This is a genomic window from Sodalis sp. dw_96 (assembly GCF_018449575.1).
Taxonomy (GTDB): domain Bacteria; phylum Pseudomonadota; class Gammaproteobacteria; order Enterobacterales; family Enterobacteriaceae; genus Acerihabitans.
The window spans coordinates 1-57,671 of the sequence record NZ_JAAVUT010000005.1 but is presented as its reverse complement, the minus strand read 5'-3'; the positions used below and the strand labels follow the sequence as shown (position 1 = coordinate 57,671).

The following is a 57,671-nucleotide window of genomic DNA, read 5'->3' as shown; positions in this document are numbered from 1 at the left end:
CAGGCTGCGCAGATTGCCCTGAATACGGTGGGGAACAATATCGCCAATGAGCCGGTTGCCGGCTACAACGAGGAAAAAACCCAGCTTTCCGAAAGTCTGGGTTCCGGGTTAAGCGGTAATGGCGTGACGGTGACCGGGGTAACCCGGGTATATGACTCGCTGGTGGTGAACCAACTGCAGATCGCGTCGGCCACCGCCGATGCCACCACCACCTATTACAATCAGGTTTCGCAGATAGACGATATGCTGTCCACCAGCGATACCGATTTATCCTCCGCCATGAGTACGTTTTTCACCAGTATTCAATCGATGAGCAGCAACGCCTCTGACACTTCAGCGCGGCAAACCGTCCTCGGCAGCGCCGGCAGCATGGTGGATCAGTTCCAAAGCGCCTCTACCTATCTGCAAAGCATGGGCGCTTCGGTGAATCAGCAGGTGACTTCCAGCGCGGCTGAAATCAATAATTACACCCAGGAAATCGCCAGCCTCAACAGCAAGATCGTCAGCTCCGGCGGCAGCCAGGCGCCCAATTCCCTGCTGGATCAACGAGATGAATTGGTGAGCGAACTTAACGGTATCGTCGGCGTGACGTCCAGCGTGCAGGATAACGGCTCCGTTAATCTGACCTTTGCCAACGGCATGACGCTGGTGCAGGGCAGCAGCGCCTACCAGGTGGACGCGGTGCCCTCCAGCGCCGATGCGACAAAAACCGTTCTGGCCTACGATCGGGGCACCGGCACCCCGGTGCAGATTAATGATGCCAGTATCACCACCGGCAGTCTCGGCGGGCTGCTGTCGTTCCGGGACGGGGCGTTGACCGATGCCACCAACGAGCTCGGCCAGCTGGCCCTCAGCCTGGCCAGCAATATGAATCAAACCAACGAGGCGGGTGTCGATTTAGACGGCGACACCGGCGGCGCGTTTTTCACCTATGCCGATCCTTCGGTAACTACCAATAGCAAGAACAGCGGCACTGCATCGGCCAGCGCCACCTATGACGGCGACAATACCGACCAGGTGCAGGCCAGCCAATATCAGGTTAAGTACGTCAACGGCAACTGGCAGGTTACCCAAAGCAGTACCGGCACTGTCCTCGCCGCGGCCGATGTCCAGCAGGTTACCGATAGCACTACAGGGGTGACGACATTGACCTTTGCCGGGTTGAACGTGGCCGTAACCGGTACGCCGGCCAATAACGACAGTTTCATTGTCGATCCGGTGTCCGATGTGATTGGCAGCATGAAGGTGGCGATTACCGACCCGGGCAAAATTGCAGCCGGGCTGCCCGATGATGCCGATGACGATACCGGCGCCAGCGATAACCGCAACGCCGAAAACATGCTGGCGCTGCAAACCAGCCAAATCGTCGGCGGTTCAGCCACCCTGAGCACCGCCTATGCCACGCTGGTAAGCAATGTCGGCACCGAAACCAGCAATGCCGAGGTCACCAGCACCGCCCAGTCCAATATCGTTACCGCGCTGACCAATCAGCAGCAATCGGCGTCCGGCGTCAACCTCGACGACGAATACATCGATTTGACGCGCTATCAACAATATTACCAGGCTAACGCCCAGGTGATTTCCACCGCCAGCGACCTGTTTAATTCCCTGTTATCGGCGGTGGCAAGTTAAGCGGCCGCCCACATTTTTTCGCATTACTGTAAAGGATAAACGCCATGCACATGAGCACCAGCATGATTTATCAGCAAAGTTTGAATGCCATTGATAATAACTACAGCTTATTGCAGTCCAGCCAGATGCAGCTTTCCACCGGCAATCGGGTCAATGTGCCGTCCGATGATCCCATCGCCGCGTCGCAAGCGGTGATTATAAATCAGACTCAATCGATGAACACTGAATACAGCGCGGCGAGCACCTCGGCCAACAACAGCCTTTCGCTGGAAAGCTCGGTGCTTGGACAAATCACCACCGTTATCCAAAACGCGCAAACGCTGATTATCCAAGCGGGAGACGGCACCCTGAGCGACTCGGATCGCCAGTCGCTGGCGACCACGCTTGAATCCTATAAAGCGCAGCTATTGTCACTGGCCAATACCAAAGACAGCAACGGCAACTATATCTTTGCCGGTTATGACACCGGTAGCGCGCCCTATAGCGAAGCCGCGTCCACCGGCACCATCAGCGGCGCCGTCAGCTATTCCGGCGGGAACCAGGCCATCACCCAGCAGGTGGACGCCACCACCAGCATGGCGGTGGGAGATGTCGGTTCGGCTGTGTTCGATCACCTGCAGGCGGGCTATACGCCGGAACCGGACAGCTCGGACAGCGACGCGGATATCTTTGGCACTATTGATGATGCGCTTACCGCGCTGACGACGCCGCAGGATGACGCGGATTCCGACACCACCGCCGCCTATAGCGCCGCCATGGCCAAAGCCACCCGGGGTTTGGGCAACTCATTGAATAACGTGCTGGCCGTCCAGTCATCCGCCGGCACCAAGCTGAATCAATTGGACGCTATCGACAGCATCAGTACCGATCGTTCCACCATGTATCAGACGCAAATCGGAGATTTGACCGGGACCGACTGGTATTCGGCCATCTCGGCTTACAGTATGCAACAAGCGGCCCTGCAGGCGTCCTATACCACCTTCAGCGCCATGAGCAAGCTGTCTTTATTCCAGATGAACAGTTAATCACTGCGCCCCAACCCGTCCGGTGGCTCTGGCGGGTTATTTGGGAGGCTAACGCTTACGCCTCCTCTATTATGCCGCGCGTCTGGCGACGTGCGGCACATTTTTTTATCCTTGCGGCAATTCCCGCAACATGCCGGCCATCAGATCAAAGGTTTCCCCCATCAGCCTTTCCCAAAAAGGCGTCACCAGGGGCAGCAGAAGGCTAAACACCAATATGCCGATGGTCAGGGTCAACGGAAAGCCGATGACAAACACCGTCAGCTGCGGCGAGACGCGGTTCAACAGGCCCAAGGCGATATTCATGGTCAGCAGCAGGGTTATCATCGGCAGCGCCAGCATCAGTCCGTTGATGAAAATCATCCCGCTGGCGCGGCACAGCGCCATAAATCCCTCGGCGTTCAGCGGCAAGGCGTTAATCGGCAGCGTTTGAAAACTGTCGGCCAGTAACGAGATCATCCACAGGTGGCCGTTCAGGCTGAGAAAAACCAGCAGGGTAAGCATATTCATGAACTGGGCCAGTATGGGCATGTTCAGGCCGCTGGCGGGATCCAAAAAGGTGGCGAAGGAGAGTCCCATTTGCAAACCGATCACTTCCCCCGCCATTTCAATGGCGGCAAACGCGAACTGCATCATAAGCCCCAGGGCGGCCCCAATCAGAAATTGCTGGATACCCAGCCAGAGACCGGCAACGGAATAAATCGGCGTCGCCACGGGAGGCAGCAACGGCGCCAGCAGCGAGGTGATGGTAACGCCCAGCCCCACCTTGACCCAGGCGGGGATGCTGGCCTGGCTGAAGAGCGGAGCGGTGCCTATCAGCGCCAAAATGCGCACCAGCGGCCAAAAACCCTGTGTAATCCAATGAGACAGCTGGGCAATATCAAATGGCAGCATGGTTAACCGGCGAGGGAGGGCAGGCTGGCGAACAGGGCGCGCATATAATCGAGTATCAGGTTGAGCATCCAGGGCCCGGCGATAACGCCGGTGGCCACCACCGCCAGGATTTTGGGGATAAACGAAAGCGTCATTTCATTAATTTGCGTGGCGGCCTGAAGCAGACTGACTATCAACCCGCTGAGCAGCGCGGCTACCAATAACGGCGCCGCCAATGCCAACGCCACCAATATTGCCTGATGGCCCATGGACATCACTGATTCCGGTGTCATTTTTTTGCCTGGGTTATGGGTGAGTGTTAGGGGTTAGGTGTAAAAACTTTGCGCCAGTGAACTGAGCAACAGCTGCCAACCGTCCACCAGCACAAACAGCATAAGTTTAAACGGTAGCGAAATGGTGGCCGGCGGCACCATCATCATCCCCAACGCCATCAATACGCTGGCCACCACCAAATCGATGATCAAAAACGGGATAAAAATAGTAAACCCGATTTGAAAGGCGGTTTTCAGTTCACTGGTGGCATAGGCGGGCAACAGAATCCGCATCGGTACCGCTTCCGGTCCCTGTAGCGGGCCTTGATTGGCTAAACGGGCAAACAACGCCAAATCCGCTTGCCGGGTTTGCCGCAACATAAAGGCCTTCAGGGGCTGCGCGCCTTTATCAATGGCGTCCTGCATGGTTATTTTGTTTTCGCTTAGGGGCAAATAGGCATCGGTATACATGTTATCGAATACCGGAGCCATCACGAAAAACGTCAGAAACAGCGCCAATCCCAATAACACCTGATTGGGCGGGGCGGAAGGCGTGCCCATGGCGCTGCGCAGCAGGCTTAATACAATGATGATGCGGGTAAAACTGGTCATCAACATTAACGCGGCGGGGATAAAGGCCAGGGACGTGAGGAAAACCAGGGTTTGCACCGGTAATGACCAGTTTTGGCCGCCGCCGACCATCGGGTGACTGATAATACCCGGTAATTGCGCCCAGCTGGCAGGCGACAGGCTTAACAATCCCACCGCCAACATCCGAAGCCCACTCTTGCGTGGTGGGCAACGCTTTCGTATGGCGATGTTCATTGCTCTTTCCCTGCCCGGCTCATCACGTGACGCAGGCGCAGGCGAAAATCGCCGGTCCGGGGGGAGGGCTGATGTTGCCCTTCATCCTCAGGGGCGGGCAAGGTATGCAGCGGCGTGATGTTCTGCGCGGTCACGCCCAGCACCAGCCAGGTGCCTTCCACTTCTACCACCACCACCCGTTCGCGCTGTCCCACAGAACAGCTGGCGCGGACTTTTAATGCCTGTGACGGCTTGGCCATCGGCGCCAGGCCCAGTTTACGCACCAGCCAGGCGCCGATGACGATGACCAGCAAAATCGCCCCCAGGGCGGCCCCCACCTGAGTTAACGCGCCGGTGGCGTTAAACTCGGGTGGGGAGGTTTGTACGCTCTGAGGCATGGCCTGCGGCAATGGACTGCTCATTTAGCGGCTTAACCGGCGCATACGCTCTGAAGGGGTAATAATATCGGTTATGCGCACACCGTATTTATCCGCCACCACCACCACTTCGCCCTGGGCTATCAGGTAGCCGTTGATCAGAATGTCCAGCGGTTCCCCCGCCAGACCGTCCAGCGCCACCACCGAACCCTGCGAGAGCCGCAGCAACTCTTTGATGGTCATTTTGGTGCGCCCCAGCTCGACGGTCAGCTTCACCGGGATATCCATGATCATATCGATATCCTGCAACGGCCCGGCGCTGTCTTCCGCGGTCAACTGATGAAATATGCCGTCGGTGGACGCCGGAGTCTCTTTGCTCTCGGCCTGCTGTTCGTCAAACGCCTCCGCCCACAGATCGTCGGCGGACGGCTTATCTTCACCGGACGGTTTCTTTGGGTCACTCATCGGGCTGTTCCTCATCAAGGGAGTTTAATACGGGATTAATCAGTTGTTTTACGCTCAGCGCGTACTGGCCGTTCAAGGTGCCGTAGTTACTGGTCAGCACCGGCACGCCGTCCACATGGGCAATCAAATAATCGGGTTTATCTATGGGCAGGACATCACCAGGCGTCAGTTTAAGAATTTCCGATAGCCGCAGGGTGACCTCGGCAAAGTTGGCCACCAGCTCCAGTTCCGAATGCTGCACTTGCTTCACCAGGTTTTCGCGCCAGCCCTGGTCCTCCATGCGGGAATTTTCCAGCGGCGGATTGGTCAGCAATTCCCGCAGCGGTTCGATCATGGAGAAGGGGATACAGATGTAAAATTCACCCACCATTGAACCGATTTCCACATGGAACGGGGTGGTGACCACAATGTCGTTAGGCGAGGTGGTGATATTGGTGAATTTCACCTGCATTTCGGCGCGCACATATTCCACGTGCAGCTTGTAAATGGCATTCCAGGCATCTTCATAGCCGTCCAGCGCCAGCTTCAGCATCCGGCGGATGACCCGCTGTTCCGTATGGGTGAATTCGCGGCCTTCCACCTTGATGGGGAATCGGCCGTCACCGCCAAACAGATTGTCCACGGCGATAAACACCAGGCTGGGCGAAAAAACGAACAGCGCGGTGCCCCGCAGCGGCTTGAGATGAATCAGATTCAGGTTGGTGGGTACCGGCAAATTACGGGCGAAATCATGGTACGGCTGGATTTTGATGGCGCCGACGGTAATATCCGGGCTGCGGCGCAGCAGGTTGAACAGCCCCATGCGAAACGATCGCGCAAAGCGTTCATTAATGATTTCCAGCGCTTGCAGCCGTTCACGCACCACCCTGCGCTGGGTATTGGGATCGTAAGGTTTTACATCATTGTCGCTGCCGCTGCTCACCGGCAATTGCTCATTGTCGTCGCCGTTCAGCAGCGCATCGATTTCAGCTTGAGATAATATGCTATCGCCCATGGTATTCAGCGCAAAATAAAGGCGGTAAAAAGAACATCATTGATAACCGGTCGCGGTTGACCGTTCACCAAAGGTTCGCTCAGCACCTGTTTGATTTGATCCACCAACCGTTGCTTGCCCTGGTCATTGGCCAGTGCGTCCGCGTCCTGGCGGGAGAGCAGTAATAACAGTCGACTGCGTACTGCGGGTAAAAAATCAGTCAATTCTTTGCGCGTCGCGTCGTCCGGCAAGCGCAGCGTCAAACCGATATATAACACCCGGTCGGGATCGTTTGTTGGATTAACCAGGTTGACCGTGAAGGTGTCCAGCGGCAAAAAGATCGGGGTCGGCGGTACCGGAGGGGCGCTGGTGATAGTGCTCAACTCACCGGGCAAACGGTGTTGCCACCAGTAATAACCCGCCGCTCCGCCGGCAGCCAAAATAATGACTGCTAAAACTACTTTCCATTTGGTTTTTTTACCAGCCGAAGGAAGCACATTCTGAGACATAACGTTTAGGTATTCCTATAATCATGACGACATTCTTCCTTTGCAAATCCCGCAAAATGCCGATTATTGTTGGCATTATCCCGTCTCCACTCTATTTCAATAGGACGAATAGACGGGATAATTTGCCTTAACTTGAGCGTTTGCCGTCTTAGGCAAAGGTATCGATGCCGGCGGCGCGGCCGACGGAGGCCGGCGTCGGCGTTACCTGGGTAGTATCGGCCTGGACGGCAACCGTATTAAGGGAAAATGTCTCGCCCGATTGACCGCCGCCGGATGGGTTCTGGCCGTTGCCTCCCCAGTTCGGCATGGCATCGCCGCCGACGCTGCTTTGTCCAAGATTGATGCCGCTTTGCGCCAATGAATCGCGCAGCTGCGGCAACGCATCTTCCAGGGCGGCGCGCACCTGGCTATGTCCCGACACCAGGTGGATTTGCATCTGGTTATTGGTGTCCACCTGCATACTGATTTGCACCGTGCCGAGACTGTCCGGATGCAGGCGCAGTTCGGCGCTTTGCTGGCCGTCGCGGCTGTACATAACCACTTGCTGGCCGATGGCCTGCTGCCATTCATCACTGCCCAATTGCGCGCTTATCAAGGCGCTGGCGGGCGTCGGCGTGGTGGTGGCGGCACTGCCGGCGGCGCTTAAGGTCGGGGTAGCCACCGACGCGGTGCCGGCCTGGGATGACCCGCCGCCAATAGACACATCGCCGGTTTTTTTCAGGGTGATGACGGTATCGTTTGTTCCGTTAAACGTCTGGGCAGAATTCGTTGCCCCAAGGGAAACGGGGGTGACCACCGCCTGCGAGGCGTCGCTGTCGGTTCCCACCGGCTGACCTTTAGCATCCGTGGCGGCGGGTGAGGCGTTTTTGTCCTGGGACTCGAGGGCCATGGCGGTAGTGGACTTTTTCAGGGTCGCCGGCAGGGTTGCCGGGATCGTGCTCTTGGACGCATCGCCGGTCTTGGCGGCGGTTTGATGATAATCGGCGCTGGTCTGGGCGAGGGAGGTGCCGTTATCCGCCGTGTCGGGCGTTTGATTTTGCGTCGCCGCCGCCGCAATGGCACTGTCGGCGTTTTTGTCCGGCGTGGCGTTGTCCGTAGCGCTGTTATCGGCGGCGAAAAGCGTTGCCGCCGCGCCGATGGCGGCACTGGCCGCTGTGTCAGCAAGGGAAGGAATGCCGCTGACGTCGGCCGCCAGGGTTTGCCCGGCTGAAATCGTCTGGGCAACCGGCAATGAGGCAGGATTGGTTTGCGCCAATAGCGCCATCAGGTTTTGGGCGGCGCTGCTGTCCAGGGCGGGATCGGCGTCTTTTCCCGTCGTGTCGCCGCTGGCGGCGGTTTTCGTCGTGGGCTCATCAACCGGATCGACGCCGACGGACACCGGCGTGATCACGTCCGAATCGCTGCCGCTATTGTGACCGGCCTTCTCCTCACGTTGACGTGTCGCTGAATCAACCTGTGTCGGCAGGCTATTGGCCATCCCCTGAACGTCCGTCGAGGCGTCGGAGGAGCCATTATCGTTCGCCGCGGCTTTGCCATCGGTAACCGAAGCCGGTTGCTGCTGTTGCCTATCGTTAAGCTTGCTGTTCAACAACGCGCTGAAACCCTGGTCGCCGCCGTCGGCAGCCGCCGCCGTCACGCTTGTGGCGGCGGCAACGCCGGCCGTCGGGGTTAACTCATTGAGCAGTGTTATCATTTACGTTTTCCTCACCGTAGCCTGCTGGGCGAACTCATCCATCTGTTTCTGGTCCAGCCGATTCTCTTTCGACCGCTGAATCCGCATGTAGCGGGTATTCAACGTGGACAGGGCATTAAGGCGCTGCTGCTTGGTCTGCCAATGCTGGATCGCCTGTTGCACTCGCTGGGCCCATTGGGCCAGTAAATTGCGATGCTGCTCAATGGCGGTTTCCAATGTGATGATAAATTGCTGGTAGTTATACCAACTGGCGGAGGCCATGCCTTTCGTCATGCCGCTTTGCAATTTTTGCCGGTACTCTTTTTCGTATTGTTGCAATTGCTCCAGCTGATTTTTGGCCGACAGGTGGGATTGACGGACTTCACCCAATCGGATCGCCGCCTGGTCCAGCTCTTCTTTCGCCTTTCCCCGCAAAACATCAAGGGCAGTATGACTGTTCATCTCACCTCGTTAACCCGCTTGCTTAGCCGAATAATCCCTGCAGTTGTTCGCAGGATTGCTGATAATCGCTGCGTTGCTGCATATGCTGCTGCAAAAAAGCTTCTATGGCCGGATAGAGCGCGATGGCCCGGTCCAGCAAAGCGTCGCTGCCGGCGGCATAGGCGCCGACGCTAATCAAATCCCGGTTGCGCTGGTAGCGGGACAGCAGCTGTTTGAACTGTCTCACCAACTGCTCCTGCTCGGGGGGAACGATAGCGGTCATGGCCCGGCTGATGGAGGCTTCGATATCAATGGCCGGGTAATGGCCGGATTCCGCCAGCTGGCGCGATAACACGATATGGCCGTCCAGGATGGCCCGCGCCGCGTCGGCGATGGGATCCTGCTGATCGTCGCCCTCGGTGAGCACGGTATAAAACGCGGTAATGGAGCCGCCGCCGCTGACACCGTTACCGGCGCGTTCCACCAGGGCCGGCAGGCGGGCGAACACCGAGGGGGGATAACCCTTGGTGGCCGGCGGTTCACCCACCGCCAGGGCGATTTCCCGCTGTGCCATGGCATAGCGGGTCAGGGAGTCCATAATCAGCAAAACGTGATAACCGCGATCGCGGAAATCCTCGGCGATACGCGTGGCGTACGACGCGCCCTGCATACGCAGCAGCGGCGAAACATCCGCCGGGGCGGCGATCACCACCGACCGTCTCAGACCCTCGGCGCCGAGGATATTATCGATAAAATCCTTGACCTCCCGTCCGCGCTCGCCGATGAGACCCACCACAATGACATCAGCCTGGGTGTAGCGCGCCATCATGCCCAGCAGAACGCTTTTACCCACGCCGGAGCCGGCAAACAGCCCCATACGCTGCCCGCGTCCCACGGTAAGCAGTGCATTAATGGTACGTACCCCCACATCGAGCACATTGGTAATAGGGGTGCGCTGCAACGGATTCACCGGCGCGGTATTCAACGACGCGCTATAGCCGGTATCCGCCGCGGGTAAACCGTCCAATGGCCGTCCGCTGCCGTCCAGCACCCGGCCCAGCAGCGCGACACCCAGGGGCATCAATTTGCCCGATTGACCGTCTCCCCGCAGGCGGGCATAGACCCGGGCGCCGGGCACGATGCCTTCTACTTCTTCCAGCGGCATCAAAAACAGCTTATCGCCGTTGAACCCCACTACTTCACAATCGATCTCATCGACGACATCCTGGCGCTGCCGCTCGATAAGGCAGGGCGCGCCGAGGGGCAATTGCAGGCCGGTGGCCTCCATAATTAGACCGGTGGCGCGGGTCAGACGACCGTAATGACGCACCATCGGCGTCCCTTCCAGACGCTGTTCCAACGAATCCAGCGATTTCAGCCAACGTCCGAGGCGCGCGGTCATTACAATTCTCCCGGAGCGGCCAGCCTGCACAGCTCATGCCAGCGGGTGGCGAGGCTGGCGTCAAGATCCCCTTCCTGCGCCGTGACCTTGCAGCCGCCGGGATGCACATCGGTATCGGGCACCAACCGCCAACCGTGGAGATCAAGCGTCGCTCCCAGCTGTTTTTCCACCAGCGGCAGCAACGACGGGTGCACATGCAGCTGTGGTTTCCCGCTTAGCATCGGCTCTTGTTGCATCAACTGCTGGATTTGCTGCAGCATGGCGATACCCTCGCCCACCGGAGCCTGGCCCAATACTTTCCTGGCGGCGGACAGCGCCAGCTGCGCCAGGCGTTCCACCATCACGCTGTCCAACGCATCCAGCGTATGCTGAAATTCGCTCACCAGCTGTTGCAACTGCGCGACGGCGGGCTGTTGCTCCTGAAATATCTGCTGGCGTCCTTCCTCCTGACCGGCCCGCAATCCGGCCTGATATCCGTCCCGCTGCCCTTGCTTAAAACCTTCCTCAAATCCGTTACGCTGCGCATCGCCCTGGATTTTCTTACGCAGCTCGTTGAGTGCCGTTTGCTGGGCCGACTCTTCCGTCACCGGTTCATCCAGCGGCGAGGGCAGTACCGGCGGCAACACCGGCCGAGCCAGATCGTTTAATGCCCAGGGCCGCCAGGGTAATTGATTGAACGCATCAGACATAAGTATCCTCCCCACCGCCAATGGCCATTTCGCCGCTCTCCGCCAAGCGGCGGACAATCAGCAGGATAGCCTTTTGTTCGTTTTCCACCTGGGACATACGCACAGGCCCGCGGGTGGCCAAATCGTCGCGCAGAATCTCCGCGGAACGTTGCGGCATATTGCGCAAGAATTTCTCCCGCAGCGGCGGGGCGGCATTTTTCAGCGCGATCAGCAAGGATTCCGATTCCACTTCCTGCAACAAACGCTGGATGCTGCGATCGTCCACCTCCACCAGATTTTCGAACAGGAACATTTCGTCGATGATTTTTTGCGCCAATTCGCCGTCGAAATCCCGTACCGCGCTGATAACCGCCTCTTCCTGCTGGGATTTCATCAGGTTGATAATTTCGGCCGCGGTACGCACACCGCCCATTTTGCTGCGCTTCATATTTTGGCCATCCAGCAGGCCGTTAAGCACTTCGGTCAATTCCGCCAGGGCGGAAGGCTGCACGCCGCCGAAGGTGGCGATACGCAGCATCACGTCGTGGCGCAGTTTTTCATCAAACAATGCCAGAATATCCGCAGCCTGGCCTCGGCGCAGATGAACCAAAATGGTGGCGATGATTTGCGGATGCTCTTCGCGGATAAGATCCGCCGCGCTTTGCGGCTCCATAAAGTTGAGGGTTTCCATGCCGGTGGTGGTTTCCCGGGTTTCGAGAATATCCTCCAACAGGCTGGAGGCGCGTTCCTCTCCGAGGGCCTTGATCAGCACCGAGCGTAAAAAATCTCCGGCATTGATACTCAGCGCGGCGTACTGTTCCGATTCCGCCTCAAACTCTTTTAATACTTCAATCAGCTGCTGCTGGGAAGTTTGATGCATATTGGCCATGGCGCTACTGAGCTGCTGGACTTCCCGCGCGGAAAGATGCTTGAAGACTTCCGCTGCCCGGTCCTCCCCCAAGGTCATCAGCAAGACGGCGCTTTTTTCGGTTCCACTCATCGTCATTGTTCGTTACTCATCCATTGGCGAATCACTAACGCCACAATTCGGGGATCCGCGTCCGCCATATCCCGGATGCGTTGGCTGCGGGCCTCGGTATTCTCACGCTGCTGCGCCCGCTTCTGCTCATCCTGCTGATCGCGGCTGAGTTTGACCACCACGTCTTCCGCCGGACGAGGGGCGGGGGACTGCGGCGCCACGGGCTCGGCAACTTTAGCCCTCAGTAACGGCCTGACCACTTTGTACCAAAGAATCACGGCCACCAGTAACACCAGCAGCCAGCGGCCGGCGGTCATCACGTCATCAAAAAATCCGGCCTGTTGCCAGAACGGCAAGGCGCCTTCGCCGAGTTCAGCATTAACGAACGGCGTATTAACGACATTGAGCGTGTCTCCCCGCTCAGCGGAAAAGCCCATCGCTTCGCGCGCCAGATCTTGCACCTGCGTCAGTTGCTGCGGTGTTAACGCAACCGGTGGTTTACCGCTTTCCCCCGGCAGATAATTTACCACCACCGCCACAGACAACCGCTGCAAGTTGCCTACGCTGCGTTCCACATGAACCACTTTGTGGTCCAATTCGTAATTGATGGTTTCATCATGGTGCGTATTGGACGGCGTTACCGGCGCCGTGCGGTTTTGCGCGCCGTTCACTCCGTTGGGATTATTGGCCAACTGCCGGCCGTTTTGCGTGGCGACCGTGCTGTTGATTGGCGCGGTGGCGGCTACCGACGGCTGGTTGGATAAAGCCCCCGGTATGCCTCCCTGCTGGTTAGCCCCCAATTGTTCGCTTTGCGTATCCTGCTTGGAGCGAATGGCCGAATTGTCATTACCGCCGTTGGGCAGGTAATGTTCATCCGTTTGTTCCTGGGCATCGAAATCAATCTGCGCGGTAACCTGAGCATGCACGTTGGCGCCGCCCACCATCGGGGCCAGGATATTTTCAATATTCCGCTGATAGCGGCTTTCCAATTCAGTGCTGAATTTCAGTTGGCTGGCGTTAAGCATCCGCCCATTGGCATCGGCCTGGGTCAGCAGGTGACCTTGTTGGTCCACCACGGTGACATTGGCGGGGGGTAACCCGGCGACGCTGCTGGAAACCATATAAACGATGGCGTTGACTTGTCCATCATCCAGCGCGCGACCCGGCTGCAAAACCAGGGTAACCGAGGCGGTGGGATTTTTTTGCTCCCTGACAAACAGTGAAGGTTTCGGCATCGCCAGATGGACCTGCGCCGACCGAACCGGCCCCAGCGTTTCAATGGTCCGCGCCAGTTCGCCCTCAAGGCCGCGCTGGTAATTAATCTGTTCACTGAATTGGCTGATGCCGAATTTTTCCTGATCCATCAATTCGAAACCCACCGAACCGCCTTTCGGCAGACCCAGGCTGGCCAGTTTAAGCCGGGTTTCATACACCGACTCCGCCGGCACCAGCAAGGCGGTGCCCTGGTCGCTGAAATGATAGGGGACATTCATTTGGGTCAATTGCGCAACGATATCGCCGCCATCACGATCGTTGAGATTACTGTACAACACGCGGTAATCGGGACTTTTTGCCCACAGCGCCAGTACCACGACAACAGCAATCGCGGCGGCGGCGGCAATAGCAGCGGAAATTTTCGGATGGTTGCGAAGATGTTCCAATATCGGCATGAACGGATTCTTGCCCTGGCCGGAACCGTTTTTAACCGTACTCATGAGATTGTCCTGGCATGAGTTGAACGGGGCTGCTTAATGGCTAATAACAAAACACTCTCCATGCTTGTGCTTATCGGGCGTTGCCGGCGGTCCTGGATTTATGTGGATGTCATTATTTGCTTTTAGTGAGGTATTCGATGGCTGAAATAACCGGGTATTTTAGCGTTATTTAGCCCGTTAGCCCGCTTAGGGTTCTGGTAAGGTAGCTCTTCATAAAAAAATAGGGGGATCATATGGCTATTTCAGGCATTGAATCAGCGGTGCAACAGTTGCAACATGCGGCGCAGGCAGCAAAGGGCGTTGCTGATATCTCACCGGTGACCGGCGGCAGTTTCGCCGATCAGCTCAGCGCGGCGTTGGATAATCTCAGCGATACGCAAAACAAGGCGACCCAGGAGTCGCAAAGCTACTCCACCGGCGCTTCGCCTTTGGGACTGAACGATGTCATGGTGGATATGCAAAAATCCTCCATCGCGCTGCAAACCGGCGTTCAGGTGCGTAACAAAGTCGTTTCCGCCTACAACACCATCATGAATATGACGGTTTAAGATTCATAAGTTGATAAGCAGGATAAATGACGATTGATCTTAGCCTTTGACGGCACCGGGGGCAATTTTCGCTGTGTGCCGATTGATGAAGAAACCCGCGGTTAATCGTTTCCAAGAGGGCATGGAGGGGCTTAAGCGGCCACTCACTGAATCACATGCGCTGATTGCCCTCTCTTTTTACCTCGCCTCAAACTGAAATTTTCTCTATGTGAACGCGCCACCGGATAAGGCCCTAATGGACATTGTCAATGCGTTTGAACAATATCCATCAGTTCATTTGATCAATATCCATTAGCTTGGAGACAGTTAACCCAAATTCCTCATGAGACATTTAAACGACATTCCTCATGGAGGACAATGAATGGGAATGGCACTTTAAAACAATAAGATTGTCATCATTGTTACTCTTCTGCAAAACAGCCAAAAAATTATACCTGCAATTGCCTTTTACCAGAATGGATGTCCTTTGTTTTTAGCAATATGCCGGAAAGCAGACCGCTCGAGATTTCGCCCGGCGTTATCGGTGAAGGTATTTATAATCTTGATGGATATATAAGATTAAAAACGCATTAAAAAAATATTATAGTAATTTAGCAATAATAGATATTTTTTGAAAGATACAAAGCCACCGCGTTTTATTCAAACACGGTGGCTCTATATATCAATATTTCAATGCGCTAATCAGGAGCTGCGGCCGCCGCCATGGCTATGCTCACCGCCCTTTCTGCCGGCTTCGGATGCTTTTTCAGGATCGTTCTTGAAGTTTCCCCCGCTGTGCTGTCCACCTTTTTTACCGGCTTCGGAGGCCCTTTCAGGATCGTTTTTGAAATTACCTCCGCTGTGCTGGCCGCCTTTTTGGCCTGCGCTCGATGCTTTCTCTTTATCTTCGGCAAAGTTACCTGAACCACCGCGATGTTCTGTCATGATGAACTCCTGCTCTAGTGGATGATGCATATACCCGTCATACTTCAAGTTGCAGGTGCGTTGGCTTTCCTCGCTCACGCCAGTCACTTACTTGAGTAAGCTCCCGGGGATTCGCTGCGTTGCCGCCTTTCTGCAACTCGAATTATTTAGGGTATATAAAGATAATTATAAATGGCATCATTTAAGATACCTAGATGTAATAACGCTGTCAGTAATAAAGCTTAAAATATATTAATGCTTATCACCTTTTGAATAGTAGAGGAGGATGCTGAGTCATGCAAAGAAATGCTGTCGATTAGGATTTTTCTTATCTATAAATGTTAATTGAAATTAACGTCTATTATGAGCAACGGTAATATTTTTTATGTTAATTCAATCCATTATCCCAATCTTTTCTCCAGGCGTTTGTAAATAGCGAAACGGTACATTGCGTTTTTTATTATTATTTCATTCCGCCGTTCCGTTTGGATGAAATTAACCGCTTCGGTACGGTTAGTCATTAATTAAAATTGGCATAACGTTATGAAAATATGTGAGGGTAGGGGCGCTCAGAGAAGAGTCTGTCTTCATTTTTCTGTCATAAAGGGGCGGTAAAATCGAGGCGATTTATTCGGAGGCAATGATGGGCATACCGGAACGGACAGTACAGCATACCCATGAGACTCTGAGCCAGGTCATCGGCCAGGCGATTATGGCGCTTCACCGGCAGGGAGTAAAAATTCAGCTAGGCAATATCCTGACTTACCTGACCGGAGAACAGGAAAATGAATCTGACGAGGCCAGGCGATTTATTATCGGCGTGGCCATCGGCCTGTTGTCGGTCTAACCTGGTCATAGCCATCGGTCTGACTTGGCCATGGCTGTCGGTCTAACCTCCCCATAGCTCTCGGTCTGACCTGACCATGGCTGCCGGTCTAACCTCCCCATAGCTCTCGGTCTGACCTGACCATGGCTGCCGGTTTAATCCTTAATGGTGACGAGGGCGAAATATTTTTGCGAGCAGGAAACCCACGCCGCCGGCGATGAGTAGTGCCGGAATCGGGTCGTCGGAGGTTTTGGCTTTAATGGTATCGATACAATCATTTACGCTATAACAAGCCTGCGCCGCCTGTTTACGCACTTTTCCTTCCAAATTCATCTCTGTGTCGCCGGTAGCCTTGCCCAGAGCTTCCTGACCTTTACCCGCCGCTTCTTCCGCTTTATTTTTAGCTTTATCGAACATGGTTAATTTCCTTCTTTATAAAGAACCCATTTAAATATAGGCGAAAATTTGACTCTTTTCTTAAAGAGGCGGGCCGGTGGTTGCTTTTAAGAGCATTCCATACGCGCTGTCACGTACGGGGGACGAAGATACGCTCTAACACCTGCCGGGATGTGGTGATGGGATTTGGTTCCTGGGCGAGATTCTATGGTTAAACAGCGTGGATTGACGTTTGCGCCGGGCATCAAGCGGCGAGTGATGCCTGCTCAGTGAGCAGGCATCACTGTTTGGTATAGGCATTCAGGCCAACTTCTTAATTAACGGTATGCAGGTTTTTTAACCTATTATTCATGAGGTTATTTTTTTATTTCACCCGGCAACATTGAAGCGCGATCTGAAAACTTGTGATAAGTTGAATTGATCTTTTGCTGACGATTCGATTGACCGATGAGATTGCGTAATTGATTCAAACGCGTCTGTAATAATTGATTAATCTCCTTTTCGTTATCCAGCAGTTGACGTAATACCATAGTAATTTCATCCTGCGTCGCGCCGGAAAGTGGATCCTCTTGTTTGGCATTCAATTCGGAAATCTTCGCCACTGCATGCACATATTTTTCTTCGATATAGACCAGGTTATCCCATTCTGATTGACGAGCCATTAACAGCATGTTTTCACTTAATATAAGTATTTGCTGATAATGGGCTAAAAGGGAAGGGCAAGCATCCATCATGGCTATCCTAAAAGGTATTTGACACAAAAAGTGGGTTATTCCTGCTCATTTACTCGCGACTTTCATCACACGCCTCAACATATTGGGATAACCATTATCAAAAATGCAACATGTATACTCTTTCCAAATCATTCTCGCCGTTAGGGCTTGGCGGCGTTGCCGGGGGCGATATCTTTCCATGCATCGGCGATCTCGCTTAGCAATTGACGGATTTGCTGAAGCAGTTCACGGTCATTATCACGGTTAACCCGGATCAATTTACGAACGAAATAATCGTAAAGATTTGAAAGATTTTGGCTTAGTTCTCCGCCGTTCTCGATATCCAGGCCCAGCTTCAAGCCGTTATTGATGATATTGATGGCATGGGTGAGGGCCTTGCCTTTCGCGACGGTATTGTCCTGTTGGATATAGATATCCGCCTTTGCCAGGGCGCTGAGCGCCCCGTCAAATAACAGCGTAATCAATTTATGCGGACTGGCGCTCATCACCCCGCTTTCCAAGCCGACAGTGGCATATGCTTGTGAACCATACATACAAAAAATTCCTTCTGTTTTTCCCGCTATCGTTACCACCACACATCAACTGGTGCTGCTACCGCTACTGCTGGTGCCTAAGGAGGTGCTGGAACTGCTTGAACTGTCAAACTGCTGCGTCAGGAAGTTACTGGTCTGCTGCAACGAGGACATCAGCACGTCCAAATTGGTGAACTGTGTCTGGTAGCGGGCAATATCGGAAGTGATCTTGTCCTGGACCTGAGTGTATTGCTTGCCAAGATCGGTCAACACGCTGTTGACGCCGGCTTCCGCCCCACTGATAACCCCGCTGGTGCCGGTAAAGTCATTGGTGATATTCACCATCTGGGTGGCCAGACCGGTGCTCTTGCCGTCCCCGACGAAAAACGCCGACACCTGACTGGTATTGTTGGTGAGGTTGTCCACCAGCGTAGTTTCGTTGGTGGATAATTCGCCGGTGGTGGCGTCTTGGGTAATGCCCAGTTGGGACAGCACTTGAAAGGTGGAGCTGGACTGCGCGGTGGTCAGCGCGCTTTTAACCTGGTTTTCCACCGAGTCCAGCACGCTGTCGCCCAATAACGGGCCGTTGGTGGAAGACTGCGACTGCCCGGCGGTCACCGCGGTGTATTGGCCCAAGGTATTAAAGGTGGTGAGCAGGCTATTGTAAGCGCTGACCCAATCGTCGATGGCGGAGTCGGCGTCGGTAACGCTTTGGCGCAAATTCAGATTCTGCGTCGAGGAGGTGGTGGAATTCAGCGTCAGGGTTACACCTTGCGGCACATTGCTGATGGTGTTGCTGCTGCGATCGATGGACACACCGTTCACGGTTAACAACGCATCCTGCCCGGCCACGGTTTGCGACATGCCGGAACCGGTGCCGGTGGTGGCGGTGGTGCTGGTTCCCGTGCTGGAAGTGACATCAGCACTGGAACTGTAGCCGAGAATGGCATTCAGGCTATCGTCGCCGCTGACGCTCATATTGATATTAGAGCTGGCGCCGGAGGCGTTGGAGGTGATAACCAGTTGATAGCCGCTGTCGCCGGATTGCACATAGCTGGCGGTGACGCCGGCGTTGGCGCCGTTAATGGCGCTTATCAGGCCGGACATACTGGTTTGGCTGTCGGACAGGCTGACGTTAACCGCCGCGCCGGTGCCCACCTGAATGGATAAGGTGCGATTGGCGGCGCCAGTGGTGCCCAGCTGCGTGGAAATGCTGGAAAACGTTTGGCCGCTCACCAGGGATTGCGCCTGCGCCAGCTGCGAGATGTTGATGCTGTAGCTGCCGCTGGTGGCGCCGGTGCCTACGGTGGCGGTGAAAGCGTCATTGGTGCTGGCGACCTGCTCAGTATAGAGCGTCGGGTTCGCCAGCGCGGCGGAGGCGGTGTTGAACGCCTCAAGCGCGCTGGTGAGCGTGCCGTAAGCGGTAAGTTTGGTATTCTCGGCGGTTTGTTTGGTGGTTATCGGCGTCAGTGCTTCTTCTTCGTTGGTCTGCAACGACGTCAGCAGACTGCTGAGATCCAAACCCGATCCAACACCTAATGAACTGATGGCTGCTGTCATTTTTTCCCTCATTATATGCATGCATGATAAGCACAGCAGTTATCGGCAAGGACGGCAGGAAGTTTATCGGATTTTTTATTCGGCAAAGGCATGGAAAAAACCGCTGTTGCTAGGGTAATTCCACCCATTGGATTTTTAAGGGTCAAAATCAAAATTTATATTTTTGGCTAAAGGTTGGCACGGGTTCGCCGATACAAGGGGGGACGGGCATACAGGCCTCGCGGCATAAATGCCTGAATTCATTACTTCAGTTTTGACGCTTGTTTAAAAGGAACATTGCCATGGCAGAGTTTATTAACACAAATACCATTTCGTTGATTGCGCAAAACAATCTGGCCAAATCCCAGTCCGCTTTGGGCAACGCCATCGAAAGTTTGTCATCAGGTCTGCGCATCAACAGCGCCAAGGATGACGCCGCCGGCGAAGCCATCGCCAACCGCTTTACCTCGAATATCAATGGCTTGACACAGGCATCCAGCAATGCCAACGACGGTATCTCCCTGGCGCAAACCACTGAAGGCGCGCTGGATGAAATCAATGACAACTTGCAGGCCATCCGTACCTTGACCACCCAGGCGCAAACCGGCACCAACTCCGCCAGTGACCTGCAATCCATCCAGGATGAAATCACCCAGCGTCTGTCTGAAGTCGATCGTATCTCTCAGCAAACCGACTTTAACGGCGTCAAGGTGCTGAGCGATGACAAAACCCTGAATATCCAGGTGGGCGCCGATGACGGCCAGACCATCAGCATCAACTTAAAGCAGGTTGATTCTCAAACTCTGGGCCTGGGCACATTTAATGTTAACGGCACCCAGGGTCAAACCACCACCGTTCAGGCAGGTTCAGTGGGCGATGTAACCGGCGTCGTCGCCGCCACCGCCGGCTTGGTGTCAATCAACGGGACCTCATCCACATTGACAGCACCCGAAATCAGCGGTACTGGGCTGAGCGTTACCGATACGTCCGGCAACGAAATTTCCGGCGGCAGTCTGGTCACCGATGCTAACGGCAATTATTATATTCAAACCGGTACAGGCACAAGTACCACTTTGTATAAAGCCGACAGTATCAATGGCACAAGCGTAACCGTCAGTGATGCCACCTCCGGAGATTTAGCTACAGGAGGGACCTTCACGTCAAACAGCGATCAGAATCTTAATGACGTTACTGCCGCTGATACAACAGTGACGCTGGGTGGTACTACGGCGACGATTGCCGATCCTACCTCTCTGACCTTCAAGAATAGCTCGGGCCAAACCATCACTGGTGGCACGCTTGAACAAGATGCTACTACCGGTAAATATTATGTTGCCACCAGTAAAGGCTTGTATAATGCCCAGTCTATCAGTTCCGATGGTTCTACTATAACTCTGGGGAATGAAACTGCCGGTTCGAGCACCGACACCGCCGGCGTGACGACTTTCTCCCCCAGCTCAACTGCCAGCACCATTGACGGCACGTCGGTTACCGCCATCACTATTTCCGATACTAGCGGCAATAAGAGTTCCGCACTCACCGGTGGCTCGCTAATTGAAGATGGCGATGGCAACTATTATGTGCAGGATCAATCCGGTAACGATTACGCCGCCACGGTTTCCATCGATTCCACCACCGGTGTGGCCTCGGTAACCGCCGACTCCACCAAAGCCATCGCCAATCCGGCCACCTCGGACCCGTTGGCCACCCTGGACCAGGCTATCTCCGAAGTGGATACCATGCGTTCCGGCCTGGGGGCTATCCAGAACCGTCTGGATTCCACCATCGATAACATCAGTAACACCACCACCAACCTGAGCAGCGCACAGTCGCAAATTCAAGATGCCGACTATGCGACGGAAGTCTCCGCCATGAGCAAGGCGCAGATTCTGCAACAGGCCGGTACCGCTGTGTTGGCCCAGGCCAACCAGATTCCGCAGAGCGTGTTGTCGCTTCTGAAATAATAAACGGCTCAAACGTTTATTTGTCATGCTAACTCAAACCCCGCCTTGTCGGGGTTTTTACTCAATACCATGATTTAATTTAGTTATTCTTCGACATGCAAAGAAAACGTTATCTCGTCGTCAGCCTTTACGGCGGTTGAATAAGCAGATGTAAATAGAGGGTATTTAAGTGACTATTCCGACGATTGATCCGGCTCGGTGAAGGGATAATAACATCGATAACAGGATCAATGTAGGGTGAGGCATGGTGAGCGATTTGTATACTGCCACGGGTGTAATCGATAAACAGTCCCTATGGCAGCGCTATATCCCCCTGGTCCGTCATGAGGCCCTGCGATTACAGGTCAGGCTGCCCGCCAGCGTGGAACTGGACGATCTGCTGCAGGCCGGGGGAATCGGTCTGCTGAGCGCGGTGGAACGTTATGATTCTCTTCAGGGAACCGCTTTTACTACTTATGCGGTACAACGCATTCGCGGCGCAATGCTTGACGAACTGCGCAGCCGGGACTGGGTGCCTCGCAGCGTACGGCGGCATGCGCGGGAAGTCGCACAGGCCATACACCAGGCCGAGCAACATCTTGGCCGGGCCGCCTCGGAGCAGGAAGTGGCTCAGACATTGAATATTACGCTTGAGGAATATCGGCAGATATTATTGGATACCAATAATAGCCAGCTGTTTTCCTACGATGAGTGGTGTGAAGATCACGGCGACAGCGTTGATAATTTAATGCCGGGACATGAAGAAGCCAATCCGCTTAATGTATTAATGGAAGGTAAATTACGTGAACGTGTAATAGAAGCCATTGACGCATTACCTGAAAGAGAAAAAATGGTTTTAGTCCTTTATTACCAGGAAGAACTGAACCTGAAAGAGATCGGTGCGGTGTTGGAAGTCGGCGAATCGCGGGTAAGCCAACTGCATAGTCAGGCAATTAAACGTCTACGGGCGCGATTAAATAACGACATTTGATGCCTTTCTCCCGTGGGAGATTTTATTTCAGCACTCTGAGCAGAACGCTTTAACAGCGTTCGTTATCGGCACTGTTTTTTAGCTCTATTTATCGACATTATTTACCGACACTATTATCAGTACTATCTAACAACACTATTTAACAGCGTTACTTAACAGCATTACTTATCAGCACTATTTATCAGCACTAGGGAAAACAATATGTTAGCCAAAGTGGAAAAAAAACGGCCACTGAGCCGTTATTTAAAAGATTTCAAGCATAGCCAAACGCACTGCTGCCAGTGCGGGAAGCCTCTGGATCGCATGACCCTGGTATTTCGCGGGCAGATTATCAATAAAGAAGCCATTGCCGGCATGGATCAGCTGATTGATGACCAGGTTTGGCATAGTTTGAATAAAGAACTGACCGCGTTATGCCGGTTTTGCAGCGTGATATCCTGTAACGCCGAGCCCAATTATTTTGACATAAAGGCTTTTAAACAATATCTCTTTGAACAAACGGCAATGAGCCATAGCACCATCCGTGAATATGTGGTTCGTCTGCGTCGTCTGGATGAAATATTGGCGGCCAGAAATTATCCCCATGACCAGTTTGAACGTCCGTGCGGGCCGCAAAAATTGATCGATGAAGTTCCCGACGCCGGGCAAAGTAATTACCGCATAGCGCTGCGAAAATATAATCAGTATCTGGATTGGCAGCGCAGCTTTTAAGATACTCAGGGGAAATAATCATTCTCTCTGGACAGGATGCAAGGTATTAATTGAGTCGAATAACCACGAAGCTTAAACCGAGTGTGTTACAAGCCCGCGATAACTAATCGTGCAACGCACCTGTTAAAGGGAGACCGCGCCAATGTGGTCGAATCGGGCGTGGTTTTTCCGCCCGACCGAGCGCCACATGGCACGGTAGGCCCGCGATCGCCGATCGTGCAACGAACCTGTTAAAGGGAGACCGCGCCAATGTGGTCTAATCGGGCGTGGTTTTTCCGCCCGACCGAGCGCCACATGGCACGGTAGGCCCGAGATCGCCGATCGTGCAACGAACCTGTTAAAGGGAGACCGCGCCAATGTGGTCGAATCGGGCGTGGTTTTTCCGCCCGACCGAGCGCCACATGGCACGGTAGGCCCGCGATCGCAGAACGTGCAACGAGCCCGTTAAAGGGAGACCGCGCCAGTGTGGTCGAATCGGGCGTGGTTTTTCCGCCCGACCGAGCGCCACATGGCACGGTAGGCCCGAGATCGCCGATCGTGCAACGAACCTGTTAAAGATAAGCCACGCCGAAGGCGGTCAAAAGCCTTACCCCAGCGTCATCAAACTGGTATTGCCGCCGGCGGCGGCGGTATTAACGCTCACCGAACGCTCGGTAAGCAGCGGCTCCAGCAAAATGGCCGTTTCACCCCGGGCATAACCGTGCACTTGTATAATGGGACCGAGACGCCGGGCAACGGCGCCGCACAAAGCGAGCAGCTTATCCGAATCGCCGTGAAACAGTACCGCGTTAATCGGATCGGCGGCGTTAAGCCAGTCCGGGCTGAACATAATTGTTTTCTGAACGGGCGGCGGCAGGGTGGCGAACAGCAAACGCGCTGCCGGCGTATCGGTCCACAGTGCGGTGGCGCCCAAAGCAGTCACGGCGGCCAGTTGGGTCAACAGGTCGGTTTGGTCGTCCGCCAGGCACAGCACCCGTTCTCTGGACAGCAGGCGATAGCCGTTCTGCTCGCCGGTGGGGCCGGTTAATATCCGCGCCGTCCCGGCCTGGGACAACTCGCCGAAACGGCGGAACAGCGCCGCCCGCTCGGCACCGCGCTGCACCTCGGCACCGCACTGCACCTCGGCACCGCACTGCACCTCGGCATCGCCCTGCGCCTCGGCGCCATACTGCTTCTCTGCCCACGCCGCCAACGCCACGAGCGCCGGCGGGAGTTCCCTCGGGGGTTGCTCCTGTGCCATTGCGCTCCTATCCAGAACCCTCAACGATGCCGGGATGAGATCCACCGGGCGCTGGGACAGCAGGCGATAGAGATAAAGAGGACCGCCGGCTTTGGGACCGGTGCCCGAAAGTCCTTCGCCGCCAAAAGGCTGAACCCCCACCACGGCGCCCACCATATTGCGGTTGACATAGCAGTTGCCCACTCGCGCCAGCCCTACGACCTGCTCTATGGTTTCATCAATGCGGGTATGCAAACCCAGGGTAAGCCCGTAGCCGCTATCATTGATTTGAGTGATTATCCGCGCCAGATCGCTGCGCCGATAGCGCACCACATGCAGCACCGGACCGAAAATTTCCTTATCCAATTCGCCAACCTGGTTCAGTTCAATCAGTGTCGGCGGAATAAAGGTGCCGGATCCAGGGTTATCAGACGTTGGGTCAGACGGCGCATCGTTAGCCGCATAGGCGCACTGCCAGACCGGATGCCCCGCCTCGCCCATGGCGGCGATATGCTCTTCGATGAGCCGTTTGGCCGCCAGGTCGATAACCGGCCCGATATCGGTGGAAAGGCGCCGCGGATCCCCCAGCACGCACTCCGCCATGGCGCCCCGCAGCATGGTGAGGGTGCGCTCGGCCACCTCTTCCTGTATGCACAGCAGCCGCAGCGCCGAACAGCGCTGACCGGCGCTGTCAAAGGCCGAGGCGATGATATCGGTTACCACCTGTTCGGTGAGGGCTGAGGAGTCCACTATCATGGCGTTCAGGCCGCCGGTCTCGGCAATCAGCGGTACCGTGCGTCCCTGGGGATTCAAGCGGGTTGACAGGGTGTTATTGATAGTGGTCGCCACGGCGGTGGATCCGGTAAACAAGACACCGCGTATGCGTGAGTCCGTCACCAGCGCCGCGCCGACGGTTTCCCCGGCGCCGGGCAACAACTGCACCACGCCGGCGGGCACGCCTGCTTCCAGCAACAGCGCGACGGCCTGTGCGGCAATCAGCGGGGTTTGTTCCGCCGGTTTGGCCAGCACGGTATTACCTGCCGCCAGCGCCGCCGATACCTGACCGATAAAAATCGACAGCGGAAAGTTCCACGGACTGATACACAGCACCGGGCCCAACGGCCTGAGGTCGCCATCGTCGATGCATTGAATCTGGCCGGCGTAATAGCGGAGAAAATCCACCGCTTCCCGTACTTCTCCAATGGCATTGGCCAGACTTTTACCGGCCTCGCGCACCAGTAAACCCATCAGCGTCTGCATCCGCGTTTCCATCAGCGCCGCCGCCCGCTCCAGAAGCGCCGCCCGTTCTTTGGCCGGCGTGGACGACCACATGGGGGCATAATGCAGGGCAGCGGCTATGGCGTGGCGCACCTCGGTATCGGTGGCGTCGCGGCATACGCCCACCCGGTCACGGCCGTCGGCGGGATTCACGATCGGCCGGGATTCGCCGCTCGGCATATTCACCGTCGGGGCGTTGGATGGGGCATCGTCACCCTCTTGAGGAGCCGTAAAAGCGGTCTGAATCACCGGCGGTTCATTTGGCAAGTCGCCGGCGATAATGGGTTCGGCCAGCCACAGACGCTGGCCGCTGTTAAGCAGGCCGCTGGCCAAGGATGCCAGACGATGTTCATTAGCCAGGTCGAGACCGGCGGAATTAAGCCTGTCCGCGCCATAAAGATGGCGGGGCAGTGGAATGGCGGGGTGGGGCAGGCCGATACAGCCCTCCTTCTCGCCCAATCGGACCACCTCATCCACCGGGTCGGCAATCAATTGGTCCAATGGGATGGCGGAGTCGGCGATACGATTGACAAAAGAACTGTTGGCGCCGTTTTCCAGCAATCGCCGCACCAGATAGGCCAGCAGGGTTTCGTGGGTGCCCACCGGCGCATAGATACGGCAGGGACGGTTAAACTTGTCCTCGGTGGTTTTGCCCACCACCAGATCGTACAAGGGTTCGCCCATGCCGTGCAGGCATTGGAACTCATACTGGCCGGGGTAATAATTCTGTCCGGCGGCGTAATAAATCGCTGACAGGGTTTGCGCGTTATGGGTGGCGAACTGCGGATAAATATATTGCGGAACCGCCAGCAATCGCCGCGCACAGGCCAGATAGGAAACGTCGGTGTAAGCCTTGCGGGTAAACACCGGGTAGCCCTCTAGCCCGTCGAGCTGGGCGCGTTTGATTTCACTGTCCCAATAGGCGCCCTTAACCAGCCGGATCATCAGCCGGCGCCCGCTTCTTTTGGCCAGGTCAATCAGCTCATCGATAACCCAGGGGCAGCGTTTCTGATAGGCTTGGATAACAAAACCCACACCGTTCCAACCCGCCAGCGCCGATTCAAAACAGAGTTTAGCGAGTAAATCGAGGGAGAGCTCCAGCCGATCGGCTTCTTCGGCATCGATATTAATGCCGATGTCATAATGCCGCGCCAGCAGCGTCAGGGCCAGCAGGCGCGGATAGAGCTCCTCTATTACCCGCCCGTATTGCGCGCGGCTGTAGCGGGGGTGCAACGCCGATAATTTTATGGAGATACCCGGGCCTTCATAAATACCGCGGCCATTAGAGGCTTTGCCGATGGCGTCAATGGCTTGCTGATATGAGGCCAGATAGACCTGCGCGTCGGCGTCGGTCAGGGCGGCTTCCCCCAGCATATCGTAGGAATAGCGAAAGCCTTTTTGCTCCAGGCGGCGGGAATTGGCCAGCGCCTCGGCGATATTTTCTCCGGTGACGAACTGTTCCCCCATCAGTCGCATCGCCATATCCACCCCTTTGCGGATAAGGGGTTCGCCGCTTTTGCCGATAATGCGGTTCAGTGACCGGGTAAGGTTGGCTTCGTTATGGGTGGAAACCAAGCGGCCGGTAAACAGCAGCCCCCAAGTGGCGGCATTGACGAACATCGACTGACTGCGTCCCACATGGGCCTGCCAGTTGCCCTGGCTGATTTTATCGCGAATCAGCGCATCGCGGGTGGCTTTATCGGGGATGCGCAGCAACGCCTCCGCCAGGCACATCAAGGCCACGCCCTCCTGCGACGACAGGGAAAATTCCTGCAATAAATGCTGGACCATCGAGGCACGCCCGGTGCCGGTTTTTTGTGAGCGCAGCGTCTCGGCCAGTCGTGATGCCAGCCGGTTGACGGCCTGCGCCTGGGCAGCCGGCTGGCGGGCCTGTTCAAGCAATAGAGGGACTGTGTCGGTTTCCGGCCGCCGCCATGCCGCGGTGACGGAGTCGCGCAATACCGACTGGGGCAGGATCTCTTGGGCAAAATCCAGGAAAGGGCGGGGAACTTCCAGCCCCGGTTCGATAATATTTTCGCTGGAACTCCTTTGTGCGCCTACCGCATCGGAGTCAACATCCGGCATGGTATCGCCGCGCTCCAGTACCTCCAGATAACGGAAAATGGCCTGTTTGATTAACCAATGCGGGGTGCGATCGAGTCGTTGGGCGGCCAGTTTTATCCGTTCCCGGGCCGCATCGTCCAGTTTAACGCCCATCGTCGTGCTCGCCATGCTGCCATCCTGCCGAATAATAGATGCAGTACTATCGCTAAAGTTGCAACTAAGTGCAACTCAGTAAAGAAATGTTTAACTTATAGTTAAATCCTTGCCCTCTTTTCACGGACGACCCCCAGCGCCTAGGTAAAATCATTATATAGATATAATATTATTCATATTCTAACTACTTTATTTGTAATAAATAATTTCGTTTTCCAGCGAGACGGTAATTAGGCTTTTAGCCGTGATTCGATTATTTATTGGTCTTCTGCAAAAAAAACTGTTGCAATGGGGCGGCAATTTGTAGCAATGTCATTATACTCAAGTTAGAAAGCGCCAGTTAGCAAGCCGTCAGTTAGTAAAGCGTTCGCGGGGAAATTCAGTGCAGACGCGAAATTGTAGACTCACTATGGGGATCGCTAATGACAGTGTCCTTTTATGGGCTGACTATACCACCGGATGTTTTTATCATCGCCACCGAGACGCTCGGCGATTACAACCTCGACACCAGATTCCCGATTTACGGCAATACTTCTGCTCCTCAAAATTCCCGATATTCCTATTTTTCTACCGATGAAAAAAATCGGACCATGCATTTTTCAGGCATGTCCAACGGTCTATTTCATCCTGTCCACCGGTTATCTATGGCTTTAAAGGAAGCCACAACCTCATCTGAATGTGAAGCGTAATCACCGGGGTTCATTCCTCTGTGAATGGTGAAACAAACTGTAAGGTGCCACTTATGGGAAGACAAAAAGTAGTGATCAAAGCTCGTCGCGAAGCTAAACGTGTTATCCGGCGCGAGTCACGCAACCATAAAATGCGTGAAGAGGACTCGGTCACTTCTCTTGTTCATATGAGCGGGATTGAATCGATTGGCATGGCGCGGGATTCCCGCGACACTAAGTTAATTGAGGCACGTAATGAAGTTCAGGAATATTACTTAACTGCCATAGAAACCAAACAGTTGATTTTTGCAACCGGCGAGGCGGGTTGTGGTAAAACCTTTCTGAGTGCCGCCAAGGCGGCGGATGCGTTAATACATAAAGAGGTCGAACGCATCATTGTTACCCGGCCGGTATTGCAGGCCGATGAGGATTTGGGTTTCCTGCCTGGGGATATTGCTGAAAAATTCGCCCCTTATTTCCGTCCGGTCTACGATATATTGTTGCGCCGGCTGGGATCGTCTTTTATGCAATATTGTCTGCGACCGGAAATCGGAAAAGTGGAAATAGCGCCTTTCGCTTATATGCGGGGCCGGACTTTCGAAAATGCGGTGGTCATACTGGATGAAGCGCAGAATGTTACCGTTAATCAAATGAAAATGTTTTTAACGCGCCTCGGGGAGAATGTCACGGTGATTGTTAATGGTGATATTACACAATGCGATTTACCTCGCGGCGTTAAATCAGGTCTTGAGGATGCCCTTGAGCGATTTAACGAAGAGGATGAGATGATTGCCGTCGTGCGTTTTGGTAAACAGGACTGCGTCCGTTCGGCACTGTGCCAGCGCACCCTTAACGCTTACCGTTAAAACCCGGGGCAAGAATTCCTTACCCTCGGATAATAAAAAAGCCCGACATAAAAGCCGGGCTTTTTTTAATTCTGGCGGTGAGAGAGGGGTTCGAACCCTCGATACGCTTTCGCGTATACACACTTTCCAGGCGTGCTCCTTCAGCCACTCGGACACCTCACCACGTCATTACCGCTGGGGTAACGGGGCGGTACTATAGGGAGTTGGCCCATTCCGGTCAAGTATAATTTCTTTATGACCGCCTGTTTGCTCAGGGTTTGAGCGTAGGACGCGAGTTTATAACCTCTTGGTGCGCAAAAGAGCTAAAAAGCCGCTAAAACCCAGGCCGGTGTTACCCTGCCGGGGAGTTTCCAATGGATAAAAGCGTTTTCGAGGCCGGCTATCTCACTTACGCTACGTGTAAAATCAGGCGCATTGCAATTCTATCAATAGTGTCGACACTATCTACAGTCTACAGCCCAAGATGGCGGCAGGGTAGGGACTAGCCCATCCTTAGCGGTTTTTTCCAGCGGAGTGAGCCGATCATCGGCTATATTAATCATGGCGACTTCTTCCTGGCAGTCAATCTGCCTGGCCATTCCGTCGGCGATACGCTGCAGCGGAAAAGATTAGCGCGCATAATCCACAATGCCGGTAGGGATCGACGGTAATTATGTTTTATTCGGTATGGGAAAACAGGGGGAAGCAGGCCGCTAATTTTTCCATGCAACGGCATGTTCCTTCCCCGACGTTATACAATAATCAGGCAAAAGAAAAGTGTCAAAAAGGCATCTTTAATTTAAAGTATAAGAATTATTAATCAATCGGTGAAAAAATCACCCCACTGCCGCTGCGTTTCCTGCGGATACATTTTACATAACCCGCCGCCGGGGGTGAATGTTAATTCACCAAAATAGATCTTGCCGCCGGCTTCATAAAAATCGATTCGTAAATAAGAAAATTGCTCGGCGATGCGTTTGGCAAGAGATAACATTTCCGCCAGATTCTCCGGGGCGGCCATGGGCTCCGGACTGTTCGGCAGGCCCATCCGAATATCGGTTCTGTTCCATTGGGTATCAAATATATCCCGGCGGTGCACACCGAACCTGTCGTAATCAACCTGTATAAATATATGCATTTCTCCCTGGCGATTGAAACAGTGGAATTTTATATCATTGGGAACTTTACCTTTATCGAGTAATAACTCTTCTATCATAATGCAGGGAGTGATGGTTTTATAATGCCTTTCCCTGGTGGTCTTATAGTAGTTGATATCCATCCACTGTTTTGATTCTTGGCTAAGTTCATCAAAGGTGATTTTGGTTTTATCGTATACAATCCTATTAAAACCGCAACCATGGTTAGCCTTGATGACAAATGAATTAGGTAAATTATCATAAATTGAGCGTGTCAATACTGAGCAGACAGCATGTAATTTAATAAGATACTGTGCGCCTATAGTGCTAACTATATAGTCTCTGACCTTTAATTTGTCCGCTAGCTCGGTATAAATGGATTTTGGCTTAAAATTGCGAATGATAATTTTTTCACTAAATGTTTTGGGCCTAACTGTGTTGGGCCATTTTTTGAAAACCCGGGCATATTTAATCTGATGATATAATACATCAGGCAATAATTTTGTTGCTTGTTTAGCGAGCGGATTTAACATAGCTTCGAACCTCGTTTATTAATAGTGGAACGCTTTTATAGGCACAAAACAGCGGGTATGTGACTAGCCCCTTTTTGAACAACGCATTAAGAAATATCAATGAAACCATTTCGGCGGTTAGGGTGGACAGAGCAGCGCCCTTAATCCCATATTGAGGTATAAAAAAATAATTAAGGCCGACGTTAAGCAGTGCAATTACAGCCATTTTAATGGAGACGAAATGATAGCCGGAGTTAAGGAGAATGACGCGATAGGAAAGCGTCCCCAATACGCTGCAAAGAGATGTCAGCGCGCAAATCCACAGAATATCCGCAGCATCGGCAAAACGAATTCCATAGACTAAATATATGATTTTATTGCTAAATAAAGAAAAAATAAGTACCACTGGCAGAGATATCAACATAATGATTAAATACAGCGAGCGGACCCTTTCAATGCTTCGACCACTGTCCCGCTCAGCGGCGATGACGGTCATATAGGATGTGATCAACGCCATAGGCACAATGACCCATCCTTGGCTTATTGTTGTAGCGGCATTGTAAATTCCTACAGCCCCAAAACCTAAAAACTTGCCCAGCAATATCTGGTCGATGCGGGTATAAATGACGATAGACAAGCTTGATATCAGCAATGGCATACCGACTTTTAATAGATACATATTGTAAAAATCAAAATATTTAAACTTCAGTTGCTTTTTTAAAACGCCCCGTGCTTTTTGCTGGGTGCGATTAAATAATATACGACGCCATAAATAAGGTACAAAGCTGCGCACCACTATGGAAAAGGCAAACCAGATCAGGCTGAATTGATAATGGACCCAGGCCAAATTAATACAGACAAATATAATTAAGGAAACGTTATTAATGATTAAGTTGGTTTTTGACGCCAACGTTGCGTCATAATAGAGCTTATAAATATCCTGTAATGTAAAGAAATTTGCCACGATCAGTACTATCATGACTTTTTGCTGTTCTAAGGGTAGTGTATGTTTCGCCCAAAGCAATAATCCAATGCTAAATACTATGTAGAGGACTAACTTCAATCGCTGTGATGCGGCCATCAACGCTATTCCGCTGGCGGGTTTTTTAGCAATACGATTGAAAAGGACATTATCGCTGCCCAATTGAATAAAGGGCGTTACCAAAGCCATAATGGAAAGCAAATAACTCAAGGTGCCGAAATTTTCTGGCCCCAGATAACGGGCGACATACATGGCTGAAATGATGCCTGCTATAGCGAAGCATGATTTCTCCAAAATAACCCATAAAGAGTTAAAAATGATTTCTTTCATAATCCCCTTACTTCTTAAATGTGCTGTTATGCAGAAGATTATTTTTAGTTGATATGGCTCAAATAAAAATCGTCAAAAAGTAGCAACATCAAGTCGCCGTCAACAATAATGCAAACAATATTGTTATTTTTTCTTAGACATAACTTTATCGAATGGTTAAATAAATAGCGGATTGAGGGGTTTAACACAAGTGAAAAAAGATAAAACGGGTTTTGCTATTAGGATGTGAAATTATTTCATTATGAAATTAGATAAAATTTATCTAAAAGCTAAAAGAATTCTCTTTTTTAGCATATTTCATTTTTTGGCATATGCAGATAAAAAAAAGCCCGCAAAACAATGCGGGCCCATATTGTGTGGGGGTGGTATGCTAAGTGAAAAGTTTCAGCTGTGAATCAATTGCTATATTTAGCAGCGACAATACTAAAAATGAGTATTGACTCAAGAACCATCAGGCTCGTATTTAAAACCTAACGGGCAGGTTAACTGAACCGACGTAATTCTATTATTCAAGTTCAACCATTCCAGATTGTATGATGCTACTGATATTTTAATGATTGTATAGAAATAAACTAAGACTATCATTAGGATAACTGTGCTTAAAAAAACAATTATCAATCTATTTTTATATTGATAAAATTTCTCTGCATAAATAAAAAAAATCTTTTTAAACGCATTCAAACGAAAAACTGTAGGTTTGGAGACGGTTCTTGACAATCGAGAATGTGTCGGGAAAGCCCACATAGGCTCGGAATATATATCCTCGTCGGTGGACTGGGCCTGCTTAACCGCAGCCTCGATAGCCTGCTTGGGCGGGTCGAACACAGGCGTTCCAGCCGTTGCAATTATATCAAAACTGATATTAACCATCTGTTTTTCTTCAATAATATAACCAATACGCGGGATGGTCTTTATGATTTTATGTTCATGGTCACCGATCTTTTGACGGACCGATTTGATGGTTTGATTAATCGTCGAGTCCGAACAATACGTCCCCTTCCAAATATGATTTACCAGTTCTTCCCGTGTGACGACATTGGGGGAGTTTTGCACCAATAAACTCAATATTTGATACTCTTTCCAGCGCAAACGGTTATGCAAATCGGGTTCAATTCTTACATCGAGATGATCGATGATGATAGTCGGTGTAGGTTTCATCTCAAAATACCTCACTTTTAGATTTTTTCTTATGGCGTTGCTGTTAAAAGCGTTACATGTAAAAAAAAATTTTTCAAGAACCGCTATTTCCAATAAAAAGATCATTTCATTTTTTTCATAAACTAACGGTATACCATTGCTTCCTCCTGTTAACGTTATACCTGATATGGAATTAATTTAACATAACGCATATAACGATAGCTGAGCCCTTCAGTCTGTGGGAGGGTAATAAATCTGAAATTCTCCTGCCGGGGTAGGTTATCCTCTCGGATTATGAAGTTTTTTGAACCTATTTTTTATGAGGACATAAAAAAAATTTCATTGAAATTTTATTAGATTTTATCTATTAGAAAAAAATTTATATTGACTCAAACTTTATCTAGCGTGGTTATGTATGATAATTTGAATAACCATATAAAAATGATCTTAGGAAAAAATGTCAAACCGAAGTTCTTTTCAGTTGCAAAATAACGTTATGAAAATTAAAGATAAATTTTTGAAATCAGTTATTGTTTTTTCCAAAAGAGGTGTTTTATATTCATTTTATCGCATATTTATGCAAATATGATCTTTTTATAGACGCTTTTTTTATCATAAAAGAAGCTAAAGAATGGAAAGGTTATGCTTAAAACACCTTCATACAAATTAAATTTTCTTCTCAATTTTTTTTCAAAAGCCTGAGTCTTTTCTGAATCGGACCACGCTTGTCTTTTCATTTCCCACCGATTTTATGGACAAATTCTGACTTTGTAGCGGAAAAAAAATCATCAAAAAAAGCATTTTTTGTCAAATGAAATTTGCGCCGTCTCATCCTTCATCTTAAAACGTCATGCGGGTGTCGTAATCATGATTTCAGCAAGCGCTCGGCGTTATCATCCGCCCGGCGTCCGATAGGGATTGTTCGTTGCCTCGTCAGTGGATATGTTTGGCGTGTAAAGTATAAAAAATTAAATTGTTGAGTTCAGTAATAGGACCAGGTGCATGGAGATCGTTTTTTATCATCCTTCCGAACCCGTGGAGCCGTGGATAGCCGGTATGCATAAGCGTTTGCCCGGCGCGCATCTGCGGGCATGGCTGCCTGGAGACTCGCTGCCGGCGGATTATGCGCTGGTATGGCATCCGCCGGTGGAAATGCTGGCCGGACGAAGGGGCTTGAAGGGACTGTTCGCTCTCGGGGCCGGGGTGGATGCCTTGATGCAGACATTACGGCTTCATCCGCGGATGCTAGCCGAAAATGTTCCTTTGCTGCGCCTGGAGGATACCGGCATGGCGGAGCAAATGGTTGAGTATGTTCTGGCCGCGGTATTGCGTTATTATCGCCGTTTGGATGAGTATTATCTATATCAGCGCCAAGGGTCTTGGCGTGAACTGGCGTTAAACGATAAGCGCGGCTTTATTATCGGGGTGGCAGGTGCCGGCGTTCTGGGGCAGAAGGTGGCGTGCACCCTGGCCGGTCGCGGTTTCCCGGTACGGTGCTGGAGTCTGTCCCGCAAAAGTATACCGCAGGTTGCCAGTTTCGCTGGTGATGAACAACTGCCCGATTTTTTATCCGGGCTGCAGGTATTGGTTAATCTGTTGCCCAATACCCCCCGAACCGAAGGCATCCTTGACGGGGAGCTTTTTGCCCGCTTGAATCGGGGAGCATTTGTGATTAACGTTGCCCGAGGCGCCCATCTGGTGGAAGCCGATCTGCTGGCGGCATTGGCCAGAGGGCAGATTGCCGCCGCGACGCTGGATGTTTGCCGTGAAGAACCCTTGCCGCCGGGCCACCCGTTTTGGCGCACGCCGCGTATTACCCTCACGCCGCATATTGCCGCTGTCACCATACCGTCCTTGGCGATGGACAGTATTGCCGAAAACATACGACGCATTGAGGCCGGCGTACCTCCCCTGGGCCTGGTGGATCGTGCGCAAGGCTATTGAGTGAATTCCCTTTAGCAAAAAGGCAAGCCGCCCATTGCGGAATTCGCGGAATTATGACAAGGTCTGCAACCGTTGAATAATGCGGGTATTGCGATGAATGATTTTTCGATGGTTTGCCGGGTATTGGGGACGTTGTTTTACCGGGCGCCGCAGGATGCGGTACTGGCGCCGCTGATGGTGCTTATCAAGGAAGGCAAGCTGGTGGAGCATTGGCCTCTGGATCAGGATGACTTGCTGGCACGGTTGGGCAAGAGCTGTGCCCCGGAAATCCTGGCAGGGGATTTTTCCGCTCTGTTCGACGGCGACACGGCCAAGGTCCCGCCGTTTCGTTCCTCCTGGCTGGCGGCGCCGGAAAGTGACGTCCGCGCTTTTTTGGGGGAAGTGGGTATGCCGTTGTCCGGGGCCGTCACGGATCATTTCGGGGCGCTATTGCTGGCGGCATCCTGGCTGGAGGATCATGCACAGCAGGATGAAATTATCGGCCAGTCCCGGCTGTTTGATGAGTTCCTGCTGTCCTGGAGCGATATCTTTTTAGGCAAGGTTGAAGCCAATGCCGCTACCGATTTTTATCGGGTGCTGGCGATTATCAGTCGGGAAGCCTTGCAGGCGTTGCGGGAAGAACTGACGGAAGAGTCTGAATAGACCACGACTCAACTAACACGCCCCAACCACCACGCCTCAGCTACCGATGAAAGGAATGATCAGCTCGCCAGGTTTCACTTCCAGCCCCTTGGCCAATTTTTTGGCCAGCGCTTCGGTTTTATTGCGACTCGGGTCAAGCACGTAGGCCGGTTTGTTATCGAAATAGGACTTCAGTGAATTTTCAAGGTAAGGCGTCAATACCTTGAACGTCGGCTGAAGTTTTTCCGGTTGCACCTGGTAATCCACCAATTGCATGTCTTTCAGGTAGATGGCCCCTTGCTCCTTATCGTAATAAGGCTGCGCTTGAAGGGTGAGTTTTAAATCCGCCTGCTGGGCGCCCCATAGTGACTGGATATCCAGCCGGGCATTGCCGGACAGGCGGACTTTATCCGGCTCTGTCCGGCCAATCTGACTGGTGAGATCGGTTAATACGATATTGGCATTGAGCAAGCCGGGCACGCCGATGGCCTTCTGGAAATTATTATGCTTTTGCAAATAGCCGTTAACATCCTGCTCGCTGAGCCGGTATTCGGTCAGTTTATTACAGCCGGTCAATGCCAGGCTTAATATCACGGCCAGCGCCGCAAACGCTTTCTTTTTCATTCCTTTTCCGTTTTAGCTCGTCGGATGATTTAACCTGCCGCAGCATACCATGTGTCGCGCCGCGATAAGAGTGAAACAGACCGCAACACCGCGCTATGAAGAGAGGCGAGGACAATGTCGCACCGGCGCCTGGGTTAATATCAATGGCCGCGCAGCATGGCGGGTTCGATAGGCCGCTGGCGGAATTGCCGGTACAAACCAAAGAGTGTCGCCAGCCCGATGACGCCAAGCATAAACCAAGGTAATTCCGGCAGGTCCAGCCGGTGGCCGGCATCGTACAGCCAGCCGCCTCCGCTATAGCCGATGGCGCCGCCGAGGGCCAGGCCGAGTCGGCTAAATCCCAGGTAACTTCCGCGGGCGCGGCTGTCCGCCAGCGAGGCTCCCAGGGTCTCCCGCGCCGGTTCGGCAATGATTGACCCAAAATAAAACACACCAATCAGGCTAAACAGAACCTGCAGGTTCTCCGCCAGTCCGATGGGGAACATGCTGCAGGCCATGATAAACAGGCCCGCCATCAGGCGCATCTCCAGGCTGAAGCGTTTCTCGCTCCAGCGTGCGATAGGGTACAGAAACAGCAGCGACAGCATGGCCTCGATGGCATACATCCATTTCACCGCCGAGGGCTGGCCGGCCACCTCATTGACTTTGATGGGCAGCATCAGCAACACCTGAACCGCCAGCATGTAATAGCCGGTGAGAGTCAAAACAAACATGACGAAGCGATGGTCTCGCAGCACCCTGCGCATGCCTTCAACAATCGGCGCGCGCGTGGTGGAAATACGGTAAGCCGGCAGCATCCAGGCATTAAAGATCGCCGCCAGAACAAATAGAAGGGCACCGGCCCAACAGACCAAATGAAAGTCATATTTCAGCAGCCAACTGCCGATAAGCGCCCCTATCACCGAACCGGCGCTGTCCTGCATCATCAATATCGAGAAAAAGCGGCCTCGTTCATTGGGCCGGATAAGTTTGACCACCATCGCGGTACGGGGTGGATCGAACAGAGTTCCGCCGAGACCGGAAAGGGCGCAGGACAGCCATAGCAGCCAGGGTTGATCGGCAATGGCCATCAGGGCAAACGCCATGGCGCGCAGCAGCATGCCGGTAATGATCATCGGCTTGGCCCCCAGACGATCGGCAATGGCGCCGCCAAAAATGCCCAGCCCCTGCTGGACAAATTGGCGCAAACCCAGGGCAATACCCACCAAAAGCGCCGCCCAGCCCAACTGGTCGACGAATCGGATGGAAATGAGCGGGAATACCACGAAATAACCCAGCACCACCAACATATTATCCATGAGAAGAAAATATTTACCCAAGCTCCGAGCTTGCGACACCGATGACATACTTCACCAAAAAGTTAAATCTTTGAAAAAGATCTTCATTCTGACCGTTATAAGGTCATAACGAAACCCCGCCGCCAGGATATTTTTTTATCGAAAAACAATAATAAAAACGATAATTTATGAGGGCGATCTCTTTTCTGCCTGCCGGCGGTAAAAAAAGTATTCCCGGCGGCTTTTACTATGGTGAAATGAAAAGGGTATTTACCGAATGGATTTCGAGTTGCCGTAAGGGTTGTGATGGCCCATGATCGGGTCATGCCCCATGATGGTTGTTAATAGCCCTGATAGCGGAGGAAAGATGTTTGGCTATCGTTCAGCGTCGCCGAAGGTGCGACTGGTTACCGCCAGGCTGGTGGTGCGTTTGGTCCATGAACGCGACGCTTATCGGCTGGCCGAGTACTATGCCGGCAATCGGGCCTTCTTGAAGCCCTGGGAACCCATTCGTGATGAAAGCCACTGCTATCCGTCGGGCTGGCAGGCTCGGCTGGGCTTGATCACGGAAATGCATCGGCAGGGAACCGCCTATTATTTCATCCTGCTCGATCCGGAAGAAAATGAAATCTATGGAGTCGCCAATTTCAGCAATGTATTGCGCGGCTCTTTCCATGCCTGTTTTCTCGGTTACTCCCTGGGGGAAAAATGGCAGGGGCAGGGACTCATGTTCGAGGCCCTGCAATCCGCCATTCGCTATATGCAGCGGCAGCAGCAAATGCACCGCATTATGGCCAACTATATGCCGCATAATAAGCGCAGCGGCAACTTGCTGGCGCGGCTAGGGTTTGAGCGCGAAGGGTATGCCAAGGATTATTTGATGATCGATGGTAAATGGCGCGACCATGTATTGACCGCGCTGACCTATACGGGCTGGACACCGGGACGCTGACTTCCCAGGAGGACATATGACCCTACGTATCGGCATTGCCGGGTTGGGCGGGATTGCGCAAAAAGTGTATTTGCCGCTGTTGTGCCAGGGGCAGGAGTGGCGGTTGATGGGGGCGTTTTCTCCCAATCAGGCCAAGGCGCAGGCCCTTTGCGCCAGTTATCGCATTGATTGTTTCAATAGCCTGGAAGCATTGGCGCAACGGTGCGATGCGGTATTTGTTCATAGCAGTACCGACACCCATTTCGAGGTGGTGTCATCATTGCTCAGGCGGGGTATCCATGTGTATGTGGATAAACCCCTGGCGGACACCCTGGAACGGGCGGAGCAGTTGTTGGCCCTGGCCGCGCGCCACAAATGCGCGCTGATGGTGGGGTTCAACCGCCGTTTCGCGCCGCTCTATCTGCAGTTGAAGCAGCAAATGGGCCAGCCGGCCTCCATTCGAATGGATAAGCACCGTGATAACAGTATTGGTCCCCGGGATCTGCGATTCACGCTGCTGGACGATTATCTCCATGTGGTGGACACCGCGCTGTGGCTGGCGGGAGAAGAGGCGGCATTGCTCAGCGGTACGCTGCGGGTCAACGACGCAGGCCAGATGCTCTACGCCGAGCATCATTTTCAACAGCGGGAGTGCTGTATCACCACCAGCATGCACCGCCAGGCCGGCAGCCAGCGCGAAACGCTGGAGGCGGTGACCGCCGGCGCGCTGTATCGCATTGAGGATATGCGATTGTGGCGCAGCGAAAGCCATGGAATTATCAGCGAATTACCGGTTTCCTCCTGGCAAACGATTTTAACCCTACGCGGTTTTACCGGCGCGGTGCGGCATTTTATCGAGGCGGTGAGCAACCAGACACCCCCCTCCGTGAGCGGCGAGCAGGCTATTCTTGCCCAGTCCTGGATAGAACGGTTGCTGCTCGAGACCTAACGGCTAACGGCCCATTTAACCGCTGTTTGCGATACCCGGTACATTATCGTACTGGTGAATTGGCGCAAACGGGGTTTATGGTCCATATTCAGAGGACCCGCTCAGCGCCTATACGGCTGAATGTATAAACGGCCGACTGTTGAAACGCATCGGACGGGTCGGGCAATCCGGTTGCCTTCACATTTATTATCACATGTCATTTATGCTCCAACGGGCATATCTCATCCCGGCGCTGCCGTAAAGCGCTGCTTTTCCCAGGGTTAAGAAACCGGCCATGACGGGGCGGAGTTAATTATCCGCCAGTACGGCATTTTATCTTTTATTCATTTTATTCATCCCCCTGTGACATGATGACGCAGGTTTAAGGCTCCTATGAAAAAGATGCTCGCTGATATTACGCATTTGCGTAAAACCATCTCTCCCTGGAATGATACCGCACCCGTCAGGAAAGAATTATTCGGCGCCGAACGTTTGGAGCAGCATGCCGAGAGTCTGGCGGCGGCTCAGGAGGTCACTGACCGTCCCCCGAGGGTATCGTCGCTCCATGAGCGTCTGAATGACAATGCGGCGGTATTGCTGGCAGCCTATCGATCCAGCGCCATGGAGTTGGAAAAGGGCAATATCGTGGTGCCGGCCGCCGAGTGGCTGCTCGATAATTACCATTTGGTGGAAGCGCAAATACGTGAAATCCGCGAGGATTTACCCCCGAGCTTCTATCGCCTGCTGCCAAAGCTGTCCCAAGGACCTTTTGCCGGTTATCCCCGGGTATTCGGGCTTGCCTGGGCGTTTGTCGCCCATACCGACAGCCATTTCGATCCGGAGAATCTCAAGCGTTATATTAATGCCTACCAACGGGTTCAGCCCCTGACTATCGGCGAACTCTGGGCGGTGGCCATTACCCTGCGCATCGTGCTGATTGAAAATCTGCGGCGGCTGGCGGACCAAATCGACGAAGGACGCGTGGCCAGGCAGCGGGCGGAAAATCTGGCCAATCGCCTGTTGGCCAAAGGCGATGCGCTGGCGGCTATGGCCGCGGCGCACCTGGACAGTTATACCTCGCCGCTAAACGAACATTTCGCCGCGCAGCTGGCGAAAAGGTTACGTAATCAGGACCCCCGCACCACCCCGGCGCTGAGCTGGCTGGAAAAGCGCTTAACCCAGCAGGGCAGCTCCATAGAATCCATCGTGCAGAATGCCCAGCAGCGATTGGGGGCATCCAATGTCACGGTGCGCAACATTATTACCAGTATGCGCTTGATATCCGATATCGATTGGGCAACGCTGTTTGAAAGCGTCAGTCTGGTGGATGAACGGCTAGGACAGCACAGCGCCTTTGACGAGATGAATTTCACCACCCGGAATCTTTACCGCAGCGCCATCGAGCTGTTGGCGCGCGGGTCCGCTTACAGCGAACTGGAGATTGCCGGACGGGTCTTATCCCTGGCCCATGACGCCGCCGCCGATCAAGGCGATCCTGACGAAGCCGCCCGCGTGGGTGATCCGGGCTATCATCTCATCGCCGGCGGACGGCAGGCATTGGAACGGGATATCGGCTTCAAGGCGCCCTGGCGGCTGCGTATCAGCCGTTATGTCATCAAACCGGGCATTACCGGTTACGCTGGAACAATCATGCTGCTGGCTTTGCTGGCGGCGGTGGAAACAGCGACCCTTTTCCGTCAAGCCGCCGGTATCGGCTGGCTGATTGGCTTTATCATCCTGGCGCTGCCGATAGCCAGCGAAGCCTCCTGCGCCCTGGTAAACCGCCTGGTGAACTGGCGGCTCGGGGCCTCGCCCCTGGCGGGACTGGCCTTGAACGACGGCGTGCCGACCCGGCTTCGCACCATGGTGGTGGTGCCGGTACTGCTCGGCGATGAAAATGATATCAATGAACAGATTGAACGCCTGGAAGTGCATTTTCTGTCCAGCGGCGAGGGGGATTTAACCTTTGCCCTGCTCTCCGACAGTGTGGATGCCCCTCAGGAAAATATGCCCGAGGACCAGGCGTTGATTGCCTGCGCCCGCGAGGGGATTGATCGGCTGAATCAACGCCACGGCTTCGGCCCGGCCGGCGAGCGTTTTTTGCTGCTGCACCGCCGCCGTGTGTTTAATGAACGGGAAGGCTGCTGGATGGGATGGGAACGTAAACGGGGAAAATTGCATGAACTGAACCGTTTATTACGCGGCGCCCTCGACACCGGTTTTATTGACGGCAGCCGGGTGCCTGAAAACGTGCGTTATGTTATCACTTTGGATGCCGATACCCGTTTGCCGCGGGATACCGCGTTACAGCTGGTGGGTAAAATGGCCCATCCCCTTAACCGGCCAAAATTCGATAGCCAGGGTAAACGCATACTGGCCGGTTACGGCATCCTGCAACCTCGGGTAACGCCCTCATTACCGCTGGGCGCCGAGGGTTCCATTTATCAACGGGTATTCTCGGGCCCTGGCGGTCTGGATCCTTATGCCTCGGCGGTGTCGGACGTTTATCAGGATCTGTTCGGCGAGGGCTCCTACACCGGTAAAGGTATCTATGACGTGGATGCTTTTGAAGCGGCCCTGAAAGATCGCATTCCCGCCAATACCCTGCTCAGCCACGATCTGTTTGAAGGTATCTATGCACGGGCCGGGCTGGCCTCCGATGTGGAACTGGTTGAAGACTCGCCTGCGCGTTACGACGTGGTGTTGAAAAGACAGCATCGTTGGACCCGGGGCGACTGGCAATTATTACCCTGGATTATCAACGGCCATAATGGTTTAAGTCCGGTTCCTCCTGTGGGTCGCTGGAAAATGATCGATAACCTGCGGCGTTCGCTGGTGGCGCCTTTCTGCCTGCTGGCGCTGGGCTGGTGCTGGCTTCTGCCCGCGCCTCTGGCGCTGTCGGCAACCGGGTTTATTCTGGCGGCTATCGCCATTCCATCGCTGATACCTATCTTCTGCGATCTTTTGCCGAGCCGCCGTCGGATCCCCCTGGGTAAACATCTTGTCAATGTCGCAAGCGATCTGCGGTATGCGCTGCTGCGGATCCTGATGCAAGTGGTCTTTATGGCCGATCACGGCTGGCAGATGTGTGACGCCATCGTCAGGTCGATTTACCGAGTCTGTTTCAGCCGTCGCAAGCTGCTGGAATGGACCACCTCGGCACAAACCGGCGGCAGTCCGCGTCCGACGCTGATGAATTATTGCCGGCATATGTCGGCCGGTTTCCTGCTATCGCTTTGCATGGTGGCGGTGGTATTGGCTTTCGCACCCTGGAATTGGCCGCTGGCGGGAGTATTTATCCTATTATGGCTGTCGGCGCCGGTCATGGCGTACTGGGCCAGCCGGGCGCCGGTCATTAAGCCGAAAGCAAACCTGGATGCCGCGCAAACTCAGGAAATGCGGCTGATTGCCCGTCGCACCTGGCGTTTTTTTGAAACCTTTGTGACGCCGGCGGACAATATGCTGCCGCCGGACAATTTCCAGGAAGATCCGCGGCCGGTTATTGCCCACCGGACCTCCCCCACCAATATCGGCCTGTATCTGCTGTCGTCGGTGTCGGCCCGTGATTTCGGCTGGGCCGGAACCGGCGCGACGCTGGATCGGCTTGAGGCGACCATTGACTCCCTGCTCAAGCTGCAGCGTTATCGGGGACATTTTTTTAATTGGTACGAAACCCGCACGCTCGAGGCGTTGACGCCGGCCTATGTCTCCTCGGTGGACAGCGGCAATCTGGCCGGTCATCTCATCGCCCTGGCCAATGCCTGCGAAGAGTGGCTGAATCATACCCTTGCCCCGGCCTGGCGCGCCGGCACCCGGGATCACCTGCTGTTGATTCACCAGGCGCTGAGGGTTACCCCGGAGTTGGACAATCTGCCGCTGACGGTGGCCCTGGAAGAAATCAATCTGGAGCTGACGCTGGCCGAACCGGCGGAGACCCTGTTGCCCAAACTGCGGATACTGGCGGAAGAGGCGCACGGGCTGGTTATCGATATGCTGGCCCTGATGGAGGAGACCCCCGATTCCACCTTGTTGTTCTGGCTTGAGGCTCTCAAAAACAGCCTGGCCGCCCATGATGACGATCTGCAATTCGTCCTGGCGCAGACGGCAACCATTAATTTTCGGCTGCAATCCCTGGCGGATACCGCGCGGGCTTTGGCCCTGGAGATGGATTTTCGTTTCCTGGTGGATGACGAACGCAAACTGTTGTCCATTGGTTACTCCTTTACCGATAACCAGCTTGACAGCAGTTGTTATGATTTGTTGGCGTCCGAAGCCCGCCTGGCCAGCCTGTTTGCCATCGCCAAGGGGGATATCCCCACTAAACACTGGTTCCGGCTGAGCCGGGCCGCCATTCGGTCCGGTAAAGGCGCCGCGCTGATTTCCTGGTCGGGTTCCATGTTTGAATACCTGATGCCGTCACTGGTGATGCGCGCGGCGGCCGGCACGCTGCTGGAGCAAACCAACCGGGTGGTGGTGGCGCATCAGCAGGCCTACGGCCACTCACTGCATATTCCGTGGGGGATTTCAGAGTCGGCATACAATGCCCGCGATCTGGACTTTACCTATCAGTATTCCAATTTCGGCGTACCGGGTCTGGGGCTGCAGCGCGGATTGGCGCAAAACAGGGTTATCGCCCCGTATGCCACCGGCTTGGCATCCATGGTGGACGCCCATGGCGCGGTGGAAAACTATCGCCGGCTGGCGCAGATGGGCGCCAAGGGGACCTATGGTTTTTATGAGGCTCTGGATTTTACGGCCTCCAGACTGCCGGAGAAACAGAGGGTGGCGGTGGTGCGCAGCTATATGGCGCATCACCAGGGCATGGCGTTGGTGGCGCTGAATAACACCCTGCTGCAGGGCATCATGCGGGAGCGTTTCCATCGCGAGCCGATGATTCAATCCTGCGAGTTGCTGTTGCAGGAAAGAATGCCTCGTGAAGTGGCCCTGGCTAAACCCCATGCCGAGGAAGTGAAGCGGGCGGTGGACAAATCCGGCCTTGGTTTTATAAGCCAACGCCGCTTCTCCGCCATACCCGCCGGCGCGCCGGTGGTCCATATGGTATCCAACGGCCATTATGCGGTGATGCTCACCGTCGCCGGCGGCGGTTACAGCCGCTGGGGCGACATCTCCGTCACCCGCTGGCGGGAAGACGTCACCCGTGACGACGCCCGCTCGTTTATTCGCTTTCGCGACTTGCGCAGCGGGAAAATCTGGGCGGCCGGTTTGCAAACCCAAGGCATGACCGCCATGAGCGAGCGTAGGGTTCGCGCCTTGAAAGGCAAGTCCTTCAATCAGGTGATTTTCAGCGAAGACGACGCGACATTCATTCACCATGACCGCACGCTCACCACCACCCTGAATGTCCTGGTGTCCGGTGAGGATGACGGTGAGGTCAGGCGCGTCATGCTCACCAACAGCGGTCGCCGCGTGCGGGAAGTAGAACTGACCTCCTACGCGGAATTGGTGCTGGCCCCCGCCAATACTGATGCCGCCCATCCGGCGTTTGCCAAGATGTTCGTGCAGACCCGCTATCTGCCGGAATTTACCGCCCTTGTCGCTACCCGGCGTCCACGTACGCCGCAGGAGCCGCAGGTCTGGGCGGCTCATTTAGCCATTGTCGAGGGCGCAAGCATCGCCGACCCGCAATATGAAACCGATCGGGCGCGTTTTATCGGCAAGGGCATATCTCCCCTCCACAGCGAAGCGATCCAGGGACGGCAACCGTTATCCAATACCGTTGGCACGGTGCTTGATCCCATCTTCTCCCTGCGCCGCCAGGTACGCATCCCCGCAGGCAGTTCGGTACGGGTCACCTACTGGACCCTGGTGGCCGCCAGCGAAGCGGAGTTGATGGCTCTGATTGATAAACATCATGACCGCAGCGCCTATAAACGCGCGAAGACCCTGGCCTGGACCCAGGCGCAGGTGCAGCTGCGCCATTTGGGCATCCACGCCGAAGAAGCGGCGGATTTCCAACGCCTGGCCGCGCCGCTGCTGTATACCGACGCCCGTTTCCGTCCGCCTTCCAATAGCATTATCCTTGGGGCGGGAAAACAATCCGACCTATGGCCGCTGTCCATCTCAGGAGATTTGCCCATCGTCTTGCTGCGCATCGACGATATCCAGGATATCGCCCAGGTGAAGCAGCTATTGCGCGCCCAGGAATACTGGCACATGAAACTGTTGAGCGTTGATGTGGTAATCATCAACGAACACTCTTCCTCCTATTTGCAGGATTTACAGATAGCTATTGAAACCGCGGTGCGCAGCAGCCAGGCGCGTCCGCGCTATGCCGGCGAATCCTCGCGGGGCAGCGTTTATACTCTGCGGGCGGATTTGATGAGCCATGAAGCGCGGATGCTGTTGCAGTCCGTGGCCCGGGTCTCGTTGCTGGCCAGACGGGGTAATATCACTACCCAACTGGCGGAACTGGAACTGCCGCCGGTGTCGATGCTGCCGCAGCGAAGATTGCGTTTGCCCGCGCCGGCGCAGATCCCCTTGCCCGCGGACCTGGCGTTCTTCAACGGCACCGGGGGCTTTGCCCGCCAGGGACGGGAATATGTCACGGTCATGGATGCCGAGACCAGGCCCCCCGCACCTTGGATTAACGTTATCGCCAATCCGGAATTCGGTTTCCTGGTGTCGGCCCGCGGCAGCGGATACAGCTGGGCGCAAAACAGCCGTGAAAATCAGTTGACCCCCTGGCTGAACGATGCGGTGGCGGATAACGGCGGTGAAGCCATCTATATCCGCGATGAAGCCTCCGGCGAGCTATGGAGTCCCACCTTGCATCCCATTGACGATGGCGGCCGTTATCTGGCCCGCCATGGTTTCGGCTACTCCCGTTTTGAACATCACACTCAGCACACCGCCGTTGAGCTGCTGCAGTATGTGCCGCTGGAAGATTCGATTAAAATCTCCCGGCTCACCCTGCATAATCTCGGCGATCAGCCGCTGCGCTTATCCATCTCCGCCTATACGGAATGGGTATTGGGCACGTCACGCGGCGCGTCGGGGCCGTTCATTATTACCGAACGGGATGAAAGCACCGGCGCGGTGCTGGTGCGCAACTCATGGTCCACGGCCTTTCAGGGACGGATCGCATTCGCCGACCTCGACGGGCGCCAGGATGGGTTTACCGCCGATCGCTCCGAATTCCTCGGGCGCAACGGCAGCATGAACGCCCCGGCCGCCCTGGTGAACGGCAGCCGCCTCAGCGGAGCGTGCGGTGCCGGATTCGATCCTTGTACGGTGCTGCAAACCCATATTGAGCTGGGGGCGAATCAAAGCCAGGAAGTGGTGTGGTTTATTGGTCAAAGCGACTCGCCGGAAGGCGCGCGACGGCTGATTGAAACCTATCGCGCCGCCGATTTGAACGCGGTGCTAAACGAGGTCACGCAGCATTGGCAGCAGAGGCTGGGGGCGATACAGGTCACCACGCCGGATCCCGCCATGGACATTATGCTTAACGGCTGGCTGCTTTATCAAACCCAGGCCTGCCGAATCCAGGCCCGATCCGGCTTTTACCAGGCCAGCGGCGCCTATGGTTTCCGCGATCAGCTGCAGGACGGTATGGCGCTGACCTTTGCCCAACCCCAGTTGACCCGTGGTCATCTGCTACGGGCGGCGGGACGCCAGTTTCTGGACGGAGATGTACAGCATTGGTGGTTGCCGCATTCCGGCCAGGGCGTACGTACCCGGATATCCGATGATCGGGTCTGGTTGTCCTACGCCGTTGCCACCTATATCAACTGCAGTCGCGATGAAGGGGTATTAGACGAGGTGCTGTTCTATCTGGACGGACCGCATCTGGCGCCGGAAGAGCATGACGCCTTCTTCCAGCCGATGGCCGCCGCTGAAAGCGCAACCGTTTACCAGCACTGTGTGCAGGGCCTGGAGCAGACCCTGACGCTTTTTGGCGAGCATGGACTGCCGCTGATGGGAACCGGTGACTGGAATGACGGCATGAATCGAGTGGGCGAGGGGGGCAAAGGCGAAAGCGTCTGGCTCGGCTGGCTGTTGATCCGGACCCTGGCGCTATTTACTCCCTGGGTAGAAGCACGGGAACCGGAACGGGCCGCCCGCTGGCGTAGCCAGGGAGAAGCGCTGCGCGCCGCCATAGAACGGGAAGCCTGGGATGGGGAGTGGTATCGCCGCGCCACCTTCGATGACGGTACTTGGCTGGGCAGCAAGGAGAACGACGAGTGTCGGATAGATTCCATCGCGCAATCCTGGTCGGTATTGTCCGGTGCGGCGGATCCCCAACGGGCCGCCCAGGCCATGAGTTCGCTGGAAAAACTACTGATCCGGCGCGAGGATATGCTGGCGCTGTTGTTTACGCCGCCGTTCGATAAAACCGAACATGACCCGGGTTACATCAAAGGCTATCCGCCCGGATTGCGGGAAAACGGCGGGCAGTACACCCATGCCGCCATGTGGGCCATCCTGGCGTTTGTCGGTCTTAATCAGGGGGATAAAGCCCATGATTTATTCGCCTTGCTTAACCCCATCAATCATGCGCGTACGGCGGAGGACGTAGCGCGCTATAAGGTTGAACCCTATGTGATTGCCGCCGACGTTTATTCGGTGGCGCCCCATATCGGCCGAGGCGGCTGGACCTGGTATACCGGTTCGGCGGGCTGGATGTACCGCGCCGGCGTGGAAGGCATCCTGGGCATCCGGAGGGAGGGGGATATGCTGATTGTCGATCCCTGTATCCCGTCCAGTTGGCCGGGCTTCGACGCCGAAGTGAATGTCTTGGACACCCGGTTCAGCATCGAGGTCACCAACAGCGGGCTGCGTTCACGCGGCGTCACCGAAGCGTGGCTTGATAAAAAACCCCTTGCCTTGACCGAAAACCGGGTACATACCCTATTGGATGGCGGCAGCCACCTGCTGGTGCTGAAATTATGACCTTCGGCCTTACCGCAGGTTACAACTCATGGTAGCGATTTCTGAAACTCAGGGTAGACTAGGCGCACCATAAAAGATAAGGATGTCGGCGGGGGCCGGTTGCCGTCGCTTACCCCCGGCACCCGGGCGTAGTAGAAATCATTATATGAATTTATTGAAGTCGCTGGCCGCCGTCAGCTCAATGACACTGTTTTCGCGGGTGCTGGGTTTTGCCCGCGATGCGATCGTTGCCCGTATCTTCGGCGCCGGTATGGCGACAGATGCTTTTTTTGTCGCTTTCAAGCTGCCGAACCTGCTGCGCAGGATTTTTGCCGAAGGGGCCTTTTCCCAGGCTTTTGTACCCATCCTGGCGGAATATAAAAGCCAGCAGGGAGAGGAGGCCACCCGCACGTTTGTCGCCTATATCGCGGGTTTGCTGACGCTGGCGCTCGCGCTGGTGACCGTGGCCGGCATGCTGGCCGCGCCCTGGGTTATTATGGTTACCGCTCCCGGCTTCGTCGATTCGCCGGACAAATTTGTTCTGACGTCGTCGCTGCTGCGCATTACTTTCCCCTATATCATGCTTATCTCATTGGCTTCATTGGTGGGGGCGATCTTGAACACCTGGAACCGCTTCTCGGTGCCGGCTTTCGCGCCCACGCTGCTCAATATCAGCATGATCCTGTTTGCCCTGTTTGCCGCCCCCCATTTCCACCCGCCCGTACTGGCGCTGGCCTGGGCAGTGGTGGCGGGGGGAATATTGCAGTTGGTTTATCAACTGCCCCACCTGAAGAGAATCGGCATGCTGGTGATGCCGCGCCTGCAATTCAAGGATGCCGGCGTCTGGCGGGTACTGCGGCAGATGGGACCGGCGATTCTGGGGGTTTCCGTCAGCCAGATTTCGCTGATTATCAATACTATTTTCGCCTCGTTTCTGGTGTCCGGCTCAGTTTCCTGGATGTATTATGCCGATAGATTGATGGAGTTTCCCTCCGGGGTGCTGGGTGTGGCCCTGGGGACGATTTTATTGCCGTCCCTGGCGAAAAGTTTTTCCAGCGGCAATCACGATGAATATTCTCGCCTGATGGATTGGGGGTTGCGGCTCTGTTTTGTCCTGGCGTTGCCCAGCGCCGTCGCCCTCGGTATCCTGGCAAAATCCCTCACCGTCGCGTTGTTCCAGTACGGGCGCTTTACCGCTTTCGATGCCGCCATGACCCAACGGGCGCTGATGGCCTATTCGGTGGGACTTATCGGGCTGATTATGGTCAAGGTGCTGGCACCGGGTTTTTACTCGCGGCAGGACATCAAGACCCCGGTAAAGGTGGCGATATTTACCTTGATTATGACGCAGGTGATGAACCTGGCGTTTATCGGCCCGCTGAAACACGCCGGATTATCCCTTTCCATCGGATTGGCCGCCTGTCTGAACGCCGGATTGCTGTATTGGCAACTGCGTAAAAAAAACATGTTTCAGCCACAGCCTGGCTGGTTATCGTTTCTGGTCCGTATGGTCATAGCGGTACTGGTTATGGCGGCGGTGCTGCTGGGCATGCTTTGGGTGATGCCCGATTGGGCGCAGGGCAATATGCTGGACAGGTTGCTAAGATTGGCGCTGGTGGTGGCGGTGGGGGCGGCGGCCTATTTTGCGGCCTTGGCCGCGATGGGGTTCCGGGTTCGCGATTTCGCCCGCTCCGTCAACTGACGGTATCGGGTATTTTCACGCACAGGTGATCGCGGGCCTGCCGTGCCATGTGGCGCTCTGTCGGGCGGAAAAACCACGCCCGATTCGACCACATTGGCGCGGTCTCCCTCCGTCAACTGACGGTACCGCTTGTGGCAAAAAACTTCCGGTATTGCGCCGGTGTGGTGTTCAGTTGCCGCACGAAGGCGCGCCGCAGGATATCGGTGCTGGAAAAACCGCACGCGGCGGCTATTTGCTTGAGAGGCAATTCGCCGGTTTCCAGCAAGCGACGGGCGTGGTCGACCCGGGTCTGCTCCAGCCACTCTCCCGGCGTCTGCCCGATTTGCTGCTGATACAGCCGGTTGAAATGGCGCGGACTCAGGCTCATTCTCGCCGCCATGGTCTGCACATTGTGGCTTTCGCTCAGGTGGGCCTGTACGTAGCGTTGTAAATCCTGCAATGCCGAACGCCCGGTTAATGAGGCATGCCCCTTACGGCTGAATTGCGATTGCCCGCCGGGTCGCTTGAAATACATCACCAACTGCGCGGCCACCGCCAGGGCGGTCTCCCGGCCTACATCCTCTTCCACCATGCTTAACGCCAAATCCAGGCCGGAGGTCACTCCCGCCGCGCTGCGTACCGGCCCATCCGACAGACTGATGGCATCCGCATCCACCGTCACTTCAGGGTAGGTGTCGGCCAGATAACCGGCTACCGCCCAGTGGGTAGCCACATGGCGTCCGTTAAGCAGACCGGCCGCCGCCAGCATTAATGCCCCGCTGCAAACCGACCCGAACCGGCGGCTGTTCAGCGCCCAACGGCGCAGCCCCATCAGCAACGCCGCGTCGGCGATAAAGGACCGGATACCCGGCGCGCCGGCCACCAGGAAACTATCCACCGGTTCGGTCATCTCGTCATCCAATGCCAGGTCCGACATGAGTTTCACCCCGGAAGAGGATTGGATTAATCCCCGCTCCCAGCCCATTACCCGCAGGCCATAAACCTGCCGGCCCAGTTGTTCATTCGCCTCGGCGAACACATCCAATGGTCCGGAAACATCCAGCAACTGCACCCCCGGCAAAGCCAGGATAATCATATTTTTGATCATTCGTCTGTTTCCATGTCTTCAGCAGTAGGAATGTCCTCAATCGTATCTTTAATACGATTGAGGACATTTATTTTGCGCTTTATGATGGATGTTATCAATCCACTAGAGGAATTAATCATGGCTTTCACCATTAATGGCATACGCATCCCCGATAGCCGGCTGGCTCGCGCCGCCACTGAGCTGGTACGAGATACCGAGTCACCGCTTTTATTTCATCATTCCAGCCGGGTCTATTATTTTGCCGCGCTGGCCGGCCGTCAGCGCCAACTGGCGTTTGATCCGGAACTACTGTATGTCGGCTGCATGTTTCATGATATGGGCTTGACCCATGAGCACTGCAGCTGCGATAAGCGGTTTGAGGTGGACGGCGCCGATACCGCGCGGGACTTTTTGCAAAGCCAGGGCATCGGCCAGTCGGATATCGATAAGGTCTGGACGGCCATTGCCCTGCATACTACGCCCGGTATCCCTGAATTCATGGATCCGGTGATCGCGCTGGTGACCGCCGGCGTAGAGATGGACGTGTTGGGTATAAACTACGAGGGGTATGAGGACGACGTCCGGCGCCAGATCGTGACCGAACATCCCCGCAGCCTGGATTTCAAGGAAGAGATTATCCAGGCGTTTTATGACGGCATCAAACATAAACCCCAAACCACCTTCGGCAATGTCAAAGCCGACGTGATTGCCGACAAAGAGCCAGGCTTCGTCAAGGGCAATTTCTGCTCGGTAATCCGCGCTTCCCATTGGCGGGGCTAGGCCGCGATCACCGGACGTGCAACGAGCCTGCCAAAGCGAGCGCGTGTTAAAGGGAGAGCGCGCCAGTGAGGCCGAAGCGGGCATGGTTTTTCTGCCCGCCGGAGTAGCCTCTTAGCACGCTAGGCCCGCCAACATCAAACCTTGAACCGGGCTTGCCAAAGTGGGCGGGTGCTAAAGCGAGCGCGTGTTAAAGGGAGAGCGCGCCAGTGAGGCCGAAGCGGGCATGGTTTTTCTGCCCGCCGGAGCGCCTCTTGGCACGCTAGGCCTGCCAACACCAACCCTTGAACCGGGCTTGCCAAAGTGGGCGAATGCTAAAGCGAGCGCGTGTTAAAGGGAGAGCGCGCCAGTGAGGTCGAAGCGGGCATGGTTTTTCTGCCCGCCGGAGCGCCTCTTGGCACGCTAGGCCCGCTTACACCGAGCATGCAACAAACGTGTTAAAGGTGACTGTGCTCGTAATGAAAGCAGCCTTGGCCCGCTGCCCCCGGGCCCCAACACCTTACATCCGTTCCACCGTTTGTATACCCAACAAATCCAAGCCCTGCTTCAAGGTGCGGGCCGTCAGCCGTGCCAGCTTCAGACGGCTTTGCAGGATATCGCTACCGTCGGCGGTAAGGATCGGGCAACGTTCGTAAAACACCGAAAACAACCCCGCCAAATCATATAAATAAGAACACATAACGTGTGGTGTACCGTCGCGGGCCACCGTGGTCACGGCTTCTTCAAACTGCAGCAAACGCGTAGCCAGCAGCGCCTCATGATCGTCATTCAGCACCACCGGCAGGGTTAAATCCCCTTCGTCCAGACCGCTGCGTTTAAACACCGAGGCCACGCGGGTATAGGCATACTGCATATAGGGCGCGGTATTGCCTTCGAAGGCCAGCATATAATCCCAGTCAAATACATAATCGGTGGTGCGGTTTTTGGAGAGATCGGCATATTTCACCGCGCCGATCCCCACCACCTGCGCCAGTGTTTCCAATTCTTCCGCCGGCATATCCGGATTTTTGCCGGCTATCAGGCGACGGGCGCGTTCCAGCGCCTCATCCAGCAAATCCGCCAGCTTGATGGTGCCGCCGGCGCGGGTCTTGAAGGGCTTGCCGTCCTTGCCAAGCATCATGCCGAACATATGATGTTCCAGCGGAACGGATTCCGGTACATAACCCGCCTTGCGCACGATAGCCCAGGCTTGCATCAAATGCTGATGCTGCCGCGAATCGATATAATAAAGCACACGGTCGGCTTTCAGCGTCTCGTAACGGTATTTGGCGCAGGCGATATCGGTAGTGGTGTAAAGGTAGGCGCCGTCTTTTTTCTGGATAATCACCCCCATCGGCTCGCCTTCCTTGGTCCTGAACTCCTCAAGATAGACCACGGTGGCGCCGTCGCTTTCCACCGCCAGTCCCTTGGCCTTCAGGTCGGCCACAATGCCCGGCAGCATGTCGTTATACAGGCTTTCACCCATCACATCCTTGCGGCTCAGGGTGACGTTCAGGCGATCGTAAATCCGCTGGTTTTGCGCCATGGTGATATCCACCAGCTTACGCCACATCCGGCGGCAATAGTCGTCGCCGCCCTGGAGTTTCACCACATAGCCGCGGGCGCGTTCGGCGAACTCGGCATCTTCATCGTAGGTTTTCTTGGCGGCCCGGTAAAACTCCTCCAGGCTGGACAACTGCATATCCGGCTCACCGTTGGATTGAATTTTTTCCAGGTAGGCAATCAGCATGCCGAACTGCGTGCCCCAATCCCCCACGTGATTGGCGCGGATAACGTTATGGCCGAGAAACTCCAGGGTACGCACCGACGCGTCACCGATAATGGTGGAGCGCAGATGGCCCACGTGCATCTCTTTTGCCACGTTTGGCGCGGAATAATCCACCACCAGGGTCTGGGGCGCCACCGGCGCGATATTCAGGCGCGGAGAGGCCAGGGCGGCTTCAACCTGGGCCGCCAGCCAGCGTCGGTTCAGGAAAATATTGATAAAACCCGGCCCGGCGATATCGATTTTATCCGCTATACCTTCAAGCTCCAGTAACGCAACCACTTTTTCAGCCAGCTGTCGCGGCGGCATACCGAGTTTTTTTGCCACGGTCATCACGCCGTTGGCCTGATAATCGCCAAACTGTACTTTTGCGGATTGACGTACCTGCGCTTCGCTTGCCGTAGGCGCACCGGCGGCCAATAATGCCTGACTGACTTTTTCTGAGAGGAGAGCCTGAATATTCACCGTATTACCTTTATTACCCATGCCGTGAATGTCACATCCCGGCCGTTTGATATAACGCTCCCGTACCGATCCAAGACTGGACGCCTCGGCGCGAGCCGTTAAGTAAAAAGAAACACCGCTTATACCATAAATGGTGGCCCGCGTCAGTATGGCCGGCTATGCTTAGCGGAAAGCAGCAGCGGGAAGGCCGGTCATGCCGAGGGGGGCGAACAGGTGAAGGTAAGGACGACAGGCTTCGGGGAATAACGTCATAATCAAGCAGAAGACAAATAATTAACGACGGCGATTTTTGCGCGAAACACCCAACTGATTACGATTTCTAGTACGAAGATGCAATATAATAGAAAATACAGCAATTACAACAAGCACTATGCACAATATTAGTAACATCATAACTATATTCTCATATCACTATTGATCTAGAAATTAACTTATTTCCGTTTTTAATACAATCCCTCGTGTGGGCTTTAAGAATATACTGAGCACTAAAAGACCCTTTTGGCCGAAAGGCCGCATCTGGCGGGCGTTTAAGCACAATCAGTCAAAGGGTGGCTAGAATCGGTTAAGGATAAATATTCTTAATCTAATCTTAATAATTAGTACATTAACCTTATTTAATTTAATTATAACATTTGTAATAATTAATTTTGAATGTAATTTTTTGAGCTTTAACATATATGACGCCGGAATCAAAAGTGAAAAAACCGAATTGGCAGGAAATATCACAATTAACGGATTTATCCGAAGATTTAATACGTTTCAGTTCCTTACTGGCGGCGTTGGTTCACCGCCTTGATATGGATCTCACCGGTTACTACATCGACCATATCGCCCTGCGTTGCCATCAAGACGTTACCGCCCAACGATGGTTTAATGGCTGGCAACAATGCGGGCATTGCTTAAAGCAGAGTGTTGTCAACGGCAGAAACATTGCGCTTTTCACTCTTCCGGCACCCATTGAATTCAGCGGATTGACCATTGACTGTATCGAGCTGCCCTGGCCGGGTCAGCGCCGCTACCCCCATGAAGGCTGGGAGCATATCGAGATAGTCCTGCCGGGACCGGCGCCTTCACTGGCGCAACGTGCGCTGGCATTGTTGAGCGATGGGGCGCTGGCCTCGCCTGACATCAGGATCAAGCACAGCGCGCCGCAAGGGGAAAATGAATCTTTGCCCAACCCGACGCTGGCGGTAACGGATGGCCATGTGACCATCAAGTTTCACCCCCATAGCCTGCGTGATATTGCGGGCGGGCAGAGACATTGATTGAATACCACCATGCCAGGGATTGACTCTCTCTCCCCGGCGGGTCCTGTCCGGCGGCGCGGTGGCCGCCAACCTGTAAGCACGGTTTGGGCACTTAAGGTTCAGACCGCGTTGATGGCCTTGGTCATTCGCTTAACGCCCTCTTCAAGCAGCGCCCGCGGGCAACCGAAATTGAGCCTGATAAATCGCGGATCGCCGAAGTCGGCACCGGAAGAAAGACCGACGCCCGCCTGTTCAAAAAAACGCTGAGGGTTTTCCACCGCCAGTCCCGTCGCATCAATCCACGCCAGATAAGTGCCTTCGGGAGATACCATATGCAAACCCGGCAATGTATTGATGCGCGCCGTCAGCCAGTCCCGATTGGCGCGCAGGTAGGATAATTGCTCGTCCAGCCATGCCTGCCCGTCGCGCCAGGCCGCCGTGGCGGCGACAAAAGCCAATACATCCACACTCGGCACAATGCCGCTGCGTTGCGCGATGAAACGCATCCGCAACCGGGGATTGGGGATAACCGCCAGTGACGCGCCAAGCCCGGCGATATTAAAGGTCTTTGACGGGGACATCAGGGTCACGGAGCGCTGTTCCGCGTCACTGTCCAGCGAGGCGAACGGAATATGCGCCACCCCGGGTTCAAGCAGCAGATCGCAATGAATTTCGTCGGAACACACGAGTAAATCGTGGCGCTGGGCAAAGGCCAGATGCTGCCGGAGTTCGTCTCGGCGATAAACCGTGCCGCCGGGATTATGGGGATTACATAACATCAGCAGCTTTTCAGTACCGGTCAGGCCGGGTTCAACCGCCGTCAAATCCACCTGCCAGCGCCCGTGCCCCAATACCATGGGGGCGAAACTTTGCGGCCGGCCCGCGCTCCGCGCGGCAGCGCGAAACGGCGGATAAATGGGGGAGGGGATGATGATGCCTTCCTCCGGTCCGGTCAACGCGCGGACCGTCACATTAATGCCGCTCACCAATCCGGGTAAAAATACCAGCCATTCCGGCTTTACCTTCCATTGATAACGCTCGTCCATGCGGGCGATGAACAGTTCGGTTAATTCCGGGGGAGGAAAACCGTAACCAAAGACGCCATGGGCGATACGGGCCTGTAACGCCTCGATAATACAGGGCGGTGAGCGAAAATCGGTATCGGCAACCCAGAGAGGAATGACATTCTGTTCATAATACTTTTGCCACTTAAAACTGTCGCTGTGACGTCGGTCGATACTTTCGTCAAAGTTGAATGCCATAGTAATTTCCTTGAGCGGTAAATAAGAATCTATCGCAACAGATGGATGGTCACGTTTTCATATGCCTGTAAATCCGGCGTGTCAAGAAGGAGTATACAATGCCTAAACTGGAAGTCTGCTGCTATAGCGTCGAGTGTGCGTTGACGGCGCAGCAAGCGGGCGCGGATCGTATCGAGCTGTGTTCGGCGCCCAAAGAAGGCGGATTGACACCAGGCTACGGAACGTTAAAGCTGGCTCGCGAGAGGGTAACGATCCCCGTGCATCCCATTGTCCGGCCACGTGCCGGCGATTTTTGCTACAGCGACATTGAGTTCGAAATCATGCTCAATGAGCTGGCATTTATACGCGACATGGGTTTTCCCGGCGTCGTAGTGGGGGTACTGGACGCGGAGGGACATATCGATTTGGCCCGTATGCGGCTTATCATGCAGCAATGCTCAGGAATGGCGGTGACCTTCCATCGCGCCTTCGACATGTGCTTCAATCCTCATCAGGCTTTAATCCAGTTAACCGATTTGGGGGTAGCACGCATCCTCACTTCCGGCCAGCAGCAGAGCGCCGAAGCAGGTTTAGCATTATTAAGGGAACTGACGGGGCGAAGTCGTGGTCCAATCATTATGGCCGGTGCGGGCGTACGATTAACCAATTTGCATAAGTTCCAGCAAAGCGGCATACGTGAATTGCACAGTTCGGCAAGGCAAGTTATTCCATCCGGTATGCGTTACCGGAAAGCGGGGGTCAGCATGAGCGTTGACTACGAAGCGGATGAATTCAGCCACTACTGCGTCGACGGCGACATGGTGGCGGCGATGAAACATGCGCTGACGTTATCCACGCTTTCTCCGCGTTTGGCCTGAAGACAGTTTTTGCCGCGCACACGAACTAACCCACGTGATGCTTGCAAGTACCAAGCCCCAACATTTTTCTTGGGGCTTTTTT

Annotated in this window: 45 protein-coding genes and 1 tRNA gene (1 of these 46 running past the window's edge); 18 read left to right on the top strand and 28 right to left on the bottom strand. The window is 54.4% G+C overall.

Annotated elements, in window-relative coordinates:
• Both flgK and flgL read left to right on the top strand, forming a co-directional pair.
• Positions 1 to 1,632, top strand: partial view of a flagellar hook-associated protein FlgK gene (gene flgK, locus HB631_RS09955; protein ID WP_213991000.1) — the 3' portion only. 39 nt of this gene lie to the left of the window's left edge; 1,632 of the gene's 1,671 nt are visible here — the last part of the coding sequence; its start codon lies off the left edge, out of view; its stop codon occupies positions 1,630 to 1,632.
• Between the two features lie 44 nt (positions 1,633 to 1,676).
• Entirely contained in the window at positions 1,677 to 2,657 is a 981-nt protein-coding gene (flgL, locus tag HB631_RS09950; RefSeq protein ID WP_213990999.1) for a flagellar hook-associated protein FlgL, read from the top strand.
• A gap of 105 nt (positions 2,658 to 2,762) precedes the next feature.
• Here flgL and fliR read toward each other — a convergent pair whose 3' ends face one another.
• The 13 genes from fliR to fliF all read right to left on the bottom strand — a co-directional run bounded on the left by fliR (position 2,763) and on the right by fliF (position 13,804).
• Complete coding sequence (gene fliR / locus HB631_RS09945) at positions 2,763 to 3,548, bottom strand: flagellar biosynthetic protein FliR (protein ID WP_213990998.1); 786 nt, start codon at positions 3,546 to 3,548, stop codon at positions 2,763 to 2,765.
• A 2-nt stretch (positions 3,549 to 3,550) separates the two neighbouring features.
• Entirely contained in the window at positions 3,551 to 3,820 is a 270-nt protein-coding gene (gene fliQ / locus HB631_RS09940; protein WP_213990997.1) for a flagellar biosynthesis protein FliQ, read from the bottom strand.
• A 33-nt stretch (positions 3,821 to 3,853) separates the two neighbouring features.
• A complete protein-coding gene (fliP, locus tag HB631_RS09935; RefSeq protein WP_213991207.1) occupies positions 3,854 to 4,573 on the bottom strand; it encodes a flagellar type III secretion system pore protein FliP in 720 nt (239 codons plus the stop codon).
• Positions 4,574 to 4,620: 47 nt separating this feature from the next.
• Positions 4,621 to 5,001, bottom strand: coding sequence for a flagellar biosynthetic protein FliO (gene fliO, locus HB631_RS09930; protein WP_255556922.1), 381 nt, complete (start codon positions 4,999 to 5,001; stop codon positions 4,621 to 4,623).
• A 24-nt stretch (positions 5,002 to 5,025) separates the two neighbouring features.
• Entirely contained in the window at positions 5,026 to 5,445 is a 420-nt protein-coding gene (gene fliN / locus HB631_RS09925) for a flagellar motor switch protein FliN (RefSeq protein ID WP_213990995.1), read from the bottom strand.
• Positions 5,438 to 6,439 (bottom strand): flagellar motor switch protein FliM, encoded by a 1,002-nt coding sequence (gene fliM, locus HB631_RS09920; protein WP_213990994.1) that lies wholly within the window; start codon positions 6,437 to 6,439, stop codon positions 5,438 to 5,440. Before fliM ends, fliN begins: the two co-directional genes overlap by 8 nt.
• Before the next feature lie 5 nt (positions 6,440 to 6,444).
• Positions 6,445 to 6,927, bottom strand: a complete 483-nt coding sequence (gene fliL, locus HB631_RS09915) for a flagellar basal body-associated protein FliL (protein ID WP_213990993.1) — start codon at positions 6,925 to 6,927, stop codon at positions 6,445 to 6,447.
• Positions 6,928 to 7,075: 148 nt separating this feature from the next.
• Positions 7,076 to 8,620 carry a flagellar hook-length control protein FliK gene (locus HB631_RS09910; RefSeq protein ID WP_255556914.1) on the bottom strand — a complete coding sequence of 515 codons (1,545 nt, stop codon included), beginning with the start codon at positions 8,618 to 8,620 and terminating at the stop codon, positions 7,076 to 7,078.
• Positions 8,621 to 9,061: a flagellar export protein FliJ gene (fliJ, locus tag HB631_RS09905; RefSeq protein WP_213990992.1), complete on the bottom strand. Its 441-nt coding sequence runs from the start codon at positions 9,059 to 9,061 to the stop codon at positions 8,621 to 8,623.
• A gap of 22 nt (positions 9,062 to 9,083) precedes the next feature.
• On the bottom strand, positions 9,084 to 10,442 hold the full coding sequence (gene fliI / locus HB631_RS09900; RefSeq protein ID WP_213990991.1) for a flagellar protein export ATPase FliI: 1,359 nt from the start codon (positions 10,440 to 10,442) through the stop codon (positions 9,084 to 9,086).
• Positions 10,442 to 11,131 carry a flagellar assembly protein FliH gene (fliH, locus tag HB631_RS09895; RefSeq protein WP_213990990.1) on the bottom strand — a complete coding sequence of 230 codons (690 nt, stop codon included), beginning with the start codon at positions 11,129 to 11,131 and terminating at the stop codon, positions 10,442 to 10,444. Before fliH ends, fliI begins: the two co-directional genes overlap by 1 nt.
• Positions 11,124 to 12,116: a flagellar motor switch protein FliG gene (gene fliG / locus HB631_RS09890; RefSeq protein ID WP_213990989.1), complete on the bottom strand. Its 993-nt coding sequence runs from the start codon at positions 12,114 to 12,116 to the stop codon at positions 11,124 to 11,126. The genes fliH and fliG overlap by 8 nt, the downstream gene beginning before the upstream one ends.
• Positions 12,113 to 13,804 (bottom strand): flagellar basal-body MS-ring/collar protein FliF, encoded by a 1,692-nt coding sequence (gene fliF, locus HB631_RS09885; RefSeq protein ID WP_213990988.1) that lies wholly within the window; start codon positions 13,802 to 13,804, stop codon positions 12,113 to 12,115. Before fliF ends, fliG begins: the two co-directional genes overlap by 4 nt.
• A 233-nt stretch (positions 13,805 to 14,037) precedes the next feature.
• Here fliF and fliE point away from each other — a divergent pair, with 233 nt between their 5' ends.
• Positions 14,038 to 14,352: a flagellar hook-basal body complex protein FliE gene (gene fliE / locus HB631_RS09880; RefSeq protein WP_213990987.1), complete on the top strand. Its 315-nt coding sequence runs from the start codon at positions 14,038 to 14,040 to the stop codon at positions 14,350 to 14,352.
• Positions 14,353 to 15,033: 681 nt separating this feature from the next.
• On the opposite strand, the gene HB631_RS09875 is transcribed toward fliE, so the two are convergent.
• Positions 15,034 to 15,276: a general stress protein gene (locus HB631_RS09875; protein ID WP_213990986.1), complete on the bottom strand. Its 243-nt coding sequence runs from the start codon at positions 15,274 to 15,276 to the stop codon at positions 15,034 to 15,036.
• A gap of 619 nt (positions 15,277 to 15,895) precedes the next feature.
• On the opposite strand from HB631_RS09875, the gene HB631_RS09870 reads away from it, so the two are divergent.
• Positions 15,896 to 16,102 (top strand): hypothetical protein, encoded by a 207-nt coding sequence (locus tag HB631_RS09870; protein ID WP_213990985.1) that lies wholly within the window; start codon positions 15,896 to 15,898, stop codon positions 16,100 to 16,102.
• A 141-nt stretch (positions 16,103 to 16,243) separates the two neighbouring features.
• Here HB631_RS09870 and HB631_RS09865 read toward each other — a convergent pair whose 3' ends face one another.
• The 4 genes from HB631_RS09865 to fliD all read right to left on the bottom strand — a co-directional run bounded on the left by HB631_RS09865 (position 16,244) and on the right by fliD (position 19,283).
• The gene (locus HB631_RS09865) at positions 16,244 to 16,498 is read right to left on the bottom strand and encodes a CsbD family protein (protein WP_213990984.1); all 255 of its coding nucleotides are present in this window, start codon (positions 16,496 to 16,498) and stop codon (positions 16,244 to 16,246) included.
• A gap of 335 nt (positions 16,499 to 16,833) precedes the next feature.
• A complete protein-coding gene (gene fliT, locus HB631_RS09860; RefSeq protein WP_213990983.1) occupies positions 16,834 to 17,211 on the bottom strand; it encodes a flagellar protein FliT in 378 nt (125 codons plus the stop codon).
• Between the two features lie 140 nt (positions 17,212 to 17,351).
• Positions 17,352 to 17,744, bottom strand: a complete 393-nt coding sequence (gene fliS, locus HB631_RS09855; protein WP_213990982.1) for a flagellar export chaperone FliS — start codon at positions 17,742 to 17,744, stop codon at positions 17,352 to 17,354.
• Between the two features lie 45 nt (positions 17,745 to 17,789).
• Positions 17,790 to 19,283 carry a flagellar filament capping protein FliD gene (gene fliD, locus HB631_RS09850; protein WP_213990981.1) on the bottom strand — a complete coding sequence of 498 codons (1,494 nt, stop codon included), beginning with the start codon at positions 19,281 to 19,283 and terminating at the stop codon, positions 17,790 to 17,792.
• A gap of 281 nt (positions 19,284 to 19,564) precedes the next feature.
• Between fliD and HB631_RS09845 the strand changes: the two genes are divergently transcribed.
• The 3 genes from HB631_RS09845 (at position 19,565) to fliZ (ending at position 22,907) form a co-directional block, all read left to right on the top strand.
• Complete coding sequence (locus HB631_RS09845; protein WP_213990980.1) at positions 19,565 to 21,226, top strand: flagellin; 1,662 nt, start codon at positions 19,565 to 19,567, stop codon at positions 21,224 to 21,226.
• A gap of 247 nt (positions 21,227 to 21,473) precedes the next feature.
• Positions 21,474 to 22,196 (top strand): RNA polymerase sigma factor FliA, encoded by a 723-nt coding sequence (locus tag HB631_RS09840; protein ID WP_213991205.1) that lies wholly within the window; start codon positions 21,474 to 21,476, stop codon positions 22,194 to 22,196.
• A gap of 201 nt (positions 22,197 to 22,397) precedes the next feature.
• Positions 22,398 to 22,907: a flagella biosynthesis regulatory protein FliZ gene (gene fliZ / locus HB631_RS09835; RefSeq protein ID WP_213990979.1), complete on the top strand. Its 510-nt coding sequence runs from the start codon at positions 22,398 to 22,400 to the stop codon at positions 22,905 to 22,907.
• A gap of 586 nt (positions 22,908 to 23,493) precedes the next feature.
• On the opposite strand, the gene putA is transcribed toward fliZ, so the two are convergent.
• Positions 23,494 to 27,636, bottom strand: coding sequence for a trifunctional transcriptional regulator/proline dehydrogenase/L-glutamate gamma-semialdehyde dehydrogenase (putA, locus tag HB631_RS09830; protein WP_213990978.1), 4,143 nt, complete (start codon positions 27,634 to 27,636; stop codon positions 23,494 to 23,496).
• 407 nt (positions 27,637 to 28,043) lie between these two features.
• Here putA and HB631_RS09825 point away from each other — a divergent pair, with 407 nt between their 5' ends.
• Both HB631_RS09825 and phoH read left to right on the top strand, forming a co-directional pair.
• Entirely contained in the window at positions 28,044 to 28,310 is a 267-nt protein-coding gene (locus HB631_RS09825) for a hypothetical protein (protein ID WP_213990977.1), read from the top strand.
• Positions 28,311 to 28,363: 53 nt separating this feature from the next.
• Positions 28,364 to 29,155 carry a phosphate starvation-inducible protein PhoH gene (gene phoH / locus HB631_RS09820; protein WP_213990976.1) on the top strand — a complete coding sequence of 264 codons (792 nt, stop codon included), beginning with the start codon at positions 28,364 to 28,366 and terminating at the stop codon, positions 29,153 to 29,155.
• Positions 29,156 to 29,227: 72 nt separating this feature from the next.
• On the opposite strand, the gene HB631_RS09815 is transcribed toward phoH, so the two are convergent.
• From HB631_RS09815 to HB631_RS09800, 4 genes are all read right to left on the bottom strand, one after another.
• Positions 29,228 to 29,317: transfer RNA gene (locus HB631_RS09815), tRNA-Ser, on the bottom strand.
• 637 nt (positions 29,318 to 29,954) lie between these two features.
• Complete coding sequence (locus HB631_RS09810; RefSeq protein ID WP_213990975.1) at positions 29,955 to 30,803, bottom strand: ATP-grasp fold amidoligase family protein; 849 nt, start codon at positions 30,801 to 30,803, stop codon at positions 29,955 to 29,957.
• Entirely contained in the window at positions 30,784 to 32,094 is a 1,311-nt protein-coding gene (locus HB631_RS09805) for a flippase (RefSeq protein ID WP_213990974.1), read from the bottom strand. Before HB631_RS09805 ends, HB631_RS09810 begins: the two co-directional genes overlap by 20 nt.
• 441 nt (positions 32,095 to 32,535) lie before the next feature.
• The gene (locus tag HB631_RS09800; RefSeq protein ID WP_213990973.1) at positions 32,536 to 33,252 is read right to left on the bottom strand and encodes a winged helix-turn-helix domain-containing protein; all 717 of its coding nucleotides are present in this window, start codon (positions 33,250 to 33,252) and stop codon (positions 32,536 to 32,538) included.
• Between the two features lie 981 nt (positions 33,253 to 34,233).
• On the opposite strand from HB631_RS09800, the gene HB631_RS09795 reads away from it, so the two are divergent.
• Together HB631_RS09795 and HB631_RS09790 are read left to right on the top strand one after the other, a co-directional pair.
• The gene (locus HB631_RS09795; RefSeq protein ID WP_213990972.1) at positions 34,234 to 35,175 is read left to right on the top strand and encodes an NAD(P)-dependent oxidoreductase; all 942 of its coding nucleotides are present in this window, start codon (positions 34,234 to 34,236) and stop codon (positions 35,173 to 35,175) included.
• A gap of 93 nt (positions 35,176 to 35,268) precedes the next feature.
• Complete coding sequence (locus HB631_RS09790) at positions 35,269 to 35,817, top strand: molecular chaperone (RefSeq protein ID WP_213990971.1); 549 nt, start codon at positions 35,269 to 35,271, stop codon at positions 35,815 to 35,817.
• A gap of 36 nt (positions 35,818 to 35,853) precedes the next feature.
• Here HB631_RS09790 and HB631_RS09785 read toward each other — a convergent pair whose 3' ends face one another.
• Both HB631_RS09785 and mdtH read right to left on the bottom strand, forming a co-directional pair.
• Positions 35,854 to 36,420: a lipoprotein gene (locus HB631_RS09785; RefSeq protein WP_213990970.1), complete on the bottom strand. Its 567-nt coding sequence runs from the start codon at positions 36,418 to 36,420 to the stop codon at positions 35,854 to 35,856.
• A 140-nt stretch (positions 36,421 to 36,560) separates the two neighbouring features.
• On the bottom strand, positions 36,561 to 37,766 hold the full coding sequence (mdtH, locus tag HB631_RS09780) for a multidrug efflux MFS transporter MdtH (RefSeq protein WP_213990969.1): 1,206 nt from the start codon (positions 37,764 to 37,766) through the stop codon (positions 36,561 to 36,563).
• A gap of 298 nt (positions 37,767 to 38,064) precedes the next feature.
• On the opposite strand from mdtH, the gene rimJ reads away from it, so the two are divergent.
• The 4 genes from rimJ (at position 38,065) to murJ (ending at position 50,150) form a co-directional block, all read left to right on the top strand.
• Positions 38,065 to 38,649 (top strand): ribosomal protein S5-alanine N-acetyltransferase, encoded by a 585-nt coding sequence (gene rimJ, locus HB631_RS09775; protein ID WP_213990968.1) that lies wholly within the window; start codon positions 38,065 to 38,067, stop codon positions 38,647 to 38,649.
• Positions 38,650 to 38,665: 16 nt separating this feature from the next.
• Positions 38,666 to 39,577, top strand: coding sequence for a Gfo/Idh/MocA family oxidoreductase (locus tag HB631_RS09770; RefSeq protein WP_213990967.1), 912 nt, complete (start codon positions 38,666 to 38,668; stop codon positions 39,575 to 39,577).
• Between the two features lie 372 nt (positions 39,578 to 39,949).
• Positions 39,950 to 48,469 (top strand): glucoamylase family protein, encoded by an 8,520-nt coding sequence (locus HB631_RS09765; protein ID WP_213990966.1) that lies wholly within the window; start codon positions 39,950 to 39,952, stop codon positions 48,467 to 48,469.
• 145 nt (positions 48,470 to 48,614) lie between these two features.
• The gene (gene murJ, locus HB631_RS09760; protein ID WP_213990965.1) at positions 48,615 to 50,150 is read left to right on the top strand and encodes a murein biosynthesis integral membrane protein MurJ; all 1,536 of its coding nucleotides are present in this window, start codon (positions 48,615 to 48,617) and stop codon (positions 50,148 to 50,150) included.
• Between the two features lie 112 nt (positions 50,151 to 50,262).
• Here the strand turns inward: murJ and HB631_RS09755 are convergent, their stop codons facing one another.
• Complete coding sequence (locus HB631_RS09755; protein WP_213990964.1) at positions 50,263 to 51,237, bottom strand: helix-turn-helix domain-containing protein; 975 nt, start codon at positions 51,235 to 51,237, stop codon at positions 50,263 to 50,265.
• A gap of 117 nt (positions 51,238 to 51,354) precedes the next feature.
• Between HB631_RS09755 and HB631_RS09750 the strand changes: the two genes are divergently transcribed.
• Positions 51,355 to 51,996 (top strand): HD domain-containing protein, encoded by a 642-nt coding sequence (locus tag HB631_RS09750; protein ID WP_213990963.1) that lies wholly within the window; start codon positions 51,355 to 51,357, stop codon positions 51,994 to 51,996.
• A 496-nt stretch (positions 51,997 to 52,492) separates the two neighbouring features.
• Here the strand turns inward: HB631_RS09750 and argS are convergent, their stop codons facing one another.
• Complete coding sequence (gene argS / locus HB631_RS09745) at positions 52,493 to 54,223, bottom strand: arginine--tRNA ligase (protein WP_213991204.1); 1,731 nt, start codon at positions 54,221 to 54,223, stop codon at positions 52,493 to 52,495.
• Positions 54,224 to 54,918: 695 nt separating this feature from the next.
• On the opposite strand from argS, the gene HB631_RS09740 reads away from it, so the two are divergent.
• Positions 54,919 to 55,488, top strand: a complete 570-nt coding sequence (locus HB631_RS09740) for a VOC family protein (RefSeq protein ID WP_345945700.1) — start codon at positions 54,919 to 54,921, stop codon at positions 55,486 to 55,488.
• Between the two features lie 101 nt (positions 55,489 to 55,589).
• Here HB631_RS09740 and HB631_RS09735 read toward each other — a convergent pair whose 3' ends face one another.
• Positions 55,590 to 56,732 (bottom strand): PatB family C-S lyase, encoded by a 1,143-nt coding sequence (locus HB631_RS09735; protein WP_213990961.1) that lies wholly within the window; start codon positions 56,730 to 56,732, stop codon positions 55,590 to 55,592.
• A 98-nt stretch (positions 56,733 to 56,830) separates the two neighbouring features.
• On the opposite strand from HB631_RS09735, the gene cutC reads away from it, so the two are divergent.
• Entirely contained in the window at positions 56,831 to 57,589 is a 759-nt protein-coding gene (gene cutC / locus HB631_RS09730) for a copper homeostasis protein CutC (protein WP_132921268.1), read from the top strand.
• Positions 57,590 to 57,671: the final 82 nt, after the last annotated feature.

Excerpts from the sequence above, each read along its gene's own strand:
- flgL (WP_213990999.1), top strand. The coding sequence starts at position 1,677 with ATGCACATGAGCACCAGCATGATTTATCAGCAAAGTTTGAATGCCATT.
- fliR (WP_213990998.1), bottom strand. The coding sequence starts at position 3,548 with ATGCTGCCATTTGATATTGCCCAGCTGTCTCATTGGATTACACAGGGT.
- fliQ (WP_213990997.1), bottom strand. The coding sequence starts at position 3,820 with ATGACACCGGAATCAGTGATGTCCATGGGCCATCAGGCAATATTGGTG.
- fliP (WP_213991207.1), bottom strand. The coding sequence starts at position 4,573 with ATGTTGGCGGTGGGATTGTTAAGCCTGTCGCCTGCCAGCTGGGCGCAA.
- fliO (WP_255556922.1), bottom strand. The coding sequence starts at position 5,001 with ATGCCTCAGAGCGTACAAACCTCCCCACCCGAGTTTAACGCCACCGGC.
- fliN (WP_213990995.1), bottom strand. The coding sequence starts at position 5,445 with ATGAGTGACCCAAAGAAACCGTCCGGTGAAGATAAGCCGTCCGCCGAC.
- fliM (WP_213990994.1), bottom strand. The coding sequence starts at position 6,439 with ATGGGCGATAGCATATTATCTCAAGCTGAAATCGATGCGCTGCTGAAC.
- fliL (WP_213990993.1), bottom strand. The coding sequence starts at position 6,927 with ATGTCTCAGAATGTGCTTCCTTCGGCTGGTAAAAAAACCAAATGGAAA.
- HB631_RS09910 (WP_255556914.1), bottom strand. The coding sequence starts at position 8,620 with ATGATAACACTGCTCAATGAGTTAACCCCGACGGCCGGCGTTGCCGCC.
- fliJ (WP_213990992.1), bottom strand. The coding sequence starts at position 9,061 with ATGAACAGTCATACTGCCCTTGATGTTTTGCGGGGAAAGGCGAAAGAA.
- fliI (WP_213990991.1), bottom strand. The coding sequence starts at position 10,442 with ATGACCGCGCGCCTCGGACGTTGGCTGAAATCGCTGGATTCGTTGGAA.
- fliH (WP_213990990.1), bottom strand. The coding sequence starts at position 11,131 with ATGTCTGATGCGTTCAATCAATTACCCTGGCGGCCCTGGGCATTAAAC.
- fliG (WP_213990989.1), bottom strand. The coding sequence starts at position 12,116 with ATGACGATGAGTGGAACCGAAAAAAGCGCCGTCTTGCTGATGACCTTG.
- fliF (WP_213990988.1), bottom strand. The coding sequence starts at position 13,804 with ATGAGTACGGTTAAAAACGGTTCCGGCCAGGGCAAGAATCCGTTCATG.
- fliE (WP_213990987.1), top strand. The coding sequence starts at position 14,038 with ATGGCTATTTCAGGCATTGAATCAGCGGTGCAACAGTTGCAACATGCG.
- HB631_RS09875 (WP_213990986.1), bottom strand. The coding sequence starts at position 15,276 with ATGACAGAACATCGCGGTGGTTCAGGTAACTTTGCCGAAGATAAAGAG.
- HB631_RS09870 (WP_213990985.1), top strand. The coding sequence starts at position 15,896 with ATGATGGGCATACCGGAACGGACAGTACAGCATACCCATGAGACTCTG.
- HB631_RS09865 (WP_213990984.1), bottom strand. The coding sequence starts at position 16,498 with ATGTTCGATAAAGCTAAAAATAAAGCGGAAGAAGCGGCGGGTAAAGGT.
- fliT (WP_213990983.1), bottom strand. The coding sequence starts at position 17,211 with ATGATGGATGCTTGCCCTTCCCTTTTAGCCCATTATCAGCAAATACTT.
- fliS (WP_213990982.1), bottom strand. The coding sequence starts at position 17,744 with ATGTATGGTTCACAAGCATATGCCACTGTCGGCTTGGAAAGCGGGGTG.
- fliD (WP_213990981.1), bottom strand. The coding sequence starts at position 19,283 with ATGACAGCAGCCATCAGTTCATTAGGTGTTGGATCGGGTTTGGATCTC.
- HB631_RS09845 (WP_213990980.1), top strand. The coding sequence starts at position 19,565 with ATGGCAGAGTTTATTAACACAAATACCATTTCGTTGATTGCGCAAAAC.
- fliZ (WP_213990979.1), top strand. The coding sequence starts at position 22,398 with ATGTTAGCCAAAGTGGAAAAAAAACGGCCACTGAGCCGTTATTTAAAA.
- putA (WP_213990978.1), bottom strand. The coding sequence starts at position 27,636 with ATGGCGAGCACGACGATGGGCGTTAAACTGGACGATGCGGCCCGGGAA.
- HB631_RS09825 (WP_213990977.1), top strand. The coding sequence starts at position 28,044 with ATGACAGTGTCCTTTTATGGGCTGACTATACCACCGGATGTTTTTATC.
- phoH (WP_213990976.1), top strand. The coding sequence starts at position 28,364 with ATGGGAAGACAAAAAGTAGTGATCAAAGCTCGTCGCGAAGCTAAACGT.
- HB631_RS09810 (WP_213990975.1), bottom strand. The coding sequence starts at position 30,803 with ATGTTAAATCCGCTCGCTAAACAAGCAACAAAATTATTGCCTGATGTA.
- HB631_RS09805 (WP_213990974.1), bottom strand. The coding sequence starts at position 32,094 with ATGAAAGAAATCATTTTTAACTCTTTATGGGTTATTTTGGAGAAATCA.
- HB631_RS09800 (WP_213990973.1), bottom strand. The coding sequence starts at position 33,252 with ATGAAACCTACACCGACTATCATCATCGATCATCTCGATGTAAGAATT.
- HB631_RS09795 (WP_213990972.1), top strand. The coding sequence starts at position 34,234 with ATGGAGATCGTTTTTTATCATCCTTCCGAACCCGTGGAGCCGTGGATA.
- HB631_RS09790 (WP_213990971.1), top strand. The coding sequence starts at position 35,269 with ATGAATGATTTTTCGATGGTTTGCCGGGTATTGGGGACGTTGTTTTAC.
- HB631_RS09785 (WP_213990970.1), bottom strand. The coding sequence starts at position 36,420 with ATGAAAAAGAAAGCGTTTGCGGCGCTGGCCGTGATATTAAGCCTGGCA.
- mdtH (WP_213990969.1), bottom strand. The coding sequence starts at position 37,766 with ATGTCATCGGTGTCGCAAGCTCGGAGCTTGGGTAAATATTTTCTTCTC.
- rimJ (WP_213990968.1), top strand. The coding sequence starts at position 38,065 with ATGTTTGGCTATCGTTCAGCGTCGCCGAAGGTGCGACTGGTTACCGCC.
- HB631_RS09770 (WP_213990967.1), top strand. The coding sequence starts at position 38,666 with ATGACCCTACGTATCGGCATTGCCGGGTTGGGCGGGATTGCGCAAAAA.
- HB631_RS09765 (WP_213990966.1), top strand. The coding sequence starts at position 39,950 with ATGAAAAAGATGCTCGCTGATATTACGCATTTGCGTAAAACCATCTCT.
- murJ (WP_213990965.1), top strand. The coding sequence starts at position 48,615 with ATGAATTTATTGAAGTCGCTGGCCGCCGTCAGCTCAATGACACTGTTT.
- HB631_RS09755 (WP_213990964.1), bottom strand. The coding sequence starts at position 51,237 with ATGATCAAAAATATGATTATCCTGGCTTTGCCGGGGGTGCAGTTGCTG.
- HB631_RS09750 (WP_213990963.1), top strand. The coding sequence starts at position 51,355 with ATGGCTTTCACCATTAATGGCATACGCATCCCCGATAGCCGGCTGGCT.
- HB631_RS09735 (WP_213990961.1), bottom strand. The coding sequence starts at position 56,732 with ATGGCATTCAACTTTGACGAAAGTATCGACCGACGTCACAGCGACAGT.
- cutC (WP_132921268.1), top strand. The coding sequence starts at position 56,831 with ATGCCTAAACTGGAAGTCTGCTGCTATAGCGTCGAGTGTGCGTTGACG.